Raw genomic sequence first — 57,671 nt, forward strand, 5'->3', positions numbered from 1 at the left:
TAATTGAGAAGAACACGAATTGTAAGTCAAACCTTTTCCTGTTGCCTTATAAGTATCGTTCCATTTTGCGAGGAAATGATTGAATACAAAACGAGAACAACCGATTGTTTTAGCAATCAGTATTTCTTGTTCTTTGCTTGGATAGATACGAAATTTATATGCTTTATTGACCAACATGACTTTCACCTCCCTGTGTGTTATGATATACATATTATATCATAGTTGATATTCATTTTATATTATTTTGGAGGTGAAAACATGGAAAAACAATCAGTCGTATTACGATTTCCTAAAATTCTTTTAGATAGAGTGGACGCATACAAAAAGAAAAAGGGTTTTGGAACTCGTACACAAACTATTTTTCATCTATTACAAATAGCACTCGAACAGTCGGACAATCGAGATAGCAAGTAAGCTACCTCTTCTCCGAAGGCGATTCATCTCCCACCTACTCACTGGGCTACGCCCTTCACGTTCTTTGAGGTAGGCGTATTCTCGCCTATTTTTGATAAAATGCCGCTTCGTCACCGCTATCTAAAGCACAGTCAATTAAATAGTTGTAGTTGCGTGCCGTCAACATCGCTTCAAAGTCGCTAAGCGGTTCTTTTACCGGTGCTTGCTTGCTTTCGACTTGCACCGCTTCCTCTAATAATGGCAGCAAATACTCCTGCACATTAGACATCAGCATTAATTGGTAGAGCGGTAGGCGCAAAAAGCGATTGCCTTTTTGGAACACGAACACTTCGGCTAAGTTTTCGATTTGGCGCGTCGATAAATTGACGATAATCTCCTTGCCCTCAATCGGCACAAAATAGTACAGCTCCTCATCCTTAACGACTGAAAAGTATTGGTAGGCAAATACGAGCTTAAGCGTTGTATCGCTAATTTTAGTATAAAAGGGCTTCATGTAATTCACTTGAATCATAAGCCACACGTCCTTTCATTACCTTTTATGTTTATATTAGCATTTTTATTGTCGTTTAAGCAAGTTTTTTCTCAAAACGATACAAGTTATCTCTTTTCGACGTATAATGAAAGGATAATGATTTTCTAGGAAAGGATGTTTTCCTTGTCACTATCTCTCGCACAGTTAGCACAAGTTTATCAAGATACGATTACGACGTGCTTAAAAGCGCAAACGGACACATTGCAACCAACAGCACCCGAACACGCGGAGCTGATGACGCGCGCCGCTTTTTTAGTACGTAACCAAGCGGTAACATTTACCGACTACAATACACAATCTCTAACGCTTACAGCGGCGATTAACGATGTTGCGACCTTTCACGTGCAAATCTTTTTAGCTAATCAAACGGTAAGTTGCACGTGCTTACAAGGCGTTTGTCGCCACCGCGTCGCTGCCTTACTCGCCTTATACCAATATAACGATTCCGTGCAACAGTTTTTAGAAACGTGGCGCATGCCACCACCGACGCTACGCACGCCTGAAGCTTGGCGCCGTCTCGCCTACGACATTGTCGTACACAATACCCAAGAAGAGCATCACTTTGAAGGCTATAACTTGCACTACGCCAAACAGCGCATGATGCAAGAAGCGACGCGCCACCGCCCTTTTGAACGCGAGTGGGCACCGCTATTTGAGCTCTTTATGGAAATGCACATCATCTATATGTTATGGGAGCGCCTGCTCGAAACGAAATCGCGCAGCTTTCATAGTGGTCGCCCAGCCTTTACGAAGCTTTTAGACAACTGGGCCACCACATGCTGCGACTTAATGGACGTCGTCGGGCACGGGCCGCGCTTGTTTGCGCTCGATCCGTTTATTGACGCTATTATCACTTGCAGCCGTAAATTTATTACGACGTTTACGACGCATGCTGTAACGCGCCTAACGGTGTATGAGCACGCCATTCGCGTGTTAGCGCCGCACGACTTTTTAGCGGAGCGCGACATCTTCTCCCATCCGTCAACGGACGCACTTATGACGATTTACGCCCAAGAAGGTGAGCTCGCACTAGACGCTATTGACGTGGAGCTAGCGCTGTATTTTTTAGGCATGGAAGCGACGCAACACACGCCTTATGCCAAAGCGCTCATCGCTCACTTATTGCCGCAGCTAAAAGACTTTATCGCGAGCTTACCGTTATTTTCACGCGAGGAGCACGCCCTTGCGATTTACGATATTATGCTTAACGCCTCGATGGATGAGGAGCAAGAAGCCGAGTTGTTTTTAGCGTTCGGTACGGCTGGTTTACGCCCGTACTCGCATTTTTTACTACGCAAAGGGCGCTATGATGACTGGGTCGGCTTGCATATTTTATATCCTTCTTCCCTCGCCTACGCGACGGCTTGCGGCTTGCAAGAGTTGGCTAAACTATCGCCAAAGCACACCTTACCGATCTACCACTACTACGCGATGCAAGAAATTGACGGTAAGTCGCGCGCCCATTATAAAAGTGCCGTACGCATTTTACGTGCGATGCGCACTGCAGCCAAACGCAGCGGACAACAAGCGTATTTTAACGACTATATCGACACGTTGCAGCACGAGTATAAACGCCTGCGTGCCTTGCAAGAAGAGCTCGAGAAAGGAAATTTACGATGACGACTTCACCTTTTATTGCGACTATCCCGCTCTATGTTGAGCCTTTAGCTGATGGCCGCTTCTCCTTAAAGTCTACGATGGCACCGACGCAACTTTCTGCCTTATTATTTTACCGTTACAGCCCGAGCTTTTTTGGCTTAACGACGACGGTGGAGAAGCATACATTACTTGTAGAAGCGCATGAACTGCTCGATGCGCTCAGCCCGAGCTACCGCAATCCGCTCGTGCGTATTGACAGTGACATTAACGCCATCATTCCGTATTGGAGCGATGCTAAGCTCTTTCAGCATGCGACGCTACGTGACGGTGCACTGCATTTTGCTTTGCCACACGGCGAATTATTAGCTACTGCCGCTACTGCCGCATTAGCCGCGCATCATATTACGCTTGAGCAAGTGCCAAAGTTGCTACCTTATTTACAAGACGGGGGCTGGCCACTGCAAGCGTCACGCAGTGCAGACGGCGTACAAATTTCGGTACGGCTAAGTGAGCCTGCACCTGACAGTGAGTTATGGACGCTCGAAACTGTACTGCATACCGCTACTTCATCGCACTGGACGCCTGCAATTAGCAAACGCGCGCTCCCTGTCGCCGCTACGTTGCCGAAAAAGTGGCAACATATCGCGAGCGACTTAACGGCAGAAGTAAAGCAAATTTACCAACTGCTCGGTCAACCTGTAGCCGACCGCTTCTTGTATATGTCGCTAACCGAGCAACAAGTGCAACAATTTTTGCGCGATGACGTAACGACTTTACAAGCGTTTGGCTTTGACGTCATTTTACCCGCTTGGCTAAAATCGCTAACGACGACAAAAATGCGCGTGGCACTTAGCGCTTCGACCAACCGCAAAACGGTCGCTAGCTTAGAAGACATCGTCACCTTTGATTGGCAAGTCGCCCTTGGGGACAATGTGCTAGCCCCCGCTGACTTTTTACAAATTGTCGAAGGAGAGCGCGAGTTTATCCGCATCGGTAACGAGTGGTTTCGGGTCGATGCTACGTGGGTGACGCAAATTAAAGCAATTATCGACCGTGCCGAACAGCAAGAAGTGACGGTGCGCGATTTACTGTTAAATGATGTGAGCGAGGAGCTCGTACCTTTTGAAGACGATGCGATTGATCCACTCGTAACGTTTGAACTAAAGCAGTCATTGCAACAGCTCGTTATGCAGCTGCGCGATAAAGAAAAAATACCGACGTATGCAACGCCTGCACATTTACAAACGGAATTGCGCGCCTACCAACAGCAAGGCTATGAGTGGCTTACATTTATGCGTGAGCAAAAGCTCGGCGCTTGTTTAGCAGACGATATGGGGCTCGGTAAAACAGTGCAATTGATCGCCTATTTACTACACCTTTACGATACATGTGAAGAAAGCGCACCGTCGTTAATTGTGTGCCCGACTTCTGTGCTCGGTAACTGGCAAAAAGAGCTCGAACGCTTTGCGCCGCATTTACACGTGCATACGCATTACACAGGCTCTCGCTTACGCCACGACGACTTTACGACCGAAAATAAGCAAGTTATTTTAACGACGTATGGTACGGTGACGCAAGACATTGGCTTTTTACAAGAAGTTACGTGGGCGAGCGTCGTACTAGACGAAGCACAAAATATTAAAAATATGCAGACGCAACAGTCGCGCGCCATTCGTAAATTACGCGGGGCGCACCATATTGCCTTAACAGGTACACCTGTCGAAAACCGTCTCGCTGAGCTATGGGCGATTTTTGACTTTATTCAGCGCGGCTACTTAGGGACGTATACGAGCTTTACGCGCAACTATAGCATCCCGATTGAGCGCGAGGAAGACGATAAGGCAACGCAAAAACTGCGCCTTAAAATTCAGCCGTTTTTACTGCGACGCACGAAGCAAGATAAGGCGCTGCAACTAAATTTACCTGACAAGCAAGAGATGAAAGAATATTGCCCGCTAACGACGGAGCAAGCGGCGCTGTACGAGGCGTATGTTAAAGAGACCGCCGCAAGTTTAGAAGATGTGAGTGGCTTAGAGAAGAAGGGCAAAATTTTAGTGATGCTCAACAAGCTTAAACAGCTATGCAATCACCCGAGCATTTACTTAAAAGAGCCTTTAACAGACGCGACGCATCTCGTAAACCGCTCCGTTAAAGTAGAGCGCATTATCGATATGGCCGCAAGCATTGCTGCGAGTGGCGAACAATGCTTAATCTTTACGCAATACGTGGCGATGGGTAATTTACTGCAGTATTGTTTAGCTGAGCTGCACGACATTGAAGCGCCGTTCTTAACGGGTAGCACGACAAAAGCAGGGCGCGACCGTCTCGTGCAACAGTTCCAAGACGGAGCGTTTCCGGTATTTTTATTATCACTCAAAGCAGGCGGCACAGGCTTAAACTTAACGGCAGCGACGCACGTCTTGCACGCCGATCGTTGGTGGAACCCCGCTGTTGAAAACCAAGCGACTGACCGCGCCTACCGTATTGGGCAAAAAAACTTTGTGCAAGTGCATAAGTTTATTACAATCGGTACGCTTGAAGAAAAAATTGACGTGTTGCTAACGGAAAAATCCGCGCTGTCACAAGAGCTCATTCAGTCGAGCAAGTGGCTAACCGAGCTGAGCGACGACGAGTTGCAACAACTCATGACGCTCGAATAAAAAAATTGCGATGCGTTACCCGCGCATCGCAACAATTGGCATGATTGTTTAGCTTCTACTTATTATTTTCTTTTGTTTACGGCAAAATAAAATCGACTGGCGGCATCGGCACGATATTTTGCTGAGCCACTGCCTCCGTTGGTTTTAGCTGGTAAAATCGCACATCTTCCGCTACAATTTCAGTTAAAAAGACGCGTGTGCCATCTTCTTTATCATAATTGCGCGACTGGATGCGCCCGCTAACACCGATGAGTGAACCTTTACCACAATGATTGACAATCGTTTCGGCAAGCCTACCCCACGCGATGCATAACACAAAGTCGGTATCAACTTCACCGTTTTGATTTTTGTACGTACGGTTAATGGCTAACGAAAAACTCGTCTGCACTTTACCACCCGCTAGTTCGCGCAAAACAGGGTGTTTCGTTATGCGCCCAACAAGCCCGACATGATTCATAGTGTCACCTCCTTTACTTACGCCTATCATAAAGGCTAAGCACGGAGGCGACAAACGCCGTAAAATTTTATTTTGCCCTTCGTTTTAGGCGTAAAATCGCCATACCGGGCACTATACGTGAGTAAACGATAAATTTCGTAAAAAGGAGATTTTTTATGAAAACATTTAAGCTGTTGCAACTTGAAGTACAAGGTCATGACGTACCGCTTATCGACGGGGTCATTATTAACCAGGAAAACAGCCGTCAGTCTTGGCTGCTTGAAGCATTTGTGAAAGAGGCGGATGCGCTTTTTACCATGCTTTGTGAACAGCAAACTGTCGTGCCCGCACGCGCCGTTATTTCTTTCCCTGATAATGAGCCAGCGCCGTTTGAAGTTGTCGTGCGTGCCGTGAAGCCGATTGAGAGCGGCGTATCGATTTTATTTTCAGGCAAGCTCGTAGCGCGCCGTAGCCAATACGCCGAAAAGCTCCTCAGCTCACTACTCGCGCAAGATTTAGAAGAAGAAGAGTTACTGACGCAGTTTAAAGCAGGTATGCGCAATCGCCCACGCCTATGAAAAAATCCCAAATCGCTTTATATAAGCGGTTTGGGATTTTTTTTAGTTTGCGAGTGCTTTTAATTTATTTTCGACGAAAGTTGCTTCAGCTTTACAGCCGTAGTCCATCGACTTTCCTGTCGCTTTTTCGAGTTGCTCAATCGTTTTGATTTGTTCATCTGTCGGTGCTTGTTGTAGTACCTTAGCGATTACTTCGTTAATTTTGTTCGCTAACTCTTCTTGAAACGCCACGCTGCTCAACATCTCTTGTGGCACTTTATCATACCACGCTGCATTCGTTAAGACGTATTGTTGCCAGTGTGCGACAAAATCGGTAAGGTCATACTTATCTTCACGCCACTCGATTTTTGCCATATATGTTTCAAAGGCAAAAGAAATAGAACGTGTAATACTAATTTTAATGCCCGAAGATAATTGCTTATACATTTATTAATCCTCCTACATATCAAAAGCATTTGCTTAATTTACGCGATAACTACCTAAGTTTATAGCTTTTTACTAGGAATTGCAAATCACGTTGTAGGTTGTTCTGGCCCAATCGCAAATAAAATATCGGTTTCACAAACGATTTCACCATCAACAGTTGCTACACCATGCCCTTTACCCATAGAGCCGCGCAGACGTGTAAACTCCACTTCTAAACGAAGCTGATCGCCTGGTACGACTTGACGTTTAATGCGGCAGTTATCGACGCCTGTTAAAAAGGCTAAACGATTTTTAAATTGTTCAGAGCTAAGTAATGCAACGCCACCTACTTGTGCAAGCGCCTCAATAATTAATACGCCTGGCATTACAGGATACCCTGGGAAGTGCCCCTGGAAAAACTCCTCATTAATCGTTACGTTTTTAATGCCTACCGCGCGCTTTTCTTCTACTTCTAACATGCGGTCCACTAATAAAAACGGGTAACGATGCGGTAAAACTTTTTGGATTTCTTCAACGTTCATTGTACTGCCTCCTACTTGTCAATTTTGCCATTCATAATGTCGAATATATGACGCCACACGTCAGCTTTAAATACATCTAGCGCTTTGCCGTCACCTAATCCAGCATAGCCTATCATTACGCCGATAATCGCTACCACTATAATGAGGCCTAGCACAATGAGTAGTCGTAGCCAAATTGGGATTTGTCGTAATTTTGGTCGTTTGGTCGGCTCGGTCGTTACTGCTGTGATATCATCTTTTGTCATACTGCTCTCCTTTAACGAATGCCGTTAATTAACCCTAACATTTGATCAGCTAGTGTTACAGAACGGGCATTCATCTGATACATGCGCTGCGTTTGAATCAGCTCTGTCGTTTCACGCCCAACATCGACGTTAGACATTTCTAGTACACCTTGCTGCACGTTAACTTCTTGTCGTCCTGCGCCGCGCAGTGGTGTTAATAGTTCGGCTTCTGTTACGCCAAGCTCATTTAAATTGTCAGGTAGCGTAAAGTACGTCGCTGACAAATGCTCCATAAATTGTGGTCGTTCGAAGCGAGTTACCGCTAGCTCAATCGGTTGCCCTAACCCCGTGCCGTCGTTATACGTAATCGTCAAGCCGCCTTCTGCTGTTAAACCAAAGTTTTTAACAGCGTTCGCATTCGGGAAAGTAATCGCATTGCCGTTGCTATCGGCTACAGGGTAGCCATCGCCGTTCACTAACATGCCATTGCCATTTTGCATAGGCGACACATAAAAGTTACCTTGACGCGTATACGCTTCACGCGTGCCATCACCCTCTGGTAATAACACAGTAAAAAATTGCTTTGCTGTATTAAATGCAAAGTCAAGGTCGCGCCCTGTTGATTGGAGTGCACCTTGCTTTTGATTATATTGAATTTGACCAAGCTTCGCCCCTACACCGTAGCGGATGCCTACAGGTGATTGGCGCTGTGTGCGGTCGAGTTTTTCGTTATTAAACTGCTGATACAATAGTTCATGAAACTGGGAATCACGCGCTTTATAACCGTGCGTATTCGTGTTAGCTAAGTTATGGCCAATCGTATCTAGCTGATTTTGTAATTCGCCCATCGTATTGGTCGCAGTTAACATAGTACGTAACATTTTATTCCTCCTTACACTTTTCCAATTTCATTTACGGCTTTTTCCATGCTACGGTCATACGCTTGTAGCACTTTTTGGTTTGCTTCAAAGGCGCGGTAAGCCGTCATTAACTCCGTCATGGCGCGCCCTGAATCAACGTTAGAGCCTTCGATATACTTTTGTTGCAAGCCAAACGTTACACCTTGTGCACCGTAGGCCGTCGGTAAGTTGGCATTACCTTCTAAGCGCAGTAAGCCGTCGTCGCGCTTCACTAATAGCTCGGGGTTATCCGAGTAAGCAACGCCCACGCGCCCTACTTGTTGGTTATTAGCCGTATAAATCATACCTTCACCGTCTAGTGTAAAATCATCACTGCCTACTTGCATACGGGCATTGGTATCACTTAACACGTACAAACCTTGTGCATTAACTAAATAGCCGTTTGCATCTACCGTAAAGTTACCGTTACGCGTATACGCTTCGCCACCATCAGGGTGTTGTAAACGAAATAGCACCGTACCCTCAACGCCATCTGCATTAACTGGCATACCTCGGTTAATAAGCGCCATATCAGTCGCAAGCTCTGTTTCGAGCAGTTGCCCTTGCGAATAGTTTGCTAATGTTTCTTGCATATAAACGCCGTTCGTTAATGTGCCAACGCGGTTCGCATACATATGGTTTAAGCCCTTTTCCGTAGGTATCGTTGTCGCATTAATGCGCGACAACAACATATCGGGAAATGAGCGAATCGTTGCTTGATCTTCTTTAAAGCCTGGTGTACGAACGTTAGAAATATTATTTGTTAGTAACTCCGTACGACGTTGCTGCGCAATCATCCCTGACGCTACAGTATAAAATCCTTTAAACATTACGAGCACCTCACTTCATTTTATAAATCAGATAGACGGTCGATATTTTCTAACATTACCGCTGTGCCGTTTGCTACGCTATCAAGCGGGTTTTCTGCTACAAAGACAGGTACTTTTAGCTCTTCCATTAATAATTGTTCAATGCCATGTAGCAATGCACCGCCACCTGTTACAATAACGCCGCGGTCAATAATATCTGCTGACAGTTCAGGCGGTGTTTTTTCGAGTACATTTTTAGCTGCTTGTACGACAACGCCAATCGTTTCGCGTAGCGCTTGTTCAATTTCTTGCGATGTAATTGTGACAGGGCGCGGTAAACCTGTTACTAAATCGCGTCCACGCACTTCGAGGGACTCATTACGTCCATCTGCATAAACCGTACCTACTTGAATTTTAATATCTTCAGCAGTACGCTCACCAATAAGTAATTTATATTGTTTTTTTATGTATGCTAAAATATCTTGGTCAAATGCGTTACCAGCTGCTTTTACTGACTCGCTCGTGACAATATCGCCCATCGATAATACGGCTACATCTGTCGTACCTCCACCAATATCAATTACCATATTGCCGCTCGGTTGGAAAATATCCATGCCTGCACCAATCGCTGCTACTTTGGCTTCTTCTTCTAAAAAGACTTTTTTACCACCAGCGCGCTGTGCCGCATCGCGAATCGCTTTTTGCTCCACACTGGTAATTTTTGTCGGGCAACAAATTAAGACGTTAGGGCTCGACATAAAACCTTTTAAATTTAACTTATTAATAAAATGCGTTAACATCGCTTCTGTTACGTCAAAGTCAGCAATAACACCGTCACGTAATGGACGAATGGCTACAATATTGCCCGGCGTACGCCCTAGCATTAAGCGCGCTTCCTCACCTACTGCTAACACTTTGCGTGTTTTACTATCTAGCGCTACTACGGACGGTTCGTTTAATACAATCCCCTTACCTTTTTGATGTATTAACACGTTAGCCGTACCTAAATCAATCCCAATATCTTTCGAAAACATGCTACTGCTCCTTCCCCCACAAACCTCGTTCAATTATCGTCTTTGTCAAATATTTTACCATAATGCTATGACGTTGACACGTCTCTATTTCCTAGGAAATAAAAAGAGTTGCAAAGCAATTTTGCTTGCTGTGCAACCCCCTCATTTTACATCATTACTTTTACTTCGGCATCATCTGTTGAGACACGCTCAATATTGGCACCGAGTGATGCTAATTTTTTATGGAAATCAACATAGCCACGATCTAAGTGATGTAGCTTTGTCACGCGTGTTACCCCTGTTGAGATTAAACCACATAAAATGAGTGCTGCGGCTGCGCGTAAGTCTGTTGCGCTTACCTCTGCACCTTGCATATCGTTTTCGCCATCAATAAATACCGAGCGTCCTTCGATCTTAACGTTGGCATTCATACGGCGAAATTCTTCGACGTGCATGAAGCGATTTTCAAATACCGTTTCGGTAATAATGCTCGTACCTTGTGCCGTTAACATCAGTGCCATCATTTGCGACTGCATATCTGTCGGGAAACCAGGGTGTGGCATCGTTTTAATATCTACCGCTTTTAGTGGGCGTGTTGAACGTACGCGTACGCCATCGCCTTCTTCTGTTACTTCGATACCCATCTCACGCATTTTCGCGATTAGTGCAGTCATATGCTCAGGCACGGCGTTTTCAATTAAAACGTCGCCTTCTGTAATAGCCGCAGCTACCATAAACGTGCCTGCTTCAATGCGGTCTGGAATAATCGTATGTGCGGTACCATAAAGTTTTTTTACACCTGTAATGCGAATGGTATTCGTACCTGCACCTTGTACACGGCCACCCATCGCATTAATGAAGTTAGCTAAATCTACAATTTCCGGTTCTTTGGCAGCGTTCTCAATAATCGTTACGCCCTCTGCTAATGCTGCAGCGGTCATAATGTTTTCCGTTGCGCCAACACTTGGGAAATCAAGGTATACTTCTGCACCGCGTAGCTTGTCTTCTACACGTGCTTCGACATAACCATGACCGAATGAGATAGTAGCACCCATAGCTTCAAATCCTTTTAAGTGTAACTCAATCGGACGCGAACCAATAGCACAGCCGCCTGGCATTGCGACACGCGCAAAGTTATTGCGTGCAAGTAATGAGCCCATTACTAAAATTGAAGCGCGCATTTTACTAACAAAATCGAACTGTGCTTCACTTGATAATGGCTTCGTTGCATCAATAAATATTTCGCTCTTCTGTGCGTCATACGTTACATCTGCATTTAAACTTCTTAATACTTCACTAATCGTTACTACATCTGCTAAGTTTGGTACTTCTGTAATGTGGTGTTGACCTTCAGATGCAAGGAGTGAAGCTGCTAAAATTGGCAATACTGCGTTTTTTGCACCTTCTACTCTTACACTACCTGTCAATCTGTGCCCACCTGTTACGATAATTTTTTCCACGCTAGTCCCTCCGATAGTCTTTACAGTCGGTAATTTTTTCATCTATTCATACGTTCATCTATGTCTCTATCCAAAAAGCAAACACTTTAATTTTACAACGTATAGCCAGTAGTTACAAGCTTTGTTATAACATTGTTGCAATTTGGTTACATTATCTCATACGTATTGCAACGCTACCGCTAAAATAAGTACGGAAGTTGTTGCGACCAGCGCGACACGAGTAGGAAAAACTGAGCTACGAGCGAACCTAGCGCCACACTCATAAAAATGTATAATAACTGCACTTGAAAGACGCGATTTTTTTTAACGATTTGATCGAGGCGTAGCGCTTGCAGTGCATAAAAAGCTACCGCAATAAAAAAGACGTGGGCAATCAAACTAATTAGCGCTTCCTGACCTAAGGCACGGTACATTTCCATAATCCTCTCTCCTTTAAAAAAAGAGCGCCCCAAACTTGGGACGCTCTTTGTACATATTAGATATTACCCTCATGAACGCGGATACGATTCACCGCACGTTGTAAAGCTAATTCAGCGCGAGTGGCATCTAAGTCAGCTTGTTTCTTAGCAAGGCGTTGTTCCGCTCTTGCTAATGCTTCTTTCGCACGCGCCAAGTCGATGCTATCTGCTACTTCTGCAGCAGGAGCTAAAATCGAAATCTTGTCTGGTCGCACTTCAACGAAGCCACCTGTAACTGCTACTACCTCTTCTTTGTTATCCGCTAATTTTAGCTTAACTGCACCAACTGCAAGTGGCGCAACCATAGGAATATGGCCAGCTAAAATACCCATCTCACCAGAAGTGGTTTTGACAATTACCATAGATACGTCTGAATCGTATACAGGGCCGTCGGGAGTGACAATATTGACTGTTACTGTCTTCATATGTTTTCCTCCTCCGTACCTAGTATTATACCTCTACGCCCATGCTTTTCGCTTTTTCGACTACTTCGTCAATAGAACCTACTAAACGGAAAGCATCTTCTGGTAAATGGTCATACTTACCTTCAAGAATTTCCTTGAATGAGCGAACTGTTTCTTTAACTGGCACGTAAGAACCTTTTTGACCAGTGAATTGTTCAGCTACGTGGAAGTTTTGTGATAGGAAGAATTGGATACGACGTGCACGGTCAACCGTTTGTTTGTCGTCATCGCTTAACTCGTCCATACCTAAGATAGCAATGATATCTTGTAATTCACGGTAGCGTTGTAATGTTTGTTGAACGTCACGTGCTACAGCGTAGTGCTCTTCGCCTACGATTTCTGGAGAAAGTGCGCGTGAAGTTGATGCTAATGGGTCAACCGCAGGGTAGATACCCATCTCAGATAATTTACGCTCTAAGTTAGTTGTTGCGTCTAAGTGAGCGAAAGTTGTTGCTGGCGCTGGGTCAGTGTAGTCATCGGCTGGTACGTAGATCGCTTGGATCGAAGTAACCGAACCTTTGTCAGTTGACGTGATACGCTCTTGTAATTTACCCATGTCAGTAGCAAGTGTTGGTTGGTAACCTACCGCTGAAGGCATACGACCTAATAGGGCAGAAACCTCAGAACCTGCTTGCGTGAAACGGAAAATGTTGTCGATGAATAAAAGTACGTCTGCACCTTGCTCATCACGGAAGTACTCAGCCATTGTTAAACCTGTTAATGCTACACGCATACGTGCACCAGGTGGCTCGTTCATTTGACCGAATACCATGGCTGTTTTCTTAATAACACCTGAGTCGCTCATTTCGTAGAATAAGTCATTACCCTCACGTGTACGCTCACCAACACCTGCGAATACCGAAATACCACCGTGCTCTTGAGCGATGTTGTTAATTAATTCTTGGATTAATACTGTTTTACCAACACCGGCACCACCGAATAGACCGATTTTACCACCTTTAATGTATGGTGCTAATAAGTCTACTACTTTGATACCTGTTTCTAGGATTTCAACAGTAGTTGATAAGTGTTCAAAGCTTGGCGCTTCGCGGTGAATTGAATCACGACGTACGCTTGCTGGAATTTCTTCACCTAAGTCAATAATATCACCTAGTACGTTAAATACGCGACCAAGTGTTGCTTCACCTACTGGTACAGAAATCGCTTTTCCTAAGTCTGTAACTTCTGCTCCACGTTGTAAGCCATCTGTAGATGACATCGCAATCGTACGAACAGCATCATCACCTAAATGAAGTGCTACTTCTAATGATAGAAGTTGTGCTTCTTCATTTGGACGTTTAATCTCAACAGTTAATGCGTTAAAGATCTCTGGTAATTTGCCGTTTTCGAACTTAACGTCAACTACCGCACCCATTACTTGTAGAACGTGTCCTTTATTCATTTACTGTGTACCCTCCTTATCGATTGGTATATAGCCTTTTGCTATTACCTTCTACGACGCTAGTACGCCGAGCCTATTCTAAGGCTGCAGCGCCACCAACGATTTCTGTAATTTCTTGTGTAATCGCGGCTTGACGCGCGCGGTTATATGAAAGTGATAAGCCATCGATTAACTCGCTAGCGTTATCCGTTGCACTCTTCATAGCTGTCATACGAGCAGCATGTTCACTCGCTTTACCGTCTAATAAAGCACCGTAAATTAGGCTCTCTGCATATTGTGGAAGTAATACTTCTAAAATAGCTTCGCCTGATGGCTCAAACTCATAAGAAGCAGTTGTGCCTGCTGGTGCGATATCTGTTAATGGTAAAAGCTTTTTCTTCGTAACTTCCTGTGCGATTGCACTTACGAAGTGGTTATAGTACATATAAAGCTCGTCATACGTACCATCCGTGAACATACCAACAGCCTTACGAGCGATTTCTTTAATGTCAGCAAATGTAGGTTGATCCGATAAACCAACAATTTCACCGATAACGTTGTGATCACGTTTAACGAAGTAATCGCGCACAACACGGCCCACTGCTAGAATAACGTACTCATCCTTAGATTTATGACGTTCGTTTAACGTTGCTTGCACTTTACGTAAAACACTTGAGTTATACGCGCCTGCTAAACCACGGTCAGAACCGATAACAAGATAAGCTGTCTTTTTAACTGGACGAACCGTTAACATTGGGTGACCGCTGTCTTTCGTACCTGATGCGATTGCACCAACTACGTCTTGTACCTTCTCCATATAAGGAACGAATCTTTTTGCGTTTTGCTCTGCACGGTTAAGCTTAGAAGCCGAAACCATCTGCATCGCTTTCGTAATCTGACTCGTTTTCTTCGTCGATACGATACGCATTTCTATATCACGTAAGTTTGCCACTGGTATTTCACCACCTTATTGTTTTTTGTTCATCATCTACATAAACGTTCGTTTACACACATCAACTAACTACCTCTGCAGCGGTAATTAGTAGATGGTGTTGAACGTATTTATTGAATAATAGTAAGCATTGCTTCCTTCATACCGAACATTTTACGCTAGATGCAAAGCCTTTCGTCATCCAGTCATTTCCACCAGACGTTCAGCCGTTTCGGTTCTTTCCTAGTGTGCAAGCACACTGCGTCAAGACCCTCCAACTTCTTCACGTATTAACGGTATGAAGAGCTTTTAGTCTTATCCAGCTACTTGTTCACCAAACCTGCTTACGTTTCAGTTCCTTCCTGCGTGTGCGAGCACACTTGTCAGGACCTTCCAACGATGCGCAGGTTTAAACGGTGAACGTAGCTTTTAAATATTATTCAGATTTTGCGAATGTTTTCTTGAAAGCGTTAATTGCTGCTTCCATATCTGCATCTGGCGCAAGTTCTTTTGTAGAACGGATGTGATCTAAAACGTTAGTGTGGTTTGAATCTAACCAGCTTAAGAATTCGCCTTCGAAACGAACGATGTCTTGTACTGGAATATCATCTAAATGACCACGCGTTAATGCATATAAAATAGCAACTTGTTTTTCAACTTTAAGTGGTTTGTTTAGGTCTTGTTTAAGCACTTCAACCGTACGTTTACCACGCTCTAGTTTAGCAAGTGTTGCTTTATCTAAGTCAGAACCGAATTGTGCGAATGATTCAAGCTCACGGAATGCAGCTAAGTCAAGACGTAGTGTACCCGCAACTTTTTTCATCGCTTTAATTTGAGCCGAACCACCTACACGTGATACTGAAAGACCAGCGTTGATTGCTGGGCGTACACCTGAGTGGAATAAGTCAGATTGTAAGAAGATTTGACCATCAGTGATAGAGATAACGTTAGTTGGGATATATGCTGAGATATCGCCCGCTTGTGTCTCTACGAATGGTAAAGCTGTAATAGAACCTGAGTTGTAAGACTCGTTTAACTTCGCAGCACGCTCTAATAAACGGCTGTGTAAGTAGAATACGTCACCAGGGTAAGCTTCACGACCTGGAGGACGACGTAATAATAATGAAAGTTCACGGTAAGCCGCTGCTTGTTTAGATAAGTCATCATAAACGATAAGTACGTGTTTACCTTGTAACATGAACTCTTCCGCCATTGATACACCAGCGTAAGGCGCTAAGTATAATAATGGTGCTGGTTGTGATGCAGAAGCTGTTACTACAATAGTGTAGTCTAATGCACCGTTTTTACGTAATGTTTCAACAACACCACGAACTGTAGATTCTTTTTGACCAATTGCAACGTAGATACAGATCATATCTTGGTCACCTTGGTTAAGAATTGTATCGATTGCTACCGATGTTTTACCAACTTGACGGTCACCGATGATTAATTCACGTTGACCACGACCGATTGGTACAAGAGCGTCAATCGCTTTAATACCCGTTTGTAGTGGCTCATCAACTGATTTACGTGCCATTACACCGAAAGCTGGGCTTTCGATTGGGCGTGTTTTTGTAGTATTGATTGGACCTTGTCCATCCACAGGTTGTCCTAATGGATTTACTACACGTCCAATTAATTCTTCCCCAACAGGAACTTCCATAATACGGCCAGTACGTTTTACGCTGTCGCCTTCTTTAATGTCAGTGTATGGTCCTAGAATAACGATACCTACGTTACCTTCTTCTAAGTTTTGTGCCATACCCATAACACCGTTAGAGAACTCTAAAAGTTCTCCAGCCATAGCGTTGTCCAGGCCATGAGCAAGAGCGATACCGTCACCAATACGGATAACTGTACCTACTTCGCTTACTTCTAATTCAGATTGATAACCTTCAATCTGCTGCTTAATCAGCACGCTGATTTCTTCAGCCTTGATGCTCATGTTTGTCACCTCTCACATTTCTTAATATTATCCGATTAACTCATTTTCAAGACGCGCAAGCTTTGCAAGCACTGTGCTGTCAAAAATATGGTTACCGATTTGAACACGAATACCACCTAATAATGATGGGTCGATTTCGTTTGTAATTGTTAATTGTTGTTTGCCTACACGTTTAGCAAATGCTGTAGAGATGCTTTCGCGCTCTTCAGCTGTAAGTTCGCGCGTTGAGTAAACGACTGCGTTTGCAGAACCTTGCTCTTGTGCTGCGAGCTCACGGTAAACTTCAGCAATTGCGCCTACTTCTGTAATGCGCTTTTTATCAACTAAAAGTTGAAGTGTGTTAAGAACGACTGGTGTTGCACCTGCGAAAAGCTGTGCTACCATTTCTTTCTTTTTTTCGATCGTGATTTTAGGTGCGCCAAGTACTGCTAAAAAATCTGGTGATAGTTCAGCTACTTTTACGATTTGTTGTAAATCTGCGCCAACCTCAGCAAGTTGACCTTGCTCTTTTGCCAGCTCAAATAATGCTTGAGCGTAGCGTTTAGCTACGATTGACTGAGTCATTTCGCTTCGCCTGCCTTCGCAATCGTTTCTTCGATTAACGCACGGTTGTCATCCTCAGAAATTTCTTTACCAAGAACTTTAGATGCTGCTAATACAGATAACGATACCACTTCTTGTCGAACTGCTGCGATAGCTTTTTCTTTTTCTGTTTCGATGTCACGTACAGCTGATTCTTTTAAACGTGTAGCTTCAGTGCGTGCTGCTTCAAGAATTTCTTCTTTTTGTAGCTCGCTCTGTTTCTTCGCGCCTTCAACAATCGTTTGTGCTTCAGTACGTGCTTCTTTAAGAAGCGCTTTTTGTTCTTCTAATAATTGGTGAGTTTCTTTACGTGCTTTTTCAGCTTCGTTGATTTCGCTCGCTACGAACTCCTCACGCTTTTGCATCATGCCCATTAATGGACCCCATGCAACTTTTTTAAGAAGTAACATTAAAATACCGAAGATCACAACTGTCGCTAAAGCATCACCTAGGTTCAGTTTGTCAATGTCAAAACCTGCACCTAAAACTAAGTAATCTAATACCACGATTGTTTCACTCCCTTCAAGAGCATATAAAATATTAATGTTTCATTTGTTTTTAATTAAGGTAAAACGTTATAGATAAGATGTTGCCATCTAATGTTCGTAATTAAAAGGAAAGGCGAAGCGTCCTCTGTTGAATCTTCTCCGCCGACTTATTGATGTTAATTATTACTTGTTCATTACGATGAATGCTACTACTACTGCGATGATCGGTAATGCCTCAACTAATGCAACCCCGATGAACATTGTAGTTTGAAGAACGCCACGAGCCTCTGGCTGACGAGCGATACCTTCTACTGTTTTTGAAACGATAAGACCGTTACCGATACCTGCACCAAGTGCACCTAAACCAATTGCGATTGCTGCTGCTAATAAACCCATTGTTAAATTTCCTCCTTGGAAGTGTTTGTTTTTTTGTTTTTTTATAAGTAGTTACCTACCTATTATATTAATGGTCTTCGCTCACTTTATGAGCAATATAAACCATCGTTAACATTGTAAAGATGAAACCTTGGATAAAGCCGATGAAGATAGAGAAACCTTGCCAAGCCATCATTGGGATAATACCACCTAGGAATCCCATAGCGCCTGCTGATGCAAGACCAGCAATAAGGCCGATTAAAATCTCACCTGCGTAAATGTTACCGTAAAGACGTAGACCAAGCGTTAGCGTATTCGCGAACTCCTCAACAAGCTTTAACGGGAACATAAATGACATTGGTTGGAAGAAACCTTTTGAGTAATTTCCGACACCACGCATTTTTACTCCATAATAATGTGTAAGTAATAAAATCATTACAGCTAGTGACATTGTAACTGTAGGGTCGGCTGTTGGTGATTTCCACCATAGCACGTGATCATACACGATTGCGAATGGTAAACCTAGTAAGTTCGATACGATGATGAACATAATAAGTGTTAAACCAAGCACGTGGAAGCGACCACCCGTTTTCCAGTCCATGTTACTTTTAACAATGCCTTTAACGAAGTCCATTACCCACTCCATGAAGTTTTGCTTACCTGTTGGCTTCATTTGTAGATTACGCGTACAAATAAATGCGATTAAAAATACAATTGTTGCTGAAACAAGAAGCATCATAATTGTAGATAAGTTAAATACTAAAGGTAAACCTAAAATATTAACCTCTTTTAATGGTGATATGTGATCCATTTTTGCAATTCACCTCTCTTTCTAATGCACGTGTTAGTGGTTCCTTAAATGAGATACTATTCTCTCTATATAGAGAAAAACGTATGGAAGCATTAGCCCAATTACCGTACTTGCTACATTAAAGTGTTCGGGTATGGTCATAGCTAATGCGACTGCTGCAACACCTGACGCAAAGCGAAGCAATGTGCCGAGCGATGTTGTTTTTGTCCCTTCACTTATGGAACGGTCAAACTTATCCATACGACGCACTAAAATCCAGAAGTTGTACGTGCCAAACAGTGCACCGAGTGCGATGCCTGCAAATACGGTTTCATAAGATGTAGCCGCCCAGCCGATCGCGCAAATTGCGAGCAAAAAAAATAACGCTCTCTTCTGCATAGTAAAAATGTGATGCAAATCTAGCATTTGTTTGTCGTCTCCTGAATCGTTTTTATCGTAATGCTTGGGTAAATTTGATGACCACTTAGTGAAATCAGAAACGAGTAGTTGCCTACTCAAGCGGTGTGGAAGTGAGAAGTAGGGAATCCCGTACAGATTCTAGTTGAAATGATTTGGGATACTACGCAACTTCCGCCTGCATGTGGACGTCAATAATCCAGACGCTAAATGCGAACTGTTTTTACTTGTTTTGGCTAAAAAAATAGCGCAAAACTTAGATAAGATAAGCGTTTTCACAACCTTCTAGTAGTAAAAAACGTTATCAATAATACCCTTTGTAAGCATACAATAGTAGGTTTTTGAAGTCAATTAGTTCTAGAGAAAAACTTCACAAGCCTACTATTCTTGTCAAATTGTTGACAAAATTGTGTTATGCTTCACAATCTCTATGATACCATATAAAATCACGCAAAAAACATCTGACTTACCACAAAATACGCGTCGAAAATACTGTTTTTTCGTTGCTCGTGTAAATTATTTATTTTCGTCTTTTTTAAGGAATTGTAAAAGCGCTTTCACAATTCGTTCGGACGCATGACCATCTCCGTAAGGATTGGATGCTTTTGCCATCAAATTATAAGCATTTTTGTTGACAAGTAACTCTTTAGATAAGTTATAAATTGTTTCTTCCTCTGTACCCGCAAGCTTTAACGTACCTGCTTCAATCCCCTCTGGGCGCTCCGTCGTATCACGCAGCACAATTACAGGCTTACCTAGTGACGGTGCCTCTTCTTGAATACCGCCTGAATCCGTTAAAATCATATACGATTTTGCCGCAAAGTTATGGAAATCAAACACTTCGAGTGGCTCAATTAAATGAATGCGCGGATCATCACCTAAAATTTCGTTCGCTGTTTCACGCACGACAGGGTTCATATGCATCGGGTATACGACTTGAATATCGTCATGCTCTGCTAGCAGTCGCTTAATCGCCTTAAACATATTGCGCATCGGTTCGCCTAAGTTTTCGCGGCGATGTGCCGTTAATAAAATCATACGGTCCGTGCCAATAGCGTCAAGTACCGGGTGCGTATAGTCTTCACTTACCGTCGTTTTTAACGCGTCGATGGCTGTATTGCCCGTCACAAAAATCGTAGCGTCGTTTTTATTTTCATCCAATAAATTTTGGCGTGATTTTTCTGTCGGTGAGAAGTGTAAATCTGCCATTACACCTGTTAGCTGACGATTCATTTCTTCTGGGTACGGTGAGTATTTATTCCACGTACGTAAGCCCGCCTCAACGTGACCAATGGCAATTTGGTTATAAAATGCCGCAAGACTCGCGATAAAAGTAGTCGCAGTGTCACCGTGTACTAAAACGATATCAGGCTTTGCTTCCTTCATTACTTTGTCTAGCCCTTGCAGTGCATTTGTCGTTACGTCAATTAATGTTTGACGATCCTTCATAATGTTTAAATCATAATCAGGTTTAATCGCAAATGTTGTAAGCACTTGGTCTAACATTTGACGGTGCTGTGCTGTTACTGTAACGATAGACTCAATTTCCTCTGGATGCTTCTCTAACTCTAGTACGAGCGGTGCCATTTTAATCGCTTCTGGGCGCGTACCAAAAATCGTCATTACCTTCCATTTTTTCATGGGTTATCCCTACCTTTTTATATAGAAAACGCCCCCTACTCTCATAGGGAACGCTTCGTTTTATTTCGTGCCGAATAAGCGGTCGCCTGCGTCGCCAAGCCCTGGCACGATGTAACCGTGATCGTCTAATTTTTCGTCTAATGCTGCGATGTAAACATCCACATCATTATGCGCTTCTTGTAATGCTTTTACGCCTTCTGGTGCTGCGATTAAACACATAAATTTAATGTTAACAGCGCCGCGTTTTTTTAGTGAGTTGATGGCTTCAATTGCCGAACCACCTGTCGCAAGCATTGGGTCTACAACGATAAACTCACGCTCTGCTACGTCTGCTGGTAACTTTGCGTAATATTCGATCGGTTGTAGCGTTTGTGGATCGCGGTATAAACCGATATGCCCTACTTTTGCTGCCGGAATTAATTTCAGTACGCCTTCTACCATGCCGATACCAGCGCGTAAAATTGGTACGATACCAATCTTTTTACCGCTTAATACTTTTGATGTCATTTTTGTAACAGGTGTTTCAATTTCTTTCTCTTCTAACGGTAGCTCACGCGTAATTTCGAAAGCCATTAACGTTGCTACTTCATCTACTAGTTCACGAAACTCTTTCGTACCTGTGTTAATGTCGCGGATGTGTGTTAATTTATGTTGAATTAACGGGTGATCAAATACATATACTTTGCTCATGCTGAGTCGCTCCTCACTTTTTTAAAAGAATGTCTTTTTATCTAAACTAGTATAACAGAAAGTAGCGTGCTTTTTGAAATTTGTTTCGGCTTGTACACAACTTTGTGCGAATATAAAAAAACACCCTCATCAATTGACGAGGATGTTTTAGTGTTATGCGTAAAGTGGGTGCTTCGCTGTAAGGGCAGCAACGCGCTCTTTCGCTTCTTTTTGTGTTGCTTCGTCTTCTGGATTTTTTAATACTAACGCAATGATTGCGCCTACTTCTTTCATGTCTTCTTCTTTGAAGCCACGAGAAGTTACCGCTGGTGTACCGATGCGGATACCTGAAGTTACGAATGGTGATTCTGTATCGTAAGGAATTGTATTTTTGTTTGTTGTAATACCTACTTCGTCAAGTGCATGCTCTGCTACTTTACCTGTTAAACCTAATGATTTAACGTTTAATAATAGTAAGTGGTTGTCAGTGCCACCTGATACGATGTCAACGCCTTCAGCCATTAATGTTTCAGCTAATGCTTTAGCGTTAGCTTTAATTTGTTTTGCGTATGCTTTAAATTCTGGTTGTAATGTTTCGCCAAATGCTACTGCTTTAGCTGCGATTACGTGCATTAAAGGACCACCTTGGATACCTGGGAATACTGATTTATTTAATTCTTTTTCCCATTTTGCGCCCGCTAAAATTAAACCACCGCGTGGGCCACGTAATGTTTTATGTGTTGTTGATGTTACAAAGTCAGCGTGCGGTACTGGTGATGGATGTTCGCCAGCTGCTACTAAACCTGCGATATGCGCCATATCAACCATGAAGTATGCGCCTACTTCGTCTGCGATTTCGCGGAATTTAGCGAAGTCGATTTCACGTGGGTAAGCTGATGCACCTGCAACGATTAATTTTGGTTTATGCGCTAGTGCTTTTTGACGCACGTCTTCGTAGTCAATTACGTGTGTATCTTCTGTTACACCGTACTCAACGAAATTGTAAAGTACGCCTGAGAAGTTAACAGGTGAACCGTGTGTTAAGTGACCACCGTGCGAAAGGTTCATACCTAGCACTGTGTCGCCTGGTTGTAAAATTGTGTGGTAAACTGCCATGTTTGCTTGTGCACCTGAGTGAGGTTGTACGTTAGCATACTCTGCACCGAAAATTTCTTTAACGCGGTCGCGTGCGATATTTTCTACTACGTCAACGTGCTCACAACCACCGTAGTAGCGTTTGCCTGGGTAGCCTTCTGCATATTTGTTCGTTAATACTGAACCTTGTGCTTCCATTACCGCTTCTGATACGAAGTTTTCTGATGCGATTAACTCAATGTTATCTTGTTGACGTTTTTTCTCCGCTAAAATACCGTCTAATACCGCTTTATCTTGTGCCGCTAATTTTTCTAATGCCATGATTTATATCCTCCTAAGTTTAAATAGAATAGACTGCGCGCTCGCCGCCGATTAATTTTGGTCGTGTTGTTGCTACTGTGACAATGGCCTCGCCGATTTGTTTTACACTCGTACGAATAGGGACGGCAACATGTGCTAAATGCATACCGATAAACGTTTGACCGATATCGATACCTGCTTTCGCTGTAATATGCTCTACTACAACAGGGTCTGCCATTTGCGTATACGCATACGCTGACATTGAACCACCCGCTCGTTTTACGGGAATGACGCTTACTTCAGGTAAACCGAAGCGCTCACTTGCTGCGCGCTCTACCGTTAACGCGCGGTTAATGTGCTCGCACCCTTGAAAAGCTAAATACAATTGATGCTTGTTAGCAAATTGCTGAAGCGGCGCATAAAGAGCTTGTGCCACTTCATCTGCACCTGCTGTTCCAATTTTCTGACCAATAACTTCAGAGGTCGAACACCCCACCACAAAAAGGCTATGTGGTTGTAAGGTTGTTTGTTCCTCTAACTCCGTCAATAGTTGCTGAAGTTGTTTCTCTAGCAAATTATTCACCTCTAGCTAAATCTAAGCTACAAATTTTATTTACGCGTCGCTCATGACGACCGCCTTCAAACTCAGTTTCTAACCATGTTTTAGCTACCATGCGTGCAAGCCCTGGACCCACTACGCGCTCGCCCATCGCTAAGATGTTCGTATCGTTATGTTGGCGTGTTGCTTCTGCGCTAAATACGTCGTGCACTAATGCACAGCGAATGCCGCGCACTTTGTTGGCTGCGATTGACATCCCAATACCTGTACCGCAAATTAAAATGCCGTGGTCAAAATCTCCTTTGGCCACGCCGTCTGCTACAGGCTTAGCATAGTCAGGATAGTCAACTGAATCATCTGTTTTAGGACCAAAATCAGTGTAGTCAATAGCTAACTCATCTAATAATGACATGATCTCTTTTCGTAAATTATTTCCGCCGTGATCTGAAGAAATGGCTACTTTCAAAACTGGCTCCCTCTTTTCGCTTTTATAGTCTCTTTCAGTTTACCATTTTCTCAAGTAGAAAAACACGATTTTAATTTATCTTTACGATAGAAATGATACCCAAAAGCGAATGATTTGTCTATATAAACTTTAATTGTTCACTTTTAGAGCTAGTATTGTCATATTTAATTTCGTTCACTCGGCATTTGTCACAAAAAAGACGAAGTTCGATGCTAACAAAAAAGAGAAACTGCTCGCTTAACAGTTTCTCATCTCTTCAATGAAAACGTTGAATCATTTCGTATAGTTTTTTCGCATGCGCTTCTAATTGTGCGGTAGACGAAGCGATTGTATTCATCGCAAAAATTTGCTCTTCCGCTCGCGCCCTCACCTCTTGCGCGCCTGCTGACGTTTGCTCGGCAATCGCAGCTACTTCTTGCGATTGACGCGCAGTTTCTTCGATGCTGTTCATTTGCGTTGCCATCTTATGCGCGATAGCTTGAATCGCCTCAGCCATCGTATGAATGGTAGCCTCTACGGTATGCACCGCTTCTGTCGTCGATGTGACACGCGCTGCTTCGTCACTCGCAAATGTTACTTGCTCACGCATCGTCTGTCCTACTGATGTTACATTTTGTTGCATCGTCGCAATGAGCTGCGTAATATTGCGCACAGCTGTGGCACTTTCATCCGCTAATGTACGTACTTCACTCGCTACGACCGCAAAGCCTTTACCGTGTTCGCCTGCGCGCGCTGCCTCAATCGACGCATTTAACGCAAGTAAGTTGGTTTGTTCGGCAATCGAACCTACGAGCTCCGTCACTGAACCGATGGCTGTCGCATTTTGTTCGAGCTGTTCGACATTCGTTAACGCTTGTTCGCTGCGCACTGCAATTTGCTCAATGCCTGTTGTAAGTTGACCGATCGCTTGTGTTGCTACCGTTAACTGCTGTAATAAGGCGGTAGTTTGAGCGCGTGAAGCACTCACGTCTTCTGTTACAGCTGTAGCGATATCTCGCGCATGCTCCATCGCTTCTGCTGTTTGTTGCACAGCAATAGCGGAAGCCTCGGCTCCGTCCGAAATATGATTGATTGTAGACGAAATCCCCTCAGCACTCGCAAGCGCACCTGTCGTTTGCTCGCTAAGTCCTTTAATCGCTTCATTTGTTGCTTTGTAATTCGTATCAATACCTGTAATAATCGTGCGTAAATTGCGTAACATTTCGTTAAAAGCCGTACCTACACGATTGAGTTCATCCTGCGTTTGGGGTACAGCTAAGTCCTTGCTAATTTTTCCTTGTGCGACCGCATCAACCGCTTGCTCTAACTGTTGCAATGGCTTGACGAGTACGCCGCTAAAAAGGGCGGCCAAAATACATGACCACATAATACCGAGTGCGTACGTGATCGCTTGAAATGCGACAACATTAACTTGCGGGAAAAACCGCGGTTGCACGTACTCCATAAAAAAGAAACTCGTCGTATATGTGACGAGTGCTAAAGCCCCTACGAAAAAAACTAATTTTTTAGCAATGCCAATCTTTGCTTTCTGCTGTTGCATACGACCTCTCCTATTCATGATGAATGATTTGTTCGATAGCTTGTTGCAGTTCATTAAATGTTTGTCGATAGACTTCTGTGTTGCCGCCAAAAGGATCTTGCACATCGCGTGTGTCGCCTGTCGCAAACTCATGTAGCGTATGCATTTTTTGTGCGTGTTCAGGGTACATTTCGCGCAGCGTCATTAAGTGATGTGCTGTCATCGTTAAAATATAATCCGCCCACGCCATATTAGCCGCTTGTACTTGACTTGCGCTGTGGCTTTCTTCAATGGCTTGCTCCGCCAATACCGCCTTGGCATTATCGCTCATCGGAACGTGCGGCGTTGCAAAAATACCCGCTGACTTCACTTCTAGATGCGGTAATTGTTTAGCCTTCACAATCGCCTCAGCCATTGCACTGCGGCACGTATTACCTGTACAAATAAAATATAATTTCACTGTCATCGCTCCTTTCATTTAGCATAGCAAAACAGCCACAAAAAAACTACTGTGCTTACACAGTAGTTTGGTACCAACGACCGCCTGCCGCTTTTTCGAGACGGTTCATAATCGCTGAGCCTACGCCACCTGTCGACGTAGCTGTTACTAAAATAAGCGTAGCATCCGTCTCATCACAAGCACGGAGCGCATCATACAAGTTTGCTGCAATATCTTCGCCGAGCGAAATGCGAATCGGCGCCTCTATCTTACAGCTTGCTGGCGCCACTAAAGCGACGCGCTCATCGGCAAGTGCTGCGAGTGCTTGCGCAATTTTTTGTGGGTTTTCTTCTATTAAATAAACAGGCGCTTCAGGGGCATAATGCGTGTACTTCATACCTGGTGCACGCGGTACTTCTTTGGCATCGGTTAATTTAGCTTCTTTTACTTCACCTATTACGCGCGTTAGCATTTCTTTTGTTACGCCACCTGGACGCAAAATGACAGGCGGTGTTTGCGTCATATCGACAACTGTCGACTCTAAGCCAATGCCTGTGCGCCCACCGTCGATAATGAGCGGTATGCGGTTTTGCAAATCGTCAAATACGTGCTGTGCTCTCGTCGGGCTCGGCTTACCGCTCCGATTAGCACTCGGTGCCGCAATAGGTGCCTGTGCTGCCTTAAGTAGCGCAAGTGCCACAGGGTGATCAGGCATGCGCATCCCTACAGTCGTAAGCCCCGCCGTCACGTTTTGTGCTAAAACATTTTCTTTTACGTCCATCACAAGTGTGAGGGGCCCTGGCCAAAATGCTTCCATACAGCGGTAAGCAAGTGCGGTCGGCTGCGCAAATTGTTCCACTTGTTCGGTAGTACCAATATGCACGATAAGCGGGTTATCTGAAGGTCGCCCTTTCGCTTCAAAAATTTTCGCCACCGCTTGTTCATCTGTCGCTACCGCACCTAAGCCGTAAACGGTCTCTGTCGGAAAGGCCACAAGCTCTCCGTCACGCAACATTTGTGCCGCTTGCTCATAAACGCCTTGTTGTTGTGCCTGTACGACGCGTGTATCCATCGTATTTCCTCCTTCACGTCAAAAAAGTTATCCACAGTTTCGGTGCATAACTTTTCTGAAAATTGTGTATAACTATGCAATTTCGCAAAAAACCATACGATCTTTACCATTAATGTCTTGTATTACCGATACGCGAGCTGTCGGGAAATGGTGTTCAAAAAATGCTTTCACCGCAGCGCCTTGCGCATAGCCAATTTCGACTCCGATTAACGCAGGGCGTTTCATTAATGCGACGCTCTCTTCTGCTAAACGGCGATACAATTTTAAACCATCCTCTGCCGCAAACAATGCCGTATGTGGTTCATGTTCTAATACGAGTTCCGACATGAGTGGTAATTCGTCAAACGCAATATACGGTGGATTGGATAAAATAACGTCCCACTGCTCATTTGCAATCGGCTCTGTTAAATCCCCAACTGCAAAACGTGCTGTAACGTCTAATTTTTTAGCATTATAAATCGCCACGTCCATCGCGCGCTCCGACAAATCGGTTAGCGTCACATCTAAACTCGGGCGCTCTAGCTTCATCGTTAAGCCAATCGCGCCGCTCCCTGTCCCAATATCTGCAAGCTTAACGGGAGCATCGCCAAATAGCGCTTCAATTTTTTGTAGCGCATAATATACGAGCTCCTCTGTTTCAGGACGCGGAATTAATACGGACTCATTTACCGTAAATTTTCGCCCGTAAAACTCTTCATAGCCGATGCAGTACTGAACAGGGCGTCCGATGGCATGCTCTTTAACGAGCGCATCAAACTCCGCGCTTTGTGCAGGCGTTAATTCGTCGTATAAGTGTTGCATTAACGACGAATATGAACAGCCTAACACATGCTGTAAAATAAGACGTGCCGCATTTTCCTCACGTCCATATTGTTGTAAAAAGGGTGTTGCCCACGTTAGGGCATCATAGGCTTGCCTAGGCATCTTCATTTAAACGCTCAAGTTTTGACGCTTGCTCTTCTAACGTTAGCGCATCAATAATTTCGTCTAATTTGCCCTCCATAATTTGGTCGAGCTTTTGAATCGTTAAGCCAATGCGGTGGTCAGTAACACGATTTTGCGGATAGTTGTACGTGCGAATACGCTCCGAGCGATCACCTGTCCCAACAGCTGATTTACGCACAGAATCATATTCACTTTGCGCTTCTTGCATATATTTATCGGCCACGCGGGCACGTAAAATTTTCATTGCTTTTTCACGGTTCTTAATTTGCGAACGCTCATCTTGCATCGATACGACAACGCCTGTCGGTAAATGCGTCATACGTACAGCGGACATCGTCGTATTTACAGACTGTCCACCTGCACCTGATGAAGCGAACGTATCTACACGAATGTCTTTTTCATGAATTTCTACGTCTACTTCTTCAACTTCTGGTAAGCAGGCAACGGTTGCGGTTGACGTATGAATGCGTCCTGATGACTCGGTTTCTGGTACGCGTTGTACACGGTGTGCCCCGTTTTCGTATTTAAATTTAGAAAACGCACCTTGCCCGTTAATCATAAAGACGATTTCTTTATAGCCGCCCATACCTGTCGCGTTGGCGTCCATTACTTCGATTTTCCAGCCTTGTGTTTCGGCATAGCGTGAATACATGCGGAATAAGTTACCCGCAAATAATGCTGCTTCGTCGCCACCTGCTGCCCCGCGGATTTCCATAATAACGTTTTTATTATCATTTGGATCTTTCGGTATTAACAGTACGCGCAGGCGCTCCTCAAGCTCCTCAATTTGATGACCGAGGTCGTTAAACTCCTCTTTTACCATCTCGCGCATATCAGCATCTAATTTTTCGTCTAGCATTTCACGCGTGTCGGCGTGCTGTTGCTTGACGTCTTTATACTCGCGGTAAGCGTCAACTGTCGCTTGTAAATCAGATTGCTCCTTTGAGTATTCGCGTAGCTTTTTACTATCGCTAACAATGTCTGGGTCACTTAATAATTCATTTAAACGCTCATAGCGATCTTCTACTGCTTGTAAACGATCAAACATTCCTTCACCTCTTCTACTTTTTATAAAGGCGGGTTCGTATGGCATTTGCGACATACGGGGTAGTACGTTTCGTTACCGCCAATTTGGATTTGCTCACCTGTATAAATCGGGTTACCCTCACCGTCTACACGTAAGTTCATTGTCGCTTTACGCTCGCAGAACCAACAAATCGTTTTCATTTCTTCTATTTTATCCGCATAAATTAACATGTAGCGGCTACCTTCAAATAATTCATTACGGAAATCATTTTTTAAACCGAATCCCATAACCGGAATATCCAGCTCATCAACAATACGTACGAGTTGTAATACTTGATGCTTCGTTAAAAATTGCACTTCATCAATTAATACGCAGTACGGTTTGTCTGTGCACTGTGCAATCGTACCAAAAATGTCGGTATGTTCAAAAATCGTAATCGCCTTTTGACGCAAACCGACGCGGCTTGAGACGTAGCCTTGTTCGTCGCGTGTATCAACAGCAGGCGTAAACAATACAACGGGCTTGTTTTGCTCTTGGTAATTATGCGCGACTTTTAAAATTTCGATGGATTTTCCACTATTCATTGCCCCGTGTTTAAAATAAAGTTGTGCCAATCTTTACAACTCCTCTTATTTTAGGCTGAAAAAAATACCTGCCAAGCGAAGCGCTTGGCAGGTATGAAACTACAATTAGTTTTTAAGACCGTATTTTTTGTTGAAACGATCCACACGACCATCAGCAGCCGCGAATTTTTGACGACCCGTATAGAATGGGTGGCATTCGTTACATAATTCAACAGTGATTTTCTCTTCTACTGAACCTGTAGTGAATGTGTTACCGCATGAACAAGTAACTGTCGCTTGTTTGTAATCTGGATGAATACCTGGTTTCATATTCGTTTTCTCCTCTCGCCCTGAACTATGTGCTAGATCAGAGTTATGTTTTCGAACCATTGCCTTACAGCACCCGAATATGTCAGTTCCATATGCAATGCGTTTCTTTACAGAAAACAGTATAGCAAAAACATGTTACGCTTGCAACCATTTACTTTTTATCTACTAATCCTTTGCCATTCGTTGCTTTTTTCATTTCATTATTTAATTTGTCAAAGAACTCTTCGTTCGTCTCGGTCGTGCGCAACTTGCGTAAGAAACGCTCAGTAAAGTCTGACGCATCCGAAAACGTTTTACGAATCGCCCATAATTTTCCAAGGCGATCTTTTGGAATTAACAACTCTTCTTTACGCGTGCCTGAGCGACGAATATCAATCGCTGGGAAGACACGGCGCTCCGCTAAGTTGCGGTCTAAGTGCAACTCTAAGTTACCCGTTCCTTTAAATTCTTCATAAATGACTTCATCCATACGCGAACCTGTATCGACTAAAGCCGTCGCTAATATCGTTAAGCTACCGCCTTCTTCAATATTACGCGCTGAACCGAAGAAGCGCTTCGGTCGGTGGAAGGCAGCAGGGTCAATACCGCCCGATAGCGTACGACCACTCGGCGGAATAACTAAGTTATAAGCACGTGCAAGACGTGTAATAGAATCCATTAAAATAATAACGTCGCGCTTTTGTTCCACTAAACGACGCGCACGTTCTAATACGATTTCCGCTACTTTTACATGGTTTTCTGGCACTTCATCAAAAGTCGAACTTACGACATCCGCATTAACCGAACGCTCAATATCTGTTACTTCCTCCGGGCGCTCATCAATTAATAATACGATTAAGTCCGCTTCAGGATGATTAGTCGTAATCGCATTGGCGATTTCTTTTAATAAAGATGTTTTACCTGCTTTTGGTGGCGCTACAATAAGACCACGCTGACCAAAGCCGACAGGTGCTACTAAATCCATCACGCGCGTTGATACATGTTGTGCTGTTGTTTCTAGTTTTATTTGTCGATCTGGATAGAGTGGAGTAAGTGCGGGGAAATGCACGCGGTCTTTCGCTTGTTCTGGGTCAACCCCGTTCACCGCTTCAACTTGCAATAAACCATAGTAGCGTTCGTTTTCCTTCGGTGGACGTACTTTACCCGAAACTTTATCGCCATTACGTAAATCAAAGCGACGAATTTGCGAAGCCGAAATATAAATATCTTCTTTACTTGGCGAATAGTTGATTGGGCGTAAGAAGCCAAAGCCTTCTTGCGACACGATATCGAGTACACCTTCCATAAAGAAGAAGCCTTCTTGCTCAGAACGTGATTTTAAAATCGCAAAAATTAACTCTTTTTTCGTTAGCTTGCTATAATACGAAATTTTATATTCACGCGCTAAGGCGTATAAATCTTTTAGCGTCATATTTTCTAATTGAGATATTGTCAAACTAGCCATGAACACAGCTCCAGTTCTCTATAGTGTAAATGAAGGAGGTACATAAGCGCACCTCCTTCATATGTGAAGCATTATTTATCGTACTGTGGTTTTTTCTCTAGACGGTGACGGCCTTCAACAAAACGAACCGTACCTGATTTCGCACGCATAACAACTGACTCTGTTAAGCAGTACTCACCTTTATATTGCACACCGCGTAATAAACCGCCATCTGTTACACCCGTTGCAGCGAAAATTGCGTCGTCGCCTTTAACTAAGTCTTCAAGTTGGTACACTTTATTCACGTCGATGCCCATTTTTGCACAACGCTCACGTTGCTCATCATCTTCTGGCACTAAGCGACCTTGGAAATCGCCACCTAAACATTTTAGCGCTGCGGCTGAAATAACGCCTTCAGGTGCGCCGCCAATACCGAACATAATATCAACACCTGTTTGGTCAAATGCCGTATTAATTGCAGCTGCTACGTCGCCATCTTGAATGAACTTAATGCTAGCACCTGCTGCACGAATTTCTTCAACGATAGCTGTGTGACGCTCACGATCTAGCAATGTTGCTACTACGTCTGATACGTCTTTATTTTTAGCTTTTGCTACTGCTTTTAAGTTATCTGTTACCGATGCGTTAATGTCTACCATACCTGCTGCTTCAGGACCTACAGCGATTTTTTCCATGTACATGTCAGGCGCATTTAGCAAGTTACCTTTATCTGCAATCGCTAGTACCGTTAATGCACCGTTACTACCTTTTGCTACGATATTTGTACCTTCTAATGGGTCAACTGCGATGTCTACTTCTGGACCACCGTTGCGTAAACCAAGTTCTTCACCGATATAAAGCATTGGTGCTTCATCCATCTCACCTTCACCGATTACTACAGTGCCGTGCATTGGGATTGTGTCGAACATGGTACGCATCGCTGTTGTTGCTGCATCGTCTGCCGCAATTTTGTCACCGCGTCCCATCCATTTTGCTGATTGAATTGCTGCTGCCTCTGTTACACGTACTACTTCCATTGATAAACTACGTTCCATGAGTTTATGCCTCCTGTTATTTGTCCGCTACTTCAAGCGAAATGGTTTCTCTTCGAATGTCTGCGCCAATTTCGCACAACTTATCGATTAAACTGCTATAGCCTCGTTCGATATGATAAATATCACGAATCTCTGTTTCGCCCTCTGCTACAAGCCCCGCTAATACGAGCGCTGCGCCTGCTCGTAAATCGGTTGCTGTTACAGTAGAGCCCTGCAAGGTTGTCGGGCCAGAAATCATGGCTGTATTGCCTTCTACACGTGCTTTTGCGCTCATACGATTTAACTCGTCAATATGTTTAAAGCGTGCTGGGTAAATCGTATCCGTCACTTTAGATGCCCCTTGTACTTGGGTCATTAATACGGAAAGTGGCTGTTGTACATCCGTCGGGAAGCCTGGGTAAACGAGCGTTTTAATATCAATCGCTTGCAACTCGCTTAAATCGGTTTTAGGAATGAAAATGCTCTCCTCATCAATTTGTACTTTGACACCCATTTCACGTAATTTTGCTGTGACCGCTTCTAAATGGAGGGGAATGACATTATCAATCGTTACACCATCACCAATCGCTGCCGCCATAATCATAAAGGTTGCCGCTTCAATACGGTCAGGAATAATTGTGTGCTGTGTGCCGTGTAATTCATCGACACCTTCAATACGAATCACGCTCGTACCTGCACCTTTAATGCTCGCGCCCATATTCGTTAACAACGTTGCGACATCAATAATTTCTGGCTCTTTTGCGGCGTTTTCGATAATGGTTTTTCCCTTTGCACGAACAGCAGCTAACATAATGTTAATCGTTGCTCCTACGCTCGCCACATCTAAATAAATTTTAGCGCCAATTAATTCGTCTGCGCGCAAATAAATCGCACCGTGTTCATTTGTAACTTTGGCGCCTAGCGCTTCAAACCCTTTAATGTGTTGATCGATCGGACGCGGTCCTAAAAAACAACCGCCCGGTAAACCAATGACCGCTTTTTTAAAGCGACCAAGCATTGCTCCCATTAAATAATACGAAGCACGTAAACGCTTCACGTTACCATTAGGTAGGGGTAGCGCAACCATGTCTGTAGGGTCTACGGTCATAACGCCATTTTGAAATAGCACTTTACCGCCAAACTCCTCCAGTAAATCCTTTAATGCCCACGCGTCTGAAATTTCAGGAATACCGCCGATTGTTACGGGTGAATTAGCTAAAATCGTGGCAGGTATTAAAGCGACAGCGCTATTTTTTGCTCCACTTACCTTAATTGTACCTTTCAGGCGATTTTCACCTGTAATTTTATATACATCCATTTTATTTCTCCTTAACAATGGAAGTTCACCCACAATCGCGGATTATGCTTCCTTTTATTTCACTTGACGCTTGTCCCAGTCAGCTAAAAATGCTGAAATCCCTTTATCAGTAAGGGGATGATTAAATAATTGCTCTAAGACGTTAAACGGTGTTGTCGCAATATGCGCACCTGCCATCGCTGCCGCTTGAATATGCTGCGGATGACGAATGGACGCTGCGATAATTTGCGTATCAATGTTATGAATCGCAAAAATTGTAGCGATGTCTTCAATTAATTGAGCACCGTCTTGCCCAATGTCATCAAGACGACCAATAAACGGTGAAACATACGTCGCGCCTGCACGCGCCGCTAACAACGCTTGGTTTGCGCTAAAAACTAATGTGACATTCGTCGAAATCCCTTTGTCTGCAAAGTAACGACAAGCCGTTAACCCTGCTTTTGTCATCGGCAATTTCACTGTAATATTCGGTGCGATTTTAGCAAGTTCTAAACCTTCTTCAATCATACCCTGTGCGTCAAGTGCAATAACCTCTCCGCTTACAGAGCCGTCAACGAGTGTCGCAATATCTTTTAAACGCTCGTGAAATGAAATGTCTTTCTCTTTAGCCACGAGTGATGGATTTGTCGTTACGCCATCAATAATACCCCAGCTATGCGCCTCTTTAATATGTTCGAAATTTGCCGTATCAATAAAAAATTTCATTGTACTTCCCTCCATTTCACTTGAAAACAAGAGAAGCCCGATTAACTCGGGGTCTTCTCCTGTCCAACACAGAATCCCTATGATTACCGTTATTCATTGTCTTTTTTGCTGCATAGACGCTTGCGGCGTGAGAACAGAAAGCTCTGCTTTTCTTTTGGCTAGCGACAGGCACTTCACACCTAGGCGTTTCGGTCGACTGCTCCGCGTGACGAGCACGCAGGCAGACCCCCTCCAACGCTTCCGCGTGAGAACAGAAAGCTCTGCTTTTCTTTGGCTAGCGACGCTTTCTTCACGCTACGACCGTTTCGAATGTCAGCTCCGCGTGACGAGCACACGGGCTGCCCTTCTCCAACGCTTCCGCGTGAGAACAGAAAGCTCTGCTTTTCTTATGCCTTTTGTGAGCTGCCAAATTCGCGCATTTTACCGATTACTGTTGTTTTGATTGCTTCGCGAGCTGGTGCTAAGTATTTACGTGGGTCATAAACTTTCGTGTCGTTTGCTAATACTTCACGCACTACTTTTGTTGCTGCGATTTGGTTTTCAGTATTTACGTTAATTTTTGCTGTACCTAAAGAAATTGAACGTTGAATATCTTTCGTTGGGATACCTGTACCGCCGTGTAATACTAATGGTAGGTCAGCTAAGTTTGAGATTTCTTCCATCTCTTTAAAGCCTAAGTTTGGTTCACCTTTGTAAGGACCATGTACAGAACCTAGTGCTGGTGCTAAGCAGTCGATTGCTGTTTGCTCAACCATTTTGCGGCACTCTTCTGGGTCAGCGTAAATAATACCGCCTGTTACACCGTCTTCTTCGCCGCCTACTGTACCAAGCTCTGCTTCTACAGAAACGCCTTTAGCGTGTGCGTATTCTACAACTTGAGATGTGATGGCGATGTTTTCTTCGAATGGGTGGTGAGAAGCATCAATCATTACTGAAGTGAAGCCAGCGTCAATCGCTTCTTTACATTTATCAAAGCTAGAGCCGTGGTCTAAGTGGATTGCAACAGGTACTGTAATGCCATAACTTTCGATTAAGCCTTTTACCATATAAACAACTGATACGAAGCCGCCCATATATTTTGCTGCACCTTCAGAAACGCCAAGGATTACTGGTGATTTTTCTTCTTGTGCTGCTAATAAGATCGCTTGCGTAAACTCTAAGTTATTAATATTGTATTGCCCTACTGCATACTTTTCTTCTTTTGCTTTAATTAACATCTCTTTCATTGATACTAATGCCATGAATAAAATCCTCCTTAGGATTAACGATATTTTTCGTGAGAAATATTCCATCTAATCATAACAAAAAGCGAATATGTATGCTACTGCTTGAACGACTAACCTAGTAATATTTTGTTAACAGCGGCACGAATTTCGAAAATATTGAACGGTTTTGTAAAATGTGCCACAACGCCTAAGCGTTTTGTTTTTTCGATAGTTTCTAATTCACCGTAAGCGGTCATCATAATAATGGGTAATACGGGGAAGCTTTCGCGCAGTTTTTCTAAAATCATTACGCCGTCCATCCCTGGCATACGCAGGTCTAATAATACGCAATCAGGTTGGTGATCTTCTACGATCGCAAGCGCCTCAGGACCGCTTGCGGCAAGAAATGTATTATAGCCATCTTCCTTAAATACCTCCCGCAGTAATAGTCGTATACCTTCTTGGTCATCTACGATCAGCAAGTTACACATGTAATCCCTCCTAAAATTTTCTATAATTCCCTATTTACTTTCACTCAATAATACAATACATTCTGTGCTTTTTCACTTATAATGTTAGCGAGGTGACAACATGTTAAAAATTTTAACGACACAATTACAAGGATTGTTTCAACGAATTACAGCTGAAGAGCAAGATAACATCGAGGACACATCCCGTCTACTTGCTCAGGCAGCCATTGGAGAAGGCTACGTCTATTTTGCGTGCTTCGGGGAGTTAGAGGCGCTCTATACCCATGCGAGTACATCGAAGGAGCCTTTTTACAAAATGCGACGCTTAACGGACGTCACAACATTAACGCCAGCGGACCGTGTATGTATTTTTACACCGCTCGCTACAGACGAAGAAGCATTAGCACTCGCTAGCAAACTTACCATTCCTTTTGCTGTCGTCGCAAGTGAAGATAAAAAAAGTTTGTCCAATCCGTTATTTGAAGAAGCTTATACGTACGTTAATTTGCACGTGCGTGGTGGGCTCATCCCTACTGAAACAGGTGAGCGAATTGTGCAACCTGAACTCTTTGCTGCACTTTTTGCCTACGAAGCATTAAAAATGAACTATGATGAGATGGTACAAGGGGAATAAAAAAAGAAATCGTGCCGCGTCGCACGATTTCTTTTTAGTTACATTAAACCTTCTAAACCACCTAAGTCGCCTAAATTACCGCCACCGAGTGATTGCAATAAGTTTTGTAATTCATCCATTTCTTCGCTCGTCACAACCATATACTCAATTGTTGTAATGCCTGCTAATTCGTACATAAAGCCGTGTACGTAAATCGTTTCGTCACTAGTACCGGTTAGGCGAACCGAAAATAGTCCGTTACCTTCTGCTGCGCGCGATAATTTAAGTCCGCCATCACGTAGTTCAGCGCGAACAATTTTATCTTTCGCAAGACCCGCTGTAAATTGCTCGACATACATATTGCGTACTTTAAAGCCGATTTCATCTTGACTAACTAGCACTTCATTTTTTTCGATAACTTGCATTGCCACGAAAGAGAAATTGCTTTCACTTACCGCTAAACCGAGGCGACGTTCATTGCCCTCATCATCGCTAAATGTCGCAATATATGCACCTGCCGCTTTCATCGTAAGCGTGTACGTCGCTGTATCTGGTGATTCAGGCATTTCCTCACCCTCAGCTTCGTCTTCTTCTATGATCATTTCATTTTTTTCGTATGTGTACATCGACGGATCTACCACTTTACCGTCTAGGCTCATAATCGTTACATGTTTTGGCTCAAAACCGAGTGCCTCTTCCTCAACTGTAATTTCAGTAGGCGTTACTTCTGTCGACTCCGTTACCGTCACTACAAATTTCTCATCTACTTTTTTAACTTCAATGATATATTTCTTTTGTGCTACGACTTCATAATCTTCATCTTCCGTTACATTAGAGCCGCTTACTACAATCATACCTTTACCTTCTGATACCGCTTCGATACCGATTGTTTCGCCGTCTTCATGCAAGGCAAAAACCGTTTCGCCCGTTTCTTCATCGTACTCTTCTGTATATGTCGCTTCGATTAAAGTAGCATCTAAATCGTCTGCTGTAATTTTTGCTTGCACACGATTTTCTAGCATTTTTTCGGTACGCGTCGTAAATAATGCAAACTGCGCACGCGTTACTGCATCACGCAAGCCAAATTCTGTCGGGTTTTTGCCCTTTGTAATACCGTAATGGTAAAGTGCCGCTACGTTTTCATACGCCTCGGTATGTAATAAAACATCTTTAAATGGTAACTGTGTACCGTGTGGTGCCATCAACGCATACGCCGTCGTTAACATGCGCGCCATTTGTTCACGTGTAATCGCTTCGTTCGGACGGAAAGAGCCGTCTGCGTAGCCGCTAAATACGTCTACTTCAGTAAGCGCTGCGATGGCTCCGTAATATTCATTTGTTTCAGCTACGTCTTTATATTCAGGGTTTACGACATCATCTGTATCTAAACCAAGCATCTTCACTAACATTTTAGCTGATTGACCACGCGTAATCGGTTGGTGTGGACGGAATGTACCATCGGCATAACCTTTTACGACGCCGCGCTCTACTAAATTCGCAATCGCTTGGCCGTATTCTGCTTTCATATCCACATCTTTAAAGCTTTTCGCTGCACTCGCTTCAGGTACAACGACAATCGCACTCGTCGCAAGTGCCGCTGTCATCGCCATCGCAAACATTTTTTTATTATTCATTATGTCCCTCTTTTCTATAGTTGCTTCTTCTTGCTATACGTGTTGCGCGCCTTTTAGTTTCAAAAAAAGCCTGAAAATGCATAATTACACTTTCAGGCCATCATTTTATTTTAACGTTGCTTGGATAAAGTCACGGAATAATGGTTGTGGACGGTTTGGACGTGATACAAACTCTGGGTGGAACTGAGCTGCTACGAAGAAATCATTCGTTGGGATTTCTACGATTTCCACTAACTTATTGTCAGGGCTCACACCTGAGAATACTAAACCTTCCGCTTCCATTGCTTCGCGGTATTCATTATTAAATTCGTAACGGTGACGGTGACGCTCATAAATTAAATCGCTATCGTATGAAGCGTGTGCTTGTGTGCCGTCTTTTAATTTACATGGATATAAGCCAAGGCGTAATGTGCCGCCTAAATCATCGTCTTCTTTTTTGTCTGGTAAAATATCAATAATTGGATACGCTGTGTCTTTATCGAGCTCTGTAGAATGAGCGCCTTCTAATTTTAGCACGTTGCGCGCAAACTCGACTGTAGCTAATTGCATACCTAAACAAATGCCTAGGAATGGTACATTGTTCTCACGTGCAAAACGGATTGCTTCGATTTTACCTTCAACCCCGCGGTCACCAAAGCCACCAGGAACGATAATACCATCAGCCTCGCCAATCATTTGCTGTACGTTGTCTGCTGTTACTTCTTCAGCATTGATCCAGTCAATCTCTACGTCTGTATCAAACGCATAGCCTGCATGGCGCATTGCTTCTACTACTGAAATATACGCATCTTGTAACTCAACGTATTTACCAACAAGTGCGATTTTTGTTTTACCGTGTAAGTTTTTCACAACTTCCACAAGCTTTTTCCAATCTTCCATGTCTGCTTCTGGCGCTTTTAGGCCGAAGTGGTCAAGTACGATATCGTCTAAATCTTGTTTGTGTAAGTTAAGTGGTACTTCGTATAAATGCTCAACGTCACGTGACTCAATAATTTCGTGCTTTTGTACGTCACAGAATAACGCTAACTTTTCTTTCATTTCTTCTGGTACTTCTTGCTCTGTACGCACGACAATAATATTTGGTTGAATACCAAGTGAACGTAACTCTTTAACCGAGTGTTGTGTTGGTTTTGTTTTTAGTTCGCCTGCTGCTTTAATGTACGGGATTAACGTACAGTGGATGTACATTACGTTGTTGTGACCTAAGTTCGTACGCATTTGACGAATGGCTTCTAAAAATGGTAGTGACTCGATGTCACCTACTGTACCACCAACTTCTGTAATTACAACATCAGCATTTGTTTCGCGACCTGCACGTTGGATGCGGTCTTTAATTTCGTTCGTAATATGCGGAATAACTTGTACTGTACCGCCGTTATAATCGCCGCGACGTTCTTTATTTAATACCGTTTGGTAAACACGACCTGACGTTACCGTTGAATGCTTTCCTAAATTAATATCGATGAAGCGCTCGTAGTGACCTAAGTCTAAGTCAGCCTCAGCACCGTCATCCGTTACAAAAACCTCACCATGTTGGTATGGGCTCATTGTGCCTGGGTCGATATTAATGTACGGATCGAATTTTTGAATCGTTACCTCTAACCCACGATTTTTTAATAAACGTCCTAATGATGCAGCGACAATACCCTTACCAAGTGACGATACTACGCCACCTGTTACGAAAATATACTTTGTCATTACAAATGCCTCCTTATATTTATAAAAAATAAAAAACGCTCCCTCTGCATAGTTGCAGGGGAAGCGTATCACTTATACGGTCAATCTCCTTTTTTAGGAGCCCAATTAAAAGAGTATACGTTAGCGAAAAATATGTCAAGAATTATTCTTCGTCTTCTTCCTCGTCCTCATCGTCTTCTTCGCCTAGGTCAAACTCTTCGTCCTCGATGATAACTTCTTCAACGTCTTCATCTTCTTCGAGTTCTTCTTCGTCTTCAAGCTCTTCCTCATCTTTACCGAAGCCGATCGGTTCTACAAGGCTTGCTTCTTCTTCGTCATCTTCTTCTTCGTCTTCTAACTCATCTTCAAAGATAAGCGCTTCTTCTGCTTCAAGCTCTTCCACATCATCAAAGTCGTCTTCTTTAACCGCTTTTGATTTTTTCTTGCGGATTTTTACAGATGGTGCTGTTTCTTCTTCGATTTGTTCTACTTTATACCACTCACGTAAGCCCCAACCATCTTCTTGGTTAAGTAAGAAGCGTCCGTCGATGTTTAAATCTGTGTAAAATTGTTGAATGCGTGCTTTCATTTCTGCATTCGTATACCCTTTTATTTTTTGAAGCTCGCTCGTTAGCGCTTCTAAACTCATTGAACTATGTTTTTCTGTTAAAATCGCGAAAGCTAAATCTACCAGCGACTCTTCTGCGATTTGGTGCTTTGTCATATTACGAAAATCCACTTTCCTACACGTCCTTTCAATTCGCCTACTAGTAAGCATAATACTCATTATATACAATACTTCATCGCAATGGCTACTTACATTTTACGTTTTTTTGAATGTAGCATTTGACGCGTGCCTAAAAAAAATAAATATGCTGATAGGATTAATAACGGAATCGATGCCAGTTGCTCATTATACATCGCTGTAATAATTATCAGTAATACTAAAATAATTCCGTACGATAGCATTTTTTTAAACACGCGAATCACCTCTTTGTTTCAGTATAGCGAATTTTACTTTGCGATATCAAACAACTTCCTACCGCTCATGCTCATTTTTGCTCGTTCTCGCTAACTCTTGTAAACGATAAGAGCACCCTTCTCCTCGAGGAAAAAGGTGCTCTTTATTTGCTTACATATTACGACGGTATTGCCCGCCTACTTCGTAAAGTGCGCGTGTAATTTGACCGAGGCTCGCTACTTTTACAGTATCCATTAGTTCGGCAAAAATGTTGCCACCTGTTACCGCTGCGTGTTGCAAGCGCTCAATCGCTTGTTCTGCTTCTGTTTTATGCTTCGCTTGGAAGGCTTGTAAATTCGTAATTTGCGCTTCTTTCTCTTCTTTTGAAGCACGCGCAATTTCCATGCTATCAATCGCATCATCTGACGGTGGGTTAGGGTTAAGGTACGTATTAACACCGATGATCGGTAACTCGCCTGAGTGCTTCAGCATTTCGTAATGCATCGACTCCTCTTGGATTTTACCGCGTTGGTATTGTGTTTCCATTGCACCTAATACGCCACCGCGGTCATTAATACGATCAAACTCTTCAAGCACTGCGTTTTCTACTAACTCTGTTAGCTCTTCAATAATGAATGCACCTTGTAGTGGGTTTTCATTTTTTGTTAAGCCATGCTCTTTCGTAATAATCATTTGAATAGCCATTGCACGACGTACCGACTCTTCTGTTGGCGTAGTAATGGCCTCATCATACGCATTAGTGTGTAGTGAGTTACAGTTATCATGTAGCGCCATTAACGCTTGAAGTGTCGTACGAATATCATTAAAGTCAATCTCCTGCGCGTGCAAGCTTCGACCTGATGTTTGAATGTGATACTTTAATTTTTGTGAACGCTCATTTGCCCCGTACTTATCGCGCATTACGACTGCCCAAATACGTCGCGCCACACGACCAATAACCGAGTACTCTGGGTCTAAACCATTTGAGAAGAAGAAGGATAAGTTTGGCGCAAAGTCATCGATATGCATGCCACGGCTCAAATAATACTCCACATACGTAAAGCCGTTCGCTAATGTAAATGCCAATTGCGAAATTGGATTTGCGCCCGCTTCAGCAATATGATAGCCCGAAATTGATACCGAATAATAATTGCGTACTTTATGGTCAATAAAGTACTGCTGGATATCGCCCATTAAACGCAGCGCAAACTCTGTTGAGAAGATGCACGTATTTTGCCCTTGATCTTCTTTTAAAATATCGGCTTGTACTGTACCACGCACCACTTGTAGTGTTTGCTCGCGTACGTTCGTAAACTCTTCTACAGTTAATGTGCGACCTAGCGCTTCCTCTTGCTTTTTCACTTGTTGGTCAATCGCCGCATTCATAAACATCGCTAAAATAATTGGCGCTGGACCGTTAATTGTCATCGATACTGATGTTGACGGCGCACATAAATCAAAGCCATCGTATAGCTTTTTCATATCTTCTAGCGTACAAATGCTTACACCTGACTCACCGACTTTACCGTAAATATCAGGACGGTGGTCTGGGTCTTCGCCGTAAAGTGTTACAGAGTCAAACGCTGTTGATAAACGTTTCGCATCGTCATCCTTAGACAAGTAGTGGAAGCGGCGATTCGTACGCTCTGGCGTACCCTCACCCGCGAATTGACGCTTAGGATCCTCGCCCTCACGTTTAAATTGGAAGACGCCCCCTGTATACGGGAACTCCCCAGGCACGTTTTCACGGTATACCCAGCTCAAAATTTCGCCGTAATCTTTATAGTTAGGCAGTGATACTTTCGGAATTTTAGTACCTGCTAAACTTTTTGTCTTCAATACAGTACGGATTTCCTTATCACGAATTTTCATCACAAATTCATCTTTACTATACGCTTCTTTTAGCGCATCCCAATTGTTTAAAATACGTTTAGACTCCGCTGACAACTCTTCGCGCACACCTTCAGCTAATGAAGTTAAAGACGCTACGAGTGCATCGTCATGCGCTTTTTCTTTAACCGCTTCAAGCGCACCTTCTAGTTGGAAAAGACGGCGTGCTAAAGCGACTTGTTGTTCCGTATTTTTATGGTAGTTACGCACGGTATCTGTAATTTCACGCAAGTAGTAACGGCGGTCATTCGGGATAATTACGTCTTGCTTTTGCGTCTTCGTTGACGTTTCGTACGACGTTTCCCAATCTGTACCTGCCTTATCGTTTAGCACACGTACAATTGCTGCAAACAGCGTATTCGTACCCTTATCATTAAACTGGCTCGCAATCGTACCGTATACCGGCATATCATCTAAATCAGCTTCCCATAGCTCGCGTGAACGTTGGTATTGCTTTTGTACTTGGCGCTTAGCATCTTCAGAACCTTTACGCTCAAATTTATTAATCGCAATAATATCTGCGTAGTCAATCATGTCAATTTTTTCTAATTGTGTCGGTGCACCGAACTCTGATGTCATAACATACATCGAAATGTCAGTATAGTTAGTGATTTCTGCATCCCCTTGACCTATACCACTCGTTTCAACGATAATTAAGTCATAGCCTGCTGTTTTTACAATATCGAGTACGTCGCCAATCGATGACGAAAGTTCCGTGCGGGAACCACGTGTAGCCAAGCTACGCATGTATACGCGATTGTTAAAAATAGCATTCATACGGATACGGTCGCCTAATAGCGCACCACCCGTTTTTTGTTTTGTTGGGTCCACAGACAGGATGGCAACCTTTTTATCTGGGAACTCACGTAAAAATCGACGAATCAATTCATCTGTTAGAGACGATTTACCTGCCCCACCGGTACCAGTAATACCTAAAACGGGCGTGTTTTTCGAGCGTTGGCGCGCTACTTCAATCAGTTGTTTTGCTTCGTCGCTTTCTACTTCTTCTGCAATCGTAATTAATTTCGCTAGTACTTCTGGTGCTTCTGTTGTTAGCTTATCGAGCAGTGCTTGGTAGTCTTCATTGTCAATCGTCGAAAAATCGCTCTGCTCAATTTGATAATTGATCATCCCTTGTAAGCCAAGTTTTCGACCGTCTTCTGGTGAAAAAATACCTGCAATGCCGTAATCCTCTAACTCTTTAATTTCTTTCGGTAAAATAACACCACCGCCACCACCCCAAATTTTAACGTGTGGTGCACCTCGTTCTTTTAATAAATCATACATGTACTTAAAGTACTCAATATGTCCCCCTTGATAAGACGAAATCGCAATGCCTTGTGCATCCTCTTGGATAGCAGCGTTGACAACTTCCTCTACTGAACGATTATGCCCTAAATGGATAACCTCAGAACCGCTCGCTTGTAAAATACGACGCATAATATTAATCGATGCATCATGACCATCAAAAAGGCTTGATGCAGTTACGAAGCGTACGTGGTTTTTTGGACGATACACTACTTTTTCTTGTGTCATGAATTTATCCCCCATCCTCTTTATAAATTGTTAAGCAAATCCCTTAATCCCCTCAATAAACATCGTGGTCTGCATGTCGATAAACGAATCAATCGTGTGGTGGGGGTGGAGCGCCCATTTACGGAACGCCCAACTTTGCCCTTGTACCACAATATTATTCGCTGCGAGATGAATTTGTTGCTCTGTTAATGTGAGCTCCCCTGCATCTACACATTTTTTCAAAATGCCTTCAAAAATTGCGACCATTTCAAACTCTTTCGAAAAAACATAAACTAATGCTTCTTTTTTAAGCGACTTTGTTTCTTGATACATAATGGTAAACTCGTCCACCATGCCATCAATTAACATAAAGTATTGACGAATTGCCCCTTTTAATTCGTTTAACGTACCTGAGTCTGTCGGAAACTCCGACAGTTGCGTCATCACTTCATTGAAGATGCTGTCACACACAAGGTATAATACATCTTCTTTGGAGCGAATGTACTCATACAACGTCCCAATACTAAAGCCAGCTTCTTTTGCGATTTCTCGCGTGGTAGCGCGATGGAACCCCTTTTCCTTAAATAACTTAATCGCGCCTTGAATCATTTGCTTACGGCGAATGGCAATCAAACTTTCATCCTTAACAGATGACTCTACTACTAACTTACCTTGTTGTTTCTCTGTCATAAATTACTTTGTAAGCATACGCGAGATAACTAAGCGTTGAATCTCTTGCGTTCCTTCATAAATTTGTGTAATTTTAGCATCGCGCATGTAACGCTCTACTGGGTAGTCTTTCGTATAGCCGTAACCGCCATATACTTGTACTGCCTCTGTCGTTACTTTCATCGCTGTATCGCCTGCTAATAATTTAGCCATTGCCGAAGCTTTACCATACGGTAGATCATTCGACTCTAACCAAGCCGCTTGATACGTTAATAAACGTGATGCTTCTGTTTGTGTTGCCATATCCGCTAATTTAAATGAAACCCCTTGTTGCGCAGCAATTGGTTTACCAAATTGTACGCGCTCTTTTGCATAGCCTACCGCTGCATCAAGTGCACCTTGTGCAATACCTACAGCTTGTGCTGCGATGCCGTTACGCCCACCATCTAATGTTTTCATAGCGATAATAAAACCTTCGCCTTCTTTGCCGAGTAAGTTTTCTTTTGGTACGCGGCAGTTATCAAACATAATTTCTGTTGTCGGTGAAGAACGAATGCCGAGCTTTTGTTCTTTTTTACCTACAGAAAATCCTGGTGTATCTGCTTCTACGATAAAGGCACTTGTACCGCTATGTTTAGATGTTGGGTCTGTTACTGCAAACACCACATACGTATCCGCAATACCACCGTTTGTAATGAAGATTTTCGAGCCGTTTAGCACGTACGCATCGCCGTCTAATTTAGCTGTTGTTTTCATGCCACCTGCATCACTGCCTGAGCCTGGCTCTGTTAAGCCGTAAGCGCCAACTTTTTTACCTTCTGCCATTGGGCGTAAGTATTTTTGTTTTTGCTCTTCGTTACCGTATTTGTAAATCGGCCAACCTGCTAATGATGTATGTGCTGATAAGACAACGCCTGTTGATGCACAAACGCGTGATAACTCTTCGATTGTAATAACGTAAGCAAGGTAGTCCATACCTGCGCCGCCGTACTCTTCTGGCCAAGGGATACCTGTTAAGCCAAGCTCAGCCATTTGTTTGAAAATATTCATATCAAATGTTTCGTTTTCATCGCGTTCAGCCGCTGTTGGCGCTACTTGCTCAAGCGCAAAGTCGCGTACCATTTTACGTAGCATTTCGTGTTCTTCTGATAATTGGAAGTTCATTGTTCTATCCCCTTTTTTATACTTATTTTGTCATCATATGTTTGCCAATAACTAAGCGTTGAATTTCAGACGTACCTTCGTAAATTTCCGTTACTTTAGCATCGCGGAAATAACGCTCTACTGGATAATCTTTCGTATAGCCATAACCACCGTAAATTTGTACGGCTTCAATAGCTGTATCGACTGCCGTTTTTGAAGCAAATAGCTTAGCCATTGATGCTTCTTGCCCGCAGTTTTTACCTTCTGCACGTAAGTTCGCTGCACGGTAAACGAGTAATTTAGCTGCTTCTACAGCTGTTGCCATATCCGCTAATTTAAAGCCTACCCCTTGTTGTACCGCAATTGGTTTACCAAACTGTACGCGCTCTTTCGCATAGCCTGTTGCCGCTTCAAGTGCCGCCTCTGCAATGCCTAATGATTGTGCCGCAATACCGATGCGCCCTACGTCTAAGTTAGCCATCGCAATTTTAAAGCCTTCTCCTTCAGCACCTAGTAAGTTTTCTGCAGGTACGCGCATATTATCAAACGTTAACTGCACAGTACGTGAGCCGTGTAAGCCCATCTTTTCTTCATCCTTACCGATAACTAAGCCCTCTGTACCTTTTTCAACGATAAATGCTGAAATGCCATAAGAACCTTTTGATGGATCCGTTACCGCAAAGACGATGTATACATCCGCTTCGCCACCGTTCGTAATAAATACTTTCGAACCGTTAATAACGTAGTGATCGCCGTCTTTTACCGCTTTTGATTTTAATGAGCCGGCATCAGAGCCTGCACTCGGCTCTGTTAAACAGAAGGCACCAAGGTACTCGCCCGCTGCTAATTTTGGCACATACTTTTGCTTTTGCTCTTCATTACCGAAGTAAAGAATAGGATTCGTACCTACTGATGTGTGCACGGATAAAATAACGCCTACTACCGCACTCACTCGTGATAACTCATTGATTGCGATAATATATGAAGTAAAGTCCATATCCGTACCGCCATAAGCTTCGGGTACCGTAATACCCATTAAGCCAAGCTCACCCATCTTCTTTAAAATCTCGCGTGGAAATTCGCCTGCTTCCATACGCTCTACGAACGGAGCAATTTCCTTTTGCGCAAAGTTACGCACCATATCACGCATCATGCGTTGTTCTTCTGTAAATTGTAAGTTCACTGCACTCTCTCCTTATTCGTAAACGTAGAAACCGCGACCTGATTTTTTACCTAACCAACCTGCTGCTACGTACTTGCGTAAGAGTGGGCATGGACGGTATTTACTATCTCCGAGTCCTTCGTGTAATACTTCCATAATGTATAGGCACGTATCAAGGCCGATAAAGTCAGCTAATGTTAGCGGTCCCATCGGATGATTCATACCAAGCTTCATAACATCATCAATCGCTTCTTTCGTTGCTACACCTTCATAAAGCGCATAAACCGCTTCATTAATCATCGGTAATAAAATACGGTTTGAAATAAAGCCTGGGAAGTCATTCACTTCTACTGGCGTTTTGTCTAGTTTTTTCGTCATATCTTCTACCGCTTGATACACTGCATCTGATGTCGCTAAGCCGCGAATAATTTCTACCAGCTTCATCACAGGTACCGGATTCATATAATGCATACCAATTACTTGCTCAGGACGTTTTGTTACAGCTGCAATTTCTGTAATCGGTAATGACGATGTATTCGTTGCTAAAATCGCATGCTCCGGTGCAATTTCATCGAGCTGTTTAAAGATGGACTGCTTAATCTCCATGTTTTCAACCGCTGCCTCGATAATAATGTCTACGTCATGCGCATCTTTTAAATCTAGTGACATCGTAATGCGATTTAAAATCGCTGCCTTGTCCTCTTCAGTTTTACGACCTTTTTCCACGTCACGCGTTAAGTTTTTCGTAATAACGCCAATGCCGCGCTCATAAAACTCTTGCTTCATATCGTTCAGTTTCACATCAAACCCTGCTTGCGCACAAACTTGCGCAATACCTGACCCCATTTGTCCTGCTCCGATGACCATTACTCGTTGAATATTCATTGTGCTCCCCCTCGTGGTACCTCTATCATAATTGCGTCGCCTTGTCCTCCCCCAGAACAAATGGCAGCGATCCCCTTACCGCCACCTCGGCGTTTTAATTCATAAGCAAGCGTTAAAATAATGCGTGCGCCCGATGCCCCAATTGGGTGACCAAGTGCTACTGCACCACCGTTAACATTTACTTTATCAGCTGGCAAGCCTGCAATTTGATTGCTCACTAATGCTACTGCCGCAAAAGCTTCATTAATTTCGACTGCTTCAATCTCGTCGATTGTCGTACCTGTCTTTTTTAATAACTCATTAATAACAAGCCCTGGTGTTTGCGGGAAATCTTCCGGTGCTACACCAACTTCAGCATGTCCGATAATATACGCTAGTGGTGCGCGTCCTTCTGCTTTAGCGCGCTCCTCACTCATTAATACGAGTGCAGCTGCACCGTCGTTAACGCCTGGTGCATTACCCGCTGTAATCGTGCCGTCTTTGTCGAAAGCTGGACGTAAATTAGCTAGCGTCTCTACTGTTGTCGAAGGACGTACAGCTTCGTCTTCCTTTACAGTAACCGCTTCACCACGACGCTGTGGTACGTCTACTGCCACAATTTCTTCAGCAAATTTGCCCGCTGTAATGGCCTCATGTGCTAGCTGATGGCTACGCGTTGCCCACTCATCTTGCGCTTGGCGCGTTAAATCAAATTTAGTAGCGGTTGAGTTACCGTAAGTGCCCATATGTACACGTTTTTCACTAAACGAGCACGATAACCCATCAAAAATCATACCGTCTACAAGCGCTGCATCCCCCATGCGTAAGCCTTGACGCGCATTCAGTGAGTAGTACGGTGCATTGGACATCGATTCCATGCCGCCTGCTACAATAACCTCTTCTTCGCCTAAGCGAATAATTTGGTCTGCAAGCGTTACACTACGTAAGCCTGATGCACATACTTTATTAATCGTTTCTGTTTTTACTTCCCACGGAATACCCGCCTTTGTAGCTGCTTGGCGCGAAGGGATTTGCCCTTGTCCTGCTTGCAGTACTGTACCAATAATTACTTCGCCAACATCTTCAGGTGCTACATTTGCTTTATGTAATGCCCCTTTAATTGCTACTGCACCTAAATCACTTGCCGCTAATGAACTTAATGCGCCGCCCATTTTACCAAATGGTGTGCGTGCTCCGTCAAGAATTACTGTTTTACTCAAACCTTCCACCCCTTTTATGCTACTGTTCGTTAGCTATCACGACTGAACGCTCGCTCAACTAACTTACTTTTCATTTTACCGAAGTTATGTCGTGAATGCAATGCAAATATTCTTCATTAAATACAAATACTTCTCTATAACGTCATTTTATAAGTCTTTATTCACGTTGTATAGTATTTTCTAATTATTTAGACAAAAAAATAAACCGCCTGATTGCTCAAGCGGTTTATGCTTATTATTATTCTGTTACGTCTGTCGGAGTAGCTGCTTCTTCTTCGATGACAGGTTTTGCTGTACCGAATACCGAGCGTGCTAGTAACTCAGCTACATCGTACGTACCTACTTGGTCTTCTACTTCTTTCGCTTTTGTACCGTCTGATAACATCGTTAAGCAATACGGACAGCCAGAAGAAATAACCGATGCATTCGTTTCAAGCGCTTGCTCTGTACGCGCTACGTTAATGCGGTTGCCGACATGTTCTTCCATCCACATTAAACCACCACCAGCGCCACAGCACATACCTGTTTCGCGGTTACGATCCATCTCTACAAGCGTTACACCTGGGATGCCTCGTAAAATTTCACGCGGTGGATCGTACACATCATTGTAGCGACCTAAATAACAAGAGTCGTGGAAGACGATCGTTTCATCCACTTCGTAGTTCATTTGCAGTCGACCTTCTGTAATTAACTGATCAAGTAACTCCGTATGGTGATATACTTCGCCATGCCAACCGAAGTCTTGGTACTCATTTTTAAAGATATTGTATGCGTGAGGGTCAATCGTTACGATTTTAGTCACGTCATTTTTCTCAAACTCGCTAATATTTGATGTCGCTAACTCTTGGAATAAAAACTCATTACCTAAGCGACGTGGTGTATCACCAGAGTTTTTCTCTTTATTGCCTAAAATCGCAAACTTCACACCCGCTTCGTTCATTAAGCGCGCAAAGTCTAAAGCAATTTTTTGTGAGCGGCTATCAAATGCACCCATTGAGCCAACCCAGAATAAGTATTCCATTTCTTCGCCCGATTTTTTAAGTTCTTTAATCGTCGGGATAGAAACTGTTGGGTCAAGGTCACGCCAGTTTTCTTTTTCTTTACGGTTAAGTCCCCAAGGGTTACCTTGACGCTCAATGCTCGTCATAGCACGCTGTGCATCTGGATTTACTTTACCTTCTGTCATCGTTAAATAACGACGCAGGTCAATAATTTTATCTACGTGCTCATTCATTACAGGACATTGGTCTTCACAGTTACGACAAGTCGTACATGCCCAGATTTCTTCTTCTGTAATAACGTCACCAATTAATGAAGGGTTGTAAATGTCTTCAATTACTGCACCTTCTGCACCTGCTGCCATGGCTAATTGGTTACCCTTTGTGCCTTTAAACGCCGTAAATGGTACCCATGGCTTTTGCTTCGTAACGACTGCACCTGTATTTGTTAAATGATCGCGCAGCTTTACGATTAAATCCATTGGCGACAGCATTTTACCTGTGCCTGTTGCTGGACACATATTTGTACAACGACCACACTCTACACAAGCGTATAAGTCGATTAATTGATTTTGTTTAAAGTCTTGAATTTTACCTACACCAATAGCTGGCATCTCTTCTGCATCTTCGTCCATTTCTTCTAGTGCTGAGAAGTCGATTGGCTCTAATGTCCCGCGACGATCTAAGCGACCTAAGTAGACGTTTACTGGCCCTGCAATTAAGTGGAAGTGTTTTGATTGTGGTACATAGACTAAGAATGTTAATAAAATAAGTAAGTGCACCCACCACATAACAAAGAATACCGTTGCTGCTGCCGTTTGTGGCAAGAAGCTAAATGCCATCGCAATTACTGAAGCTACTGGCTCATATAGTGACGGCTCATGACCGTGCCAAATGATGCCCATACCGTTAGCGATTAATGTTGATACCATTAATCCACCGATGAAAATTAACACGAGCCCGTTTTTCCAGCCGCGCTTTAAGCGTGTTAGCTTTTCGACGTAGCGACGGTAAAATGCCCACACAACCGCTACTAAAATCATTAACACGACAAGTTCTTGGAAGAACGTGAAGAAATTATATAGGCCGCCCAGTGGTAAATGCGAACCAGGCTTTAATCCTTTCCAAATTAAATCGATTGCGCCAATTTGTACGAGTAAGAAGCCATAGAAGAAAAATACGTGGATTAACCCACTCTTTTTATCTTTTAATAACTTCTTTTGTCCGAAAACGTTTTCGACTACGCTTGCTAAACGTTCTTTAACGCGGTTATCAAACTCTACTTTCTTACCAATTTTAACGAACTGGTAACGCGTCTTTAATAAGTATAAAAATAGTCCAACACCGTATAACACAACGATGCCAAATAAAATCCAGTTTGCAATAAGTAATGGACTCATCGCTCTTCCCCCTTTAGTAAATATTCCCCCAAATCTTTGTGTTCCCCATTCAGTACTTTTATTTTAAGTATGAATGAGCATTCAGTCAACAAGCAATCAAAAAATATTGAAAATTTCTTCAAAACGAAAGTTGTTCACTAAACGGCTGTATTTTCTCTATTATACAAAATATCTATACAAAAGACAGTGGTCTTTTTGAAAAAATCATGTAATACAGCTTATTGCACTACATGATTTTTAAAAAAATAAAGCATTATTTAAACACTTGACCGCCGCGTTCATACTCGACATCCGCTACTTGCAAGCGGAAGTTAACAGCGCGTGCTGCTGCAAAAAAGTAATCCGATAAACGGTTTAAATAAATTTGAATTAGCGTATTTACATCTTCAATTTCTCGCATTAAGGTTACCATTTGGCGTTCAGCGCGACGTGTAACGGTACGTGCAATATGTAATGCTGCCGCTCCCTTACTGCCCCCCGGTAAAATAAATTTTTCAAGCGGTGGTGCCTCGTCTGATAAGGCATCAATGCGCTCCTCAAGGTAGGTGATAGACGCTTGTGCTAACTTGTAGTGACGCTCTTTCATTACGTTAGCTAAATCGCCTCCGCAATCAAATAGCTCATGTTGAATGATCGTTAAATCTTTAATAATATCTGCACATGTCACTTCATTTAAATCCGTTACAGCATAGCCGATAAAGGCGTTTAACTCATCTACTGTGCCATAAGCTTCAACACGTAGGCTATCTTTATCTACACGCCCACCAATTAAGCTCGTCTTTCCTGTGTCACCCGTTTTTGTATACAATTTCATGCTAATCCCTCCTCGTGTAAAAAGTGTATCACATTATTCTGTCAATGGCTTTAATGTTATTTGCGGCACGCCGGTAATCGGATGCGTAAAGCAAGCGACATCCACGCCGTATACAGCTGCAATTGCTTCGGCTGTAATAATTTCTTGTGGTGTACCGAGGGCATATACCGCACCATCTTGCAGTAAAAGAAGTTGATCGCAGTAAAGTGCTGCTAAGTTAATATCATGAAATACACTTACGACACTTTGCCCGCATTTTTTCACTTGGCGACGCAATAACTCCATCACTTGTTGTTGATGTGCTAAATCTAAATGATTTGTCGGCTCATCTAATAAAATGAGCGACGACTGTTGGGCAAGCGCTTGAGCGATAAAAGTCCGCTGCTGTTCCCCACCTGAGAGATCGCTTAAATAATGCGCGGCATAGTGAGCAATATTCGTTTGCGTTAGGGCAAATTGCACCGCTTGCTCATCTTTTGCTGACCACGAAGTAATGATGCCTGATTGGTAAGGATAGCGCCCTAGTGCTACTGTATCGCGCACCGTATGGGAAAAAGCGTGCGGGTTAAGCTGCGGTAGCACCGCCATTTTTCGCGCTAACTCCTTGCTTTTATAACGGCTGCGCTCACGCCCTGCAATGTGCACCGTGCCACTTTTAATCGGTAAACTACCGCTGATCATTTTTAGCAACGTGGATTTGCCACTACCGTTTGGGCCGAGTATGCCAAGCATCGTATTTTCGCGCACGTGAAAGCTAACATCTTTTACAATCGTACGCTCACCGTAACCGCCTGTTAACTGTTTGACATCTAGCATAAGCTTTACCCTCGCTTTCGTTGTTTAAAGAAAATATACGCAAATACAGGCGCACCGATAAAGGATGTAATTACCCCAATTGGTAACTCTGAAGGCGCAATAATCGTGCGTGCAATTAAATCACAAACAATTAATAAAGTGGCACCGTTAATCATCGCAAGCGGTAATAAATGGCGATGGTCTGTACCAAAAATTAAACGTGTCATATGGGGCACGACTAAGCCGACAAAGCCAATTGTGCCTGAGACAGCAACAGCACTCCCTGTTAAAATCGAACTACCAATTAAAATTTGCCATTTGCTCCGCTTGACATTTACCCCTAAGTACTGGGCGCGTTCTTCACCAAATAATAAAGCATTTAACTCCATGCGATTCCACCATAATAAGCCGCCACCGAGCAGTAAAAATGGCCAAACGAGCTGTACATAAGCCCAGCCACGCATCGATACGCTTCCCATTAACCAATGTAAAATTTGACGTAGCTCCTCGCCCGTTAACGCAATCATTAACGAGATGACAGAGCTTAAAAAGGCGCTAATAATAATACCTGTTAAAATCAATGTTTCCATTCGCATACTGCGGTCCACGAGGCGCGCAAAACCAAGCACTGCAATGAGTGCCGCTAATGCACCAAGCATACTGAAAACCGGCAGTGTAAATAAACCGAATGTCGTAGTCGTTAAACCAAAAAACATCGTCATTACTGCACCGACTGTTGCACCCGAAGATACCCCTAGCGTATATGGATCTGCCAATGGGTTTTTAAGTAAACCTTGAAAGGCAGCACCTGCCATCGCAAGTGCTGCCCCTACAAGTCCCGCCAGCATTACACGTGGCATACGGATTTTCCATATAATATTTGCTGAGATGGCATCTGCTGACGACGGTTGCCATAAAACAGACAATGGCACGCGCACAGAACCGATACTAATAGCCAACCATGTAGCAATCGCTAATAATACTAACGATACGCTATAGCCGACGAGATATTTTTTCACCTGTTAGAAGGCCTCTGGGTAAATAGCTTTTGCAATTTCTGCAAAGCCATCTGCTAAGCGTGGACCTGTACGGCTCGTTGAGTCAACATCAACTTGCACAATGCGGTCATTTTTTACAGCTTCTACTGCTGAGAAGCCGTCACGTTGTTTAATTTTTTCAATGATATCTGGTACATAATCATATTGCACAATAATTACGTTTGGGTTGCCTTGAACGATCGCTTCTGGATCAATTTCAAACCAATTATCTCCGCCGTCTTTAGCAATATTCGTCGCGCCTAATAAATCAAACATTTCTTGAATATAGCTGCCGTTACCTGCGGTATAAATTGACGGTGCATCTGATGTTTCTAAAAATACCGTACGTGTTACGTCTAATGCTTTAACGTCTTCTACTACTTTTTGTACTTTTTCTTGCATTGCTGTTACGATTTTTTGCGCTTCATCTTGGCGGTCTACTACTTCGCCAATGAGTGTAATTGCATCATATGTCTCATCGAAATTTTTCGATTCTGGTACGACAAATGCCGTTACACCTGCATCATTTAATTGCTGAATGGCTGCCTCAGAAGACGCCACCGAAGTTTCGTGGATAAAAACAACGTCTGGTGCAAGCGCTACGATTTTTTCTGCATCAAGCGTCATGCCACCGATTTTTTCTTTTTGTGTCGCTTGCTCAGGGTATGTATCATTGTCAGATACGCCGATAATTTCTTCATCTAAACCTAGAGCAAATAATGTTTCCGTAATACTTGGTGCGGTAGTAATGATTTTTGTTGGTGCTTCTTCAAAAGCAATATCTTTACCTGTAGCATCTTGAAGCGTGCGTACATTTTCTGTACCTTGCTCAGCAGGTGTTTCATTGCTAGTGTCCGTCTTTGTCGTATTACACGCTACTAATAGTAACGTTGCTACGACCATTAAAACGGCAAACTTTAACCATTTGTTCACTGCTATCTCTCCCTTTATTACATTTTTTCTGGTGCAGCTACGCCAATTAAACGAAGCGCGTTAGCAAGCGTAATACGTACAGCTGTAATGAGTGCAAGACGTGCTTCTGTGCGCTCTTTATTTGTTGCATCTAGTACTTTTTCGGCATTATAGAAGCTATGGAATGCCGCTGCTAACTCTTGAATATACGTTGCAATACGGTGAGGTGTACGGTGCTTAGCCGCTTCTGCGATAACTGTTGGGAAGTCGCCCACCTTTTTCAAGACATCAATTTCTTTTTCTGCACCTAATAAATCTAAGTTAGCTGTTGAAGCCGTAAAGCCTTGTTCCGTTGCTTGACGTAAAATCGAAGCAATACGCGCATACGCATATTGTGCGTAGTACACTGGATTTTCGTTAGATTGTGATACAGCTAAATCTAAGTCAAAGTCCATATGTGAGTCACCCGCTGTTTTAACGAAGAAGTAACGTACCGCATCTAAGCCGACTTCCTCTACAAGCTCACGCATTGTTACTGCGTTACCTGTACGCTTACTCATTTTAAACTTCTCGCCGTCTTTATACAGCTGCACCATTTGGATAACTTCTACTTCTAATGTATCACGATTATAACCGAGCGCCTCAATTGCCGCTTTCATACGTGGGATGTAACCATGGTGATCAGCGCCCCAAATATTAATTAATTTCGTAAAGCCACGATTAATTTTATCTTCGTGGTACGCAATATCTGGTGTTAAATACGTAAATGAACCGTCTTTTTTAATAAGCACACGGTCTTTGTCATCACCAAATGTTGTTGAGCGGAACCAAGTAGCGCCGTCTTGTTCAAACACATGACCGTTTTCTTTTAATTTATTGAGAGCTACATCAATCTTGCCGTTGTTGTAAAGTGATGTCTCTGAGTACCATACATCAAAATCAACGCGGAAGTTGGCTAAGTCTGTTTTTAACTTGTCTAACTCTAATTTCAAACCGTGCTCACGGAAAAATGCAAAGCGCTCTTCCTCAGGCTTATCTAAAATCGTTGTGCCAAACTCATCTGCTAATTTTTTAGCGATATCAATAATATCTTGACCATTGTAGCCATCCTCAGGCATCGCAGCCTCTTGACCTAATGCTTGTTTATAACGCGCTTCTAATGAATACGCTAAGTTATTAATTTGGTTACCTGCATCGTTAATATAGTATTCGCGAGATACATCATAGCCTGCTGCTGCTAGTACGTTACATAGTGAATCCCCTACAGATGCACCACGTGCGTGACCAAGGTGTAAGTCACCTGTTGGGTTAGCTGATACAAACTCAACTTGTACCTTCTCGCCAGCACCTGCTGTCGATTGACCAAATTTTTCGCCTTGAGCTAAAGCCGCTTCTACAACGTCTGCTAGGAAATCTTTGCGCACCGTAATGTTCAAAAAGCCTGGGCCTGCAATGTCGACTTTTTCGATAGCTGTGCCCTCTGTTACTAAATTAGCAACGATTGCCTCTGCAATCGCGCGTGGTGGTTTTTGCGCTAGCTTTGTTAATTGCATCGCTACGTTTGATGCGTAGTCACCGTTTGCTTTGTCCTTTGGTTGTGATAATTGGATGTTAAGTGCGCTCGCATCCTCCACTAATTGCGCCTGCTGAATTGCTTGTTGCAGGGCATCTTTAATCGTTTGTTGTACTTGTTCTACTGCGTTCATTGTCCTACCTCCGTATAATTAATCGTTAATGTATATGAGCCAACCTTCTGCCCACTAATCGCTAGCTCATATGTCGTTGTAAATTGCCCACGCGCTATGTCGTGTTCAAGTGCTTGCGTATCAATGGCCAGTGGCATCTGTCCGGCATCGCTATTGTAGTGCCCTGCTTGCGGCACATCTTTTTGTAAAGGTAGCCGCATCATTACAGCACCGCTACGCATAATAAGCGCAGTATCATCTGTAATTTTAATCATCGTCGTAATGCTGCCCGCCTCTTGTTCTTCAGTATAGCGAATATAATAAGCCCCTCTTTTTTCAGTTAAGTGACCTTCTAACCACATTTCGTATTTCTCTGCTTCGCTTTCTAAGTGACGTATCACGGATGTAAGTTGAATTTGAATAGGTTTCAATGCAACTCGCTCCTTTCATCTATAACCTTTATATTATAGGATAAGTAAGAGGTAACTTTCAATACGAAC

Annotated in this window: 60 protein-coding genes; 5 read left to right on the plus strand and 55 right to left on the minus strand. The window is 43.2% G+C overall.

Features of this window, described 5'->3' with window-relative positions:
- A partial coding sequence (locus DDE80_RS01980; RefSeq protein WP_153060862.1) for a helix-turn-helix domain-containing protein occupies positions 1–177 on the minus strand: 177 nt, incomplete at its 3' end.
- Between the two features lie 81 nt (positions 178–258).
- On the opposite strand from DDE80_RS01980, the gene DDE80_RS15250 reads away from it, so the two are divergent.
- Positions 259–414 (plus strand): hypothetical protein, encoded by a 156-nt coding sequence (locus tag DDE80_RS15250; protein WP_201261480.1) that lies wholly within the window; start codon positions 259–261, stop codon positions 412–414.
- A gap of 85 nt (positions 415–499) precedes the next feature.
- Here DDE80_RS15250 and DDE80_RS01985 read toward each other — a convergent pair whose 3' ends face one another.
- Positions 500–925, minus strand: coding sequence for a transcriptional regulator (locus DDE80_RS01985; protein WP_108306014.1), 426 nt, complete (start codon positions 923–925; stop codon positions 500–502).
- 144 nt (positions 926–1,069) lie between these two features.
- On the opposite strand from DDE80_RS01985, the gene DDE80_RS01990 reads away from it, so the two are divergent.
- Both DDE80_RS01990 and DDE80_RS01995 read left to right on the plus strand, forming a co-directional pair.
- A complete protein-coding gene (locus DDE80_RS01990; protein WP_108306015.1) occupies positions 1,070–2,566 on the plus strand; it encodes a hypothetical protein in 1,497 nt (498 codons plus the stop codon).
- Positions 2,563–5,205, plus strand: a complete 2,643-nt coding sequence (locus DDE80_RS01995) for a DEAD/DEAH box helicase (RefSeq protein ID WP_108306016.1) — start codon at positions 2,563–2,565, stop codon at positions 5,203–5,205. The genes DDE80_RS01990 and DDE80_RS01995 overlap by 4 nt, the downstream gene beginning before the upstream one ends.
- A 76-nt stretch (positions 5,206–5,281) precedes the next feature.
- Here the strand turns inward: DDE80_RS01995 and DDE80_RS02000 are convergent, their stop codons facing one another.
- Positions 5,282–5,662, minus strand: a complete 381-nt coding sequence (locus DDE80_RS02000; RefSeq protein ID WP_108306017.1) for a single-stranded DNA-binding protein — start codon at positions 5,660–5,662, stop codon at positions 5,282–5,284.
- Between the two features lie 155 nt (positions 5,663–5,817).
- On the opposite strand from DDE80_RS02000, the gene DDE80_RS02005 reads away from it, so the two are divergent.
- The gene (locus DDE80_RS02005; protein WP_108306018.1) at positions 5,818–6,219 is read left to right on the plus strand and encodes a YwpF family protein; all 402 of its coding nucleotides are present in this window, start codon (positions 5,818–5,820) and stop codon (positions 6,217–6,219) included.
- A 42-nt stretch (positions 6,220–6,261) separates the two neighbouring features.
- Here the strand turns inward: DDE80_RS02005 and DDE80_RS02010 are convergent, their stop codons facing one another.
- The 35 genes from DDE80_RS02010 to DDE80_RS02180 form a co-directional block, all read right to left on the minus strand.
- Positions 6,262–6,645: a hypothetical protein gene (locus tag DDE80_RS02010; protein ID WP_108306019.1), complete on the minus strand. Its 384-nt coding sequence runs from the start codon at positions 6,643–6,645 to the stop codon at positions 6,262–6,264.
- An 86-nt stretch (positions 6,646–6,731) separates the two neighbouring features.
- Entirely contained in the window at positions 6,732–7,166 is a 435-nt protein-coding gene (fabZ, locus tag DDE80_RS02015; protein ID WP_108306020.1) for a 3-hydroxyacyl-ACP dehydratase FabZ, read from the minus strand.
- A gap of 11 nt (positions 7,167–7,177) precedes the next feature.
- Complete coding sequence (locus tag DDE80_RS02020; protein WP_108306021.1) at positions 7,178–7,411, minus strand: DNA-directed RNA polymerase subunit beta; 234 nt, start codon at positions 7,409–7,411, stop codon at positions 7,178–7,180.
- 11 nt (positions 7,412–7,422) lie between these two features.
- Positions 7,423–8,271 carry a flagellar hook-basal body protein gene (locus tag DDE80_RS02025; RefSeq protein ID WP_108306022.1) on the minus strand — a complete coding sequence of 283 codons (849 nt, stop codon included), beginning with the start codon at positions 8,269–8,271 and terminating at the stop codon, positions 7,423–7,425.
- Positions 8,272–8,282: 11 nt separating this feature from the next.
- Positions 8,283–9,119: a flagellar hook-basal body protein gene (locus DDE80_RS02030; protein ID WP_108306023.1), complete on the minus strand. Its 837-nt coding sequence runs from the start codon at positions 9,117–9,119 to the stop codon at positions 8,283–8,285.
- 20 nt (positions 9,120–9,139) lie between these two features.
- On the minus strand, positions 9,140–10,132 hold the full coding sequence (gene mreB, locus DDE80_RS02035; protein WP_108306024.1) for a rod shape-determining protein: 993 nt from the start codon (positions 10,130–10,132) through the stop codon (positions 9,140–9,142).
- Positions 10,133–10,278: 146 nt separating this feature from the next.
- Complete coding sequence (gene murA, locus DDE80_RS02040; protein WP_108306025.1) at positions 10,279–11,571, minus strand: UDP-N-acetylglucosamine 1-carboxyvinyltransferase; 1,293 nt, start codon at positions 11,569–11,571, stop codon at positions 10,279–10,281.
- Between the two features lie 179 nt (positions 11,572–11,750).
- Positions 11,751–11,990: a DUF1146 family protein gene (locus tag DDE80_RS02045; protein WP_108306026.1), complete on the minus strand. Its 240-nt coding sequence runs from the start codon at positions 11,988–11,990 to the stop codon at positions 11,751–11,753.
- 56 nt (positions 11,991–12,046) lie between these two features.
- Positions 12,047–12,454 (minus strand): F0F1 ATP synthase subunit epsilon, encoded by a 408-nt coding sequence (locus tag DDE80_RS02050; protein WP_108306027.1) that lies wholly within the window; start codon positions 12,452–12,454, stop codon positions 12,047–12,049.
- 25 nt (positions 12,455–12,479) lie between these two features.
- Positions 12,480–13,895, minus strand: coding sequence for a F0F1 ATP synthase subunit beta (gene atpD, locus DDE80_RS02055; protein ID WP_108306028.1), 1,416 nt, complete (start codon positions 13,893–13,895; stop codon positions 12,480–12,482).
- A gap of 73 nt (positions 13,896–13,968) precedes the next feature.
- Positions 13,969–14,826 carry an ATP synthase F1 subunit gamma gene (gene atpG, locus DDE80_RS02060; protein WP_108306029.1) on the minus strand — a complete coding sequence of 286 codons (858 nt, stop codon included), beginning with the start codon at positions 14,824–14,826 and terminating at the stop codon, positions 13,969–13,971.
- A gap of 415 nt (positions 14,827–15,241) precedes the next feature.
- Positions 15,242–16,750 carry a F0F1 ATP synthase subunit alpha gene (gene atpA, locus DDE80_RS02065; protein WP_108306030.1) on the minus strand — a complete coding sequence of 503 codons (1,509 nt, stop codon included), beginning with the start codon at positions 16,748–16,750 and terminating at the stop codon, positions 15,242–15,244.
- A gap of 27 nt (positions 16,751–16,777) precedes the next feature.
- Positions 16,778–17,314, minus strand: a complete 537-nt coding sequence (locus DDE80_RS02070) for a F0F1 ATP synthase subunit delta (protein ID WP_108306031.1) — start codon at positions 17,312–17,314, stop codon at positions 16,778–16,780.
- A complete protein-coding gene (gene atpF / locus DDE80_RS02075) occupies positions 17,311–17,838 on the minus strand; it encodes a F0F1 ATP synthase subunit B (protein ID WP_108306032.1) in 528 nt (175 codons plus the stop codon). Before atpF ends, DDE80_RS02070 begins: the two co-directional genes overlap by 4 nt.
- A gap of 165 nt (positions 17,839–18,003) precedes the next feature.
- A complete protein-coding gene (atpE, locus tag DDE80_RS02080) occupies positions 18,004–18,216 on the minus strand; it encodes a F0F1 ATP synthase subunit C (protein ID WP_010857993.1) in 213 nt (70 codons plus the stop codon).
- Positions 18,217–18,283: 67 nt separating this feature from the next.
- Positions 18,284–19,006, minus strand: a complete 723-nt coding sequence (gene atpB, locus DDE80_RS02085; RefSeq protein ID WP_108306033.1) for a F0F1 ATP synthase subunit A — start codon at positions 19,004–19,006, stop codon at positions 18,284–18,286.
- A gap of 33 nt (positions 19,007–19,039) precedes the next feature.
- Positions 19,040–19,411 carry an ATP synthase subunit I gene (locus DDE80_RS02090; protein ID WP_108306034.1) on the minus strand — a complete coding sequence of 124 codons (372 nt, stop codon included), beginning with the start codon at positions 19,409–19,411 and terminating at the stop codon, positions 19,040–19,042.
- A 507-nt stretch (positions 19,412–19,918) separates the two neighbouring features.
- Positions 19,919–21,043 carry a non-hydrolyzing UDP-N-acetylglucosamine 2-epimerase gene (gene wecB / locus DDE80_RS02095; RefSeq protein ID WP_108306035.1) on the minus strand — a complete coding sequence of 375 codons (1,125 nt, stop codon included), beginning with the start codon at positions 21,041–21,043 and terminating at the stop codon, positions 19,919–19,921.
- Between the two features lie 60 nt (positions 21,044–21,103).
- Positions 21,104–21,733: a uracil phosphoribosyltransferase gene (gene upp, locus DDE80_RS02100; protein ID WP_108306036.1), complete on the minus strand. Its 630-nt coding sequence runs from the start codon at positions 21,731–21,733 to the stop codon at positions 21,104–21,106.
- 153 nt (positions 21,734–21,886) lie between these two features.
- Positions 21,887–23,128 carry a serine hydroxymethyltransferase gene (gene glyA, locus DDE80_RS02105; RefSeq protein WP_108306037.1) on the minus strand — a complete coding sequence of 414 codons (1,242 nt, stop codon included), beginning with the start codon at positions 23,126–23,128 and terminating at the stop codon, positions 21,887–21,889.
- Positions 23,129–23,147: 19 nt separating this feature from the next.
- Complete coding sequence (locus DDE80_RS02110; protein WP_108306038.1) at positions 23,148–23,690, minus strand: TIGR01440 family protein; 543 nt, start codon at positions 23,688–23,690, stop codon at positions 23,148–23,150.
- Positions 23,683–24,132: a ribose 5-phosphate isomerase B gene (gene rpiB, locus DDE80_RS02115; RefSeq protein ID WP_108306039.1), complete on the minus strand. Its 450-nt coding sequence runs from the start codon at positions 24,130–24,132 to the stop codon at positions 23,683–23,685. The genes DDE80_RS02110 and rpiB overlap by 8 nt, the downstream gene beginning before the upstream one ends.
- Positions 24,133–24,388: 256 nt before the next feature.
- Positions 24,389–25,672, minus strand: coding sequence for a methyl-accepting chemotaxis protein (locus DDE80_RS02120; RefSeq protein WP_108306040.1), 1,284 nt, complete (start codon positions 25,670–25,672; stop codon positions 24,389–24,391).
- Positions 25,673–25,682: 10 nt separating this feature from the next.
- Positions 25,683–26,111 carry a low molecular weight protein arginine phosphatase gene (locus DDE80_RS02125; protein WP_235612254.1) on the minus strand — a complete coding sequence of 143 codons (429 nt, stop codon included), beginning with the start codon at positions 26,109–26,111 and terminating at the stop codon, positions 25,683–25,685.
- Positions 26,112–26,166: 55 nt separating this feature from the next.
- Positions 26,167–27,162: an L-threonylcarbamoyladenylate synthase gene (locus DDE80_RS02130; RefSeq protein ID WP_108306042.1), complete on the minus strand. Its 996-nt coding sequence runs from the start codon at positions 27,160–27,162 to the stop codon at positions 26,167–26,169.
- Positions 27,163–27,234: 72 nt separating this feature from the next.
- On the minus strand, positions 27,235–28,092 hold the full coding sequence (gene prmC, locus DDE80_RS02135; RefSeq protein ID WP_108306043.1) for a peptide chain release factor N(5)-glutamine methyltransferase: 858 nt from the start codon (positions 28,090–28,092) through the stop codon (positions 27,235–27,237).
- Complete coding sequence (gene prfA / locus DDE80_RS02140; protein ID WP_108306044.1) at positions 28,079–29,155, minus strand: peptide chain release factor 1; 1,077 nt, start codon at positions 29,153–29,155, stop codon at positions 28,079–28,081. Before prfA ends, prmC begins: the two co-directional genes overlap by 14 nt.
- 20 nt (positions 29,156–29,175) lie before the next feature.
- Positions 29,176–29,748 carry a thymidine kinase gene (locus DDE80_RS02145; RefSeq protein WP_108306045.1) on the minus strand — a complete coding sequence of 191 codons (573 nt, stop codon included), beginning with the start codon at positions 29,746–29,748 and terminating at the stop codon, positions 29,176–29,178.
- Positions 29,749–29,823: 75 nt separating this feature from the next.
- Complete coding sequence (rpmE, locus tag DDE80_RS02150) at positions 29,824–30,027, minus strand: 50S ribosomal protein L31 (RefSeq protein WP_036145074.1); 204 nt, start codon at positions 30,025–30,027, stop codon at positions 29,824–29,826.
- Between the two features lie 151 nt (positions 30,028–30,178).
- Positions 30,179–31,471 carry a transcription termination factor Rho gene (gene rho, locus DDE80_RS02155; protein ID WP_108306046.1) on the minus strand — a complete coding sequence of 431 codons (1,293 nt, stop codon included), beginning with the start codon at positions 31,469–31,471 and terminating at the stop codon, positions 30,179–30,181.
- A gap of 71 nt (positions 31,472–31,542) precedes the next feature.
- Positions 31,543–32,505, minus strand: a complete 963-nt coding sequence (gene glpX, locus DDE80_RS02160; protein WP_108306047.1) for a class II fructose-bisphosphatase — start codon at positions 32,503–32,505, stop codon at positions 31,543–31,545.
- A 16-nt stretch (positions 32,506–32,521) separates the two neighbouring features.
- Entirely contained in the window at positions 32,522–33,802 is a 1,281-nt protein-coding gene (murA, locus tag DDE80_RS02165; protein ID WP_108306048.1) for a UDP-N-acetylglucosamine 1-carboxyvinyltransferase, read from the minus strand.
- A 54-nt stretch (positions 33,803–33,856) separates the two neighbouring features.
- The gene (gene fsa, locus DDE80_RS02170; protein WP_108306049.1) at positions 33,857–34,507 is read right to left on the minus strand and encodes a fructose-6-phosphate aldolase; all 651 of its coding nucleotides are present in this window, start codon (positions 34,505–34,507) and stop codon (positions 33,857–33,859) included.
- Between the two features lie 386 nt (positions 34,508–34,893).
- Entirely contained in the window at positions 34,894–35,748 is an 855-nt protein-coding gene (locus tag DDE80_RS02175; protein WP_108306050.1) for a class II fructose-bisphosphate aldolase, read from the minus strand.
- 95 nt (positions 35,749–35,843) lie between these two features.
- Positions 35,844–36,203: a response regulator gene (locus tag DDE80_RS02180; protein WP_108306051.1), complete on the minus strand. Its 360-nt coding sequence runs from the start codon at positions 36,201–36,203 to the stop codon at positions 35,844–35,846.
- Positions 36,204–36,303: 100 nt separating this feature from the next.
- Here DDE80_RS02180 and DDE80_RS02185 point away from each other — a divergent pair, with 100 nt between their 5' ends.
- Positions 36,304–36,816 carry a DUF2529 family protein gene (locus tag DDE80_RS02185; RefSeq protein WP_108306052.1) on the plus strand — a complete coding sequence of 171 codons (513 nt, stop codon included), beginning with the start codon at positions 36,304–36,306 and terminating at the stop codon, positions 36,814–36,816.
- 38 nt (positions 36,817–36,854) lie between these two features.
- Here the strand turns inward: DDE80_RS02185 and DDE80_RS02190 are convergent, their stop codons facing one another.
- The 17 genes from DDE80_RS02190 to DDE80_RS02265 all read right to left on the minus strand — a co-directional run bounded on the left by DDE80_RS02190 (position 36,855) and on the right by DDE80_RS02265 (position 57,602).
- The gene (locus DDE80_RS02190) at positions 36,855–38,429 is read right to left on the minus strand and encodes an S-layer homology domain-containing protein (protein WP_108306053.1); all 1,575 of its coding nucleotides are present in this window, start codon (positions 38,427–38,429) and stop codon (positions 36,855–36,857) included.
- A gap of 105 nt (positions 38,430–38,534) precedes the next feature.
- On the minus strand, positions 38,535–40,127 hold the full coding sequence (pyrG, locus tag DDE80_RS02195; RefSeq protein ID WP_108306054.1) for a CTP synthase: 1,593 nt from the start codon (positions 40,125–40,127) through the stop codon (positions 38,535–38,537).
- 142 nt (positions 40,128–40,269) lie between these two features.
- Complete coding sequence (gene rpoE, locus DDE80_RS02200) at positions 40,270–40,845, minus strand: DNA-directed RNA polymerase subunit delta (RefSeq protein WP_201261481.1); 576 nt, start codon at positions 40,843–40,845, stop codon at positions 40,270–40,272.
- A gap of 77 nt (positions 40,846–40,922) precedes the next feature.
- On the minus strand, positions 40,923–41,087 hold the full coding sequence (locus DDE80_RS15095) for a hypothetical protein (protein ID WP_161952249.1): 165 nt from the start codon (positions 41,085–41,087) through the stop codon (positions 40,923–40,925).
- Positions 41,088–41,238: 151 nt separating this feature from the next.
- Positions 41,239–44,493 carry a fused isobutyryl-CoA mutase/GTPase IcmF gene (icmF, locus tag DDE80_RS02205; protein WP_108306055.1) on the minus strand — a complete coding sequence of 1,085 codons (3,255 nt, stop codon included), beginning with the start codon at positions 44,491–44,493 and terminating at the stop codon, positions 41,239–41,241.
- Between the two features lie 30 nt (positions 44,494–44,523).
- Entirely contained in the window at positions 44,524–45,162 is a 639-nt protein-coding gene (locus DDE80_RS02210; RefSeq protein ID WP_108306056.1) for a TetR/AcrR family transcriptional regulator, read from the minus strand.
- A gap of 3 nt (positions 45,163–45,165) precedes the next feature.
- Positions 45,166–46,305: an acyl-CoA dehydrogenase gene (locus DDE80_RS02215; protein WP_108306057.1), complete on the minus strand. Its 1,140-nt coding sequence runs from the start codon at positions 46,303–46,305 to the stop codon at positions 45,166–45,168.
- A gap of 22 nt (positions 46,306–46,327) precedes the next feature.
- Positions 46,328–47,467, minus strand: coding sequence for an acyl-CoA dehydrogenase (locus DDE80_RS02220; RefSeq protein ID WP_108306058.1), 1,140 nt, complete (start codon positions 47,465–47,467; stop codon positions 46,328–46,330).
- Between the two features lie 12 nt (positions 47,468–47,479).
- The gene (locus DDE80_RS02225) at positions 47,480–48,331 is read right to left on the minus strand and encodes a 3-hydroxybutyryl-CoA dehydrogenase (RefSeq protein WP_108306059.1); all 852 of its coding nucleotides are present in this window, start codon (positions 48,329–48,331) and stop codon (positions 47,480–47,482) included.
- Positions 48,328–49,530 carry an acetyl-CoA C-acetyltransferase gene (locus DDE80_RS02230; protein WP_108306060.1) on the minus strand — a complete coding sequence of 401 codons (1,203 nt, stop codon included), beginning with the start codon at positions 49,528–49,530 and terminating at the stop codon, positions 48,328–48,330. The genes DDE80_RS02225 and DDE80_RS02230 overlap by 4 nt, the downstream gene beginning before the upstream one ends.
- A gap of 238 nt (positions 49,531–49,768) precedes the next feature.
- Positions 49,769–51,928, minus strand: coding sequence for a (Fe-S)-binding protein (locus tag DDE80_RS02235; RefSeq protein WP_108306061.1), 2,160 nt, complete (start codon positions 51,926–51,928; stop codon positions 49,769–49,771).
- Positions 51,929–52,181: 253 nt separating this feature from the next.
- Positions 52,182–52,742 (minus strand): cob(I)yrinic acid a,c-diamide adenosyltransferase, encoded by a 561-nt coding sequence (locus DDE80_RS02240; protein ID WP_108306062.1) that lies wholly within the window; start codon positions 52,740–52,742, stop codon positions 52,182–52,184.
- Positions 52,743–52,775: 33 nt separating this feature from the next.
- Positions 52,776–53,558, minus strand: coding sequence for a heme ABC transporter ATP-binding protein (locus DDE80_RS02245; RefSeq protein ID WP_108306063.1), 783 nt, complete (start codon positions 53,556–53,558; stop codon positions 52,776–52,778).
- Between the two features lie 5 nt (positions 53,559–53,563).
- Entirely contained in the window at positions 53,564–54,556 is a 993-nt protein-coding gene (locus DDE80_RS02250; RefSeq protein ID WP_108306064.1) for a FecCD family ABC transporter permease, read from the minus strand.
- Between the two features lie 3 nt (positions 54,557–54,559).
- Positions 54,560–55,507 carry an ABC transporter substrate-binding protein gene (locus DDE80_RS02255; protein ID WP_235612255.1) on the minus strand — a complete coding sequence of 316 codons (948 nt, stop codon included), beginning with the start codon at positions 55,505–55,507 and terminating at the stop codon, positions 54,560–54,562.
- 17 nt (positions 55,508–55,524) lie between these two features.
- Complete coding sequence (argS, locus tag DDE80_RS02260) at positions 55,525–57,192, minus strand: arginine--tRNA ligase (RefSeq protein WP_108306065.1); 1,668 nt, start codon at positions 57,190–57,192, stop codon at positions 55,525–55,527.
- The gene (locus DDE80_RS02265) at positions 57,189–57,602 is read right to left on the minus strand and encodes a YwiB family protein (protein ID WP_108306066.1); all 414 of its coding nucleotides are present in this window, start codon (positions 57,600–57,602) and stop codon (positions 57,189–57,191) included. Before DDE80_RS02265 ends, argS begins: the two co-directional genes overlap by 4 nt.
- Between the last annotated feature and the right edge of the window lie 69 nt (positions 57,603–57,671).

The organism is Metalysinibacillus jejuensis (assembly GCF_003057615.1).
Lineage (GTDB): Bacteria > Bacillota > Bacilli > Bacillales_A > Planococcaceae > Metalysinibacillus > Metalysinibacillus jejuensis.

Coding starts and splice junctions, on each gene's coding strand:
- DDE80_RS15250 (WP_201261480.1), top strand. CDS start 259: ATGGAAAAACAATCAGTCGTATTACGATTTCCTAAAATTCTTTTAGAT.
- argS (WP_108306065.1), bottom strand. CDS start 57,192: ATGAACGCAGTAGAACAAGTACAACAAACGATTAAAGATGCCCTGCAA.
- glpX (WP_108306047.1), bottom strand. CDS start 32,505: ATGGAACGTAGTTTATCAATGGAAGTAGTACGTGTAACAGAGGCAGCA.
- DDE80_RS02010 (WP_108306019.1), bottom strand. CDS start 6,645: ATGTATAAGCAATTATCTTCGGGCATTAAAATTAGTATTACACGTTCT.
- DDE80_RS02130 (WP_108306042.1), bottom strand. CDS start 27,162: ATGGATACACGCGTCGTACAGGCACAACAACAAGGCGTTTATGAGCAA.
- DDE80_RS02000 (WP_108306017.1), bottom strand. CDS start 5,662: ATGAATCATGTCGGGCTTGTTGGGCGCATAACGAAACACCCTGTTTTG.
- wecB (WP_108306035.1), bottom strand. CDS start 21,043: ATGAAAAAATGGAAGGTAATGACGATTTTTGGTACGCGCCCAGAAGCG.
- DDE80_RS02045 (WP_108306026.1), bottom strand. CDS start 11,990: ATGGAAATGTACCGTGCCTTAGGTCAGGAAGCGCTAATTAGTTTGATT.
- DDE80_RS02185 (WP_108306052.1), top strand. CDS start 36,304: ATGTTAAAAATTTTAACGACACAATTACAAGGATTGTTTCAACGAATT.
- fsa (WP_108306049.1), bottom strand. CDS start 34,507: ATGAAATTTTTTATTGATACGGCAAATTTCGAACATATTAAAGAGGCG.
- DDE80_RS02225 (WP_108306059.1), bottom strand. CDS start 48,331: ATGAATATTCAACGAGTAATGGTCATCGGAGCAGGACAAATGGGGTCA.
- glyA (WP_108306037.1), bottom strand. CDS start 23,128: ATGGCATTAGAAAAATTAGCGGCACAAGATAAAGCGGTATTAGACGGT.
- icmF (WP_108306055.1), bottom strand. CDS start 44,493: ATGACACAAGAAAAAGTAGTGTATCGTCCAAAAAACCACGTACGCTTC.
- atpE (WP_010857993.1), bottom strand. CDS start 18,216: ATGGGTTTATTAGCAGCAGCAATCGCAATTGGTTTAGGTGCACTTGGT.
- DDE80_RS02025 (WP_108306022.1), bottom strand. CDS start 8,271: ATGTTACGTACTATGTTAACTGCGACCAATACGATGGGCGAATTACAA.
- rpmE (WP_036145074.1), bottom strand. CDS start 30,027: ATGAAACCAGGTATTCATCCAGATTACAAACAAGCGACAGTTACTTGT.
- DDE80_RS02245 (WP_108306063.1), bottom strand. CDS start 53,558: ATGCTAGATGTCAAACAGTTAACAGGCGGTTACGGTGAGCGTACGATT.
- DDE80_RS01995 (WP_108306016.1), top strand. CDS start 2,563: ATGACGACTTCACCTTTTATTGCGACTATCCCGCTCTATGTTGAGCCT.
- atpA (WP_108306030.1), bottom strand. CDS start 16,750: ATGAGCATCAAGGCTGAAGAAATCAGCGTGCTGATTAAGCAGCAGATT.
- DDE80_RS02240 (WP_108306062.1), bottom strand. CDS start 52,742: ATGAAATTGTATACAAAAACGGGTGACACAGGAAAGACGAGCTTAATT.
- atpD (WP_108306028.1), bottom strand. CDS start 13,895: ATGAATAAAGGACACGTTCTACAAGTAATGGGTGCGGTAGTTGACGTT.
- DDE80_RS02090 (WP_108306034.1), bottom strand. CDS start 19,411: ATGCTAGATTTGCATCACATTTTTACTATGCAGAAGAGAGCGTTATTT.
- rho (WP_108306046.1), bottom strand. CDS start 31,471: ATGGCTAGTTTGACAATATCTCAATTAGAAAATATGACGCTAAAAGAT.
- DDE80_RS02070 (WP_108306031.1), bottom strand. CDS start 17,314: ATGACTCAGTCAATCGTAGCTAAACGCTACGCTCAAGCATTATTTGAG.
- prmC (WP_108306043.1), bottom strand. CDS start 28,092: ATGAAGATGCCTAGGCAAGCCTATGATGCCCTAACGTGGGCAACACCC.
- DDE80_RS02050 (WP_108306027.1), bottom strand. CDS start 12,454: ATGAAGACAGTAACAGTCAATATTGTCACTCCCGACGGCCCTGTATAC.
- DDE80_RS02030 (WP_108306023.1), bottom strand. CDS start 9,119: ATGTTTAAAGGATTTTATACTGTAGCGTCAGGGATGATTGCGCAGCAA.
- DDE80_RS02175 (WP_108306050.1), bottom strand. CDS start 35,748: ATGGCATTAGTATCAATGAAAGAGATGTTAATTAAAGCAAAAGAAGAA.
- fabZ (WP_108306020.1), bottom strand. CDS start 7,166: ATGAACGTTGAAGAAATCCAAAAAGTTTTACCGCATCGTTACCCGTTT.
- mreB (WP_108306024.1), bottom strand. CDS start 10,132: ATGTTTTCGAAAGATATTGGGATTGATTTAGGTACGGCTAACGTGTTA.
- murA (WP_108306048.1), bottom strand. CDS start 33,802: ATGGATGTATATAAAATTACAGGTGAAAATCGCCTGAAAGGTACAATT.
- DDE80_RS02215 (WP_108306057.1), bottom strand. CDS start 46,305: ATGAACTTCCAATTATCAGAAGAACACGAAATGCTACGTAAAATGGTA.
- atpB (WP_108306033.1), bottom strand. CDS start 19,006: ATGGATCACATATCACCATTAAAAGAGGTTAATATTTTAGGTTTACCT.
- upp (WP_108306036.1), bottom strand. CDS start 21,733: ATGAGCAAAGTATATGTATTTGATCACCCGTTAATTCAACATAAATTA.
- DDE80_RS02210 (WP_108306056.1), bottom strand. CDS start 45,162: ATGACAGAGAAACAACAAGGTAAGTTAGTAGTAGAGTCATCTGTTAAG.
- DDE80_RS02120 (WP_108306040.1), bottom strand. CDS start 25,672: ATGCAACAGCAGAAAGCAAAGATTGGCATTGCTAAAAAATTAGTTTTT.
- DDE80_RS02235 (WP_108306061.1), bottom strand. CDS start 51,928: ATGAGTCCATTACTTATTGCAAACTGGATTTTATTTGGCATCGTTGTG.
- DDE80_RS01985 (WP_108306014.1), bottom strand. CDS start 925: ATGATTCAAGTGAATTACATGAAGCCCTTTTATACTAAAATTAGCGAT.
- DDE80_RS02190 (WP_108306053.1), bottom strand. CDS start 38,429: ATGAATAATAAAAAAATGTTTGCGATGGCGATGACAGCGGCACTTGCG.
- prfA (WP_108306044.1), bottom strand. CDS start 29,155: ATGTTTGATCGTTTACAAGCAGTAGAAGATCGCTATGAGCGTTTAAAT.
- DDE80_RS02005 (WP_108306018.1), top strand. CDS start 5,818: ATGAAAACATTTAAGCTGTTGCAACTTGAAGTACAAGGTCATGACGTA.
- DDE80_RS02020 (WP_108306021.1), bottom strand. CDS start 7,411: ATGACAAAAGATGATATCACAGCAGTAACGACCGAGCCGACCAAACGA.
- DDE80_RS02180 (WP_108306051.1), bottom strand. CDS start 36,203: ATGTGTAACTTGCTGATCGTAGATGACCAAGAAGGTATACGACTATTA.
- pyrG (WP_108306054.1), bottom strand. CDS start 40,127: ATGACAAAGTATATTTTCGTAACAGGTGGCGTAGTATCGTCACTTGGT.